Source organism: Pseudomonas sp. rhizo25, assembly GCF_031931935.1.
GTDB lineage: Bacteria > Pseudomonadota > Gammaproteobacteria > Pseudomonadales > Pseudomonadaceae > Aquipseudomonas > Aquipseudomonas synxantha.
This window is the reverse complement of sequence record NZ_JAUJXA010000008.1, coordinates 115,344-172,572: the sequence shown is the minus strand read 5'-3', so window position 1 is coordinate 172,572 and position 57,229 is coordinate 115,344. Positions and strand designations below refer to the sequence as shown.

The 57,229-nt window shown below is 60.6% G+C and carries 52 protein-coding genes and 1 pseudogene (2 of these 53 only partly in view); 32 read left to right on the top strand and 21 right to left on the bottom strand.

The genetic code is table 11. From position 1 onward, the window contains the following. From QZR30_RS18655 to QZR30_RS18645, 3 genes are all read left to right on the top strand, one after another. A protein-coding gene (locus QZR30_RS18655) for a mannitol dehydrogenase family protein (RefSeq protein WP_311903884.1) crosses the window boundary here: on the top strand, positions 1-1,152 show its 3' portion. It extends 330 nt beyond the left edge of the window; 1,152 of the gene's 1,482 nt are visible here — the last part of the coding sequence; its start codon lies off the left edge, out of view; the stop codon is at positions 1,150-1,152. 139 nt (positions 1,153-1,291) lie between these two features. Further along, positions 1,292-2,773, top strand: a complete 1,482-nt coding sequence (xylB, locus tag QZR30_RS18650; RefSeq protein ID WP_311903882.1) for a xylulokinase — start codon at positions 1,292-1,294, stop codon at positions 2,771-2,773. A gap of 12 nt (positions 2,774-2,785) precedes the next feature. Continuing rightward, positions 2,786-3,724 carry a carbohydrate kinase family protein gene (locus QZR30_RS18645; RefSeq protein WP_311903881.1) on the top strand — a complete coding sequence of 313 codons (939 nt, stop codon included), beginning with the start codon at positions 2,786-2,788 and terminating at the stop codon, positions 3,722-3,724. Between the two features lie 61 nt (positions 3,725-3,785). On the opposite strand, the gene QZR30_RS18640 is transcribed toward QZR30_RS18645, so the two are convergent. After that, on the bottom strand, positions 3,786-4,061 hold the full coding sequence (locus QZR30_RS18640; protein WP_046067938.1) for a DUF1652 domain-containing protein: 276 nt from the start codon (positions 4,059-4,061) through the stop codon (positions 3,786-3,788). Between the two features lie 370 nt (positions 4,062-4,431). Between QZR30_RS18640 and QZR30_RS18635 the strand changes: the two genes are divergently transcribed. Together QZR30_RS18635 and map are read left to right on the top strand one after the other, a co-directional pair. Beyond that, positions 4,432-4,632, top strand: a complete 201-nt coding sequence (locus QZR30_RS18635) for a ParD-like family protein (protein WP_043051061.1) — start codon at positions 4,432-4,434, stop codon at positions 4,630-4,632. Continuing rightward, complete coding sequence (gene map, locus QZR30_RS18630) at positions 4,632-5,411, top strand: type I methionyl aminopeptidase (RefSeq protein WP_046067937.1); 780 nt, start codon at positions 4,632-4,634, stop codon at positions 5,409-5,411. Before QZR30_RS18635 ends, map begins: the two co-directional genes overlap by 1 nt. Here the strand turns inward: map and QZR30_RS18625 are convergent. Further along, a complete protein-coding gene (locus tag QZR30_RS18625) occupies positions 5,386-6,972 on the bottom strand; it encodes a RimK family protein (RefSeq protein ID WP_056845834.1) in 1,587 nt (528 codons plus the stop codon). The two genes, map and QZR30_RS18625, sit on opposite strands and share 26 nt — an antisense overlap. 94 nt (positions 6,973-7,066) lie before the next feature. Between QZR30_RS18625 and QZR30_RS18620 the strand changes: the two are divergent. Further along, positions 7,067-7,504 (top strand): annotated as a pseudogene (locus QZR30_RS18620) (GNAT family N-acetyltransferase); the annotation flags it as partial. On the opposite strand, the gene sfnG reads toward QZR30_RS18620, so the two are convergent. The 5 genes from sfnG to QZR30_RS18595 all read right to left on the bottom strand — a co-directional run bounded on the left by sfnG (position 7,468) and on the right by QZR30_RS18595 (position 12,494). Further along, on the bottom strand, positions 7,468-8,586 hold the full coding sequence (gene sfnG / locus QZR30_RS18615) for a dimethylsulfone monooxygenase SfnG (protein WP_311903876.1): 1,119 nt from the start codon (positions 8,584-8,586) through the stop codon (positions 7,468-7,470). The pseudogene QZR30_RS18620 and the gene sfnG sit on opposite strands and share 37 nt — an antisense overlap. 191 nt (positions 8,587-8,777) lie before the next feature. After that, positions 8,778-9,563, bottom strand: a complete 786-nt coding sequence (locus QZR30_RS18610; protein ID WP_046067933.1) for a sulfite exporter TauE/SafE family protein — start codon at positions 9,561-9,563, stop codon at positions 8,778-8,780. 91 nt (positions 9,564-9,654) lie between these two features. Further along, on the bottom strand, positions 9,655-10,425 hold the full coding sequence (locus tag QZR30_RS18605; protein ID WP_056845831.1) for a class I SAM-dependent methyltransferase: 771 nt from the start codon (positions 10,423-10,425) through the stop codon (positions 9,655-9,657). Positions 10,426-10,484: 59 nt separating this feature from the next. Further along, entirely contained in the window at positions 10,485-11,789 is a 1,305-nt protein-coding gene (locus tag QZR30_RS18600) for an ATP-binding protein (protein WP_046067931.1), read from the bottom strand. 3 nt (positions 11,790-11,792) lie between these two features. After that, positions 11,793-12,494, bottom strand: a complete 702-nt coding sequence (locus tag QZR30_RS18595) for a response regulator transcription factor (protein WP_043051055.1) — start codon at positions 12,492-12,494, stop codon at positions 11,793-11,795. A 289-nt stretch (positions 12,495-12,783) separates the two neighbouring features. On the opposite strand from QZR30_RS18595, the gene QZR30_RS18590 reads away from it, so the two are divergent. The 10 genes from QZR30_RS18590 (at position 12,784) to QZR30_RS18545 (ending at position 24,661) form a co-directional block, all read left to right on the top strand. Next, on the top strand, positions 12,784-13,926 hold the full coding sequence (locus tag QZR30_RS18590) for an efflux RND transporter periplasmic adaptor subunit (RefSeq protein ID WP_046067930.1): 1,143 nt from the start codon (positions 12,784-12,786) through the stop codon (positions 13,924-13,926). A gap of 6 nt (positions 13,927-13,932) precedes the next feature. After that, complete coding sequence (locus QZR30_RS18585) at positions 13,933-17,031, top strand: efflux RND transporter permease subunit (RefSeq protein WP_311903870.1); 3,099 nt, start codon at positions 13,933-13,935, stop codon at positions 17,029-17,031. Between the two features lie 138 nt (positions 17,032-17,169). After that, positions 17,170-17,811, top strand: a complete 642-nt coding sequence (locus QZR30_RS18580) for a DUF1345 domain-containing protein (protein WP_046067928.1) — start codon at positions 17,170-17,172, stop codon at positions 17,809-17,811. 74 nt (positions 17,812-17,885) lie between these two features. Next, positions 17,886-18,725 (top strand): AraC family transcriptional regulator, encoded by an 840-nt coding sequence (locus QZR30_RS18575; protein WP_046067927.1) that lies wholly within the window; start codon positions 17,886-17,888, stop codon positions 18,723-18,725. A gap of 55 nt (positions 18,726-18,780) precedes the next feature. After that, positions 18,781-19,380: a LysE family translocator gene (locus QZR30_RS18570; protein WP_056845828.1), complete on the top strand. Its 600-nt coding sequence runs from the start codon at positions 18,781-18,783 to the stop codon at positions 19,378-19,380. Between the two features lie 108 nt (positions 19,381-19,488). Further along, positions 19,489-20,553 carry a LacI family DNA-binding transcriptional regulator gene (locus QZR30_RS18565; RefSeq protein ID WP_274358430.1) on the top strand — a complete coding sequence of 355 codons (1,065 nt, stop codon included), beginning with the start codon at positions 19,489-19,491 and terminating at the stop codon, positions 20,551-20,553. 79 nt (positions 20,554-20,632) lie between these two features. After that, positions 20,633-21,415: a sugar phosphate isomerase/epimerase family protein gene (locus QZR30_RS18560; RefSeq protein WP_046067924.1), complete on the top strand. Its 783-nt coding sequence runs from the start codon at positions 20,633-20,635 to the stop codon at positions 21,413-21,415. After that, complete coding sequence (locus QZR30_RS18555) at positions 21,408-22,349, top strand: sugar kinase (protein ID WP_043050718.1); 942 nt, start codon at positions 21,408-21,410, stop codon at positions 22,347-22,349. Before QZR30_RS18560 ends, QZR30_RS18555 begins: the two co-directional genes overlap by 8 nt. Positions 22,350-22,394: 45 nt before the next feature. Continuing rightward, on the top strand, positions 22,395-23,687 hold the full coding sequence (locus QZR30_RS18550) for an MFS transporter (RefSeq protein ID WP_046067923.1): 1,293 nt from the start codon (positions 22,395-22,397) through the stop codon (positions 23,685-23,687). After that, the gene (locus QZR30_RS18545; protein ID WP_046067922.1) at positions 23,684-24,661 is read left to right on the top strand and encodes a 2-hydroxyacid dehydrogenase; all 978 of its coding nucleotides are present in this window, start codon (positions 23,684-23,686) and stop codon (positions 24,659-24,661) included. The genes QZR30_RS18550 and QZR30_RS18545 overlap by 4 nt, the downstream gene beginning before the upstream one ends. Before the next feature lie 51 nt (positions 24,662-24,712). Here the strand turns inward: QZR30_RS18545 and QZR30_RS18540 are convergent, their stop codons facing one another. Beyond that, positions 24,713-26,338, bottom strand: coding sequence for a methyl-accepting chemotaxis protein (locus tag QZR30_RS18540; RefSeq protein ID WP_046067921.1), 1,626 nt, complete (start codon positions 26,336-26,338; stop codon positions 24,713-24,715). A gap of 233 nt (positions 26,339-26,571) precedes the next feature. On the opposite strand from QZR30_RS18540, the gene QZR30_RS18535 reads away from it, so the two are divergent. Continuing rightward, a complete protein-coding gene (locus tag QZR30_RS18535; protein WP_043050714.1) occupies positions 26,572-28,002 on the top strand; it encodes a nucleobase:cation symporter-2 family protein in 1,431 nt (476 codons plus the stop codon). Positions 28,003-28,015: 13 nt separating this feature from the next. Next, a complete protein-coding gene (locus QZR30_RS18530) occupies positions 28,016-28,477 on the top strand; it encodes an LEA type 2 family protein (protein WP_046067920.1) in 462 nt (153 codons plus the stop codon). Between the two features lie 166 nt (positions 28,478-28,643). Here the strand turns inward: QZR30_RS18530 and QZR30_RS18525 are convergent, their stop codons facing one another. Further along, positions 28,644-29,570: a carbon-nitrogen hydrolase family protein gene (locus QZR30_RS18525; RefSeq protein WP_068967075.1), complete on the bottom strand. Its 927-nt coding sequence runs from the start codon at positions 29,568-29,570 to the stop codon at positions 28,644-28,646. Positions 29,571-29,660: 90 nt separating this feature from the next. Between QZR30_RS18525 and QZR30_RS18520 the strand changes: the two genes are divergently transcribed. Beyond that, positions 29,661-30,581 carry a LysR family transcriptional regulator gene (locus QZR30_RS18520; RefSeq protein WP_056845825.1) on the top strand — a complete coding sequence of 307 codons (921 nt, stop codon included), beginning with the start codon at positions 29,661-29,663 and terminating at the stop codon, positions 30,579-30,581. On the opposite strand, the gene QZR30_RS18515 is transcribed toward QZR30_RS18520, so the two are convergent. After that, positions 30,553-30,807: a hypothetical protein gene (locus tag QZR30_RS18515; protein WP_003190904.1), complete on the bottom strand. Its 255-nt coding sequence runs from the start codon at positions 30,805-30,807 to the stop codon at positions 30,553-30,555. The two genes, QZR30_RS18520 and QZR30_RS18515, sit on opposite strands and share 29 nt — an antisense overlap. Positions 30,808-30,971: 164 nt before the next feature. Between QZR30_RS18515 and QZR30_RS18510 the strand changes: the two genes are divergently transcribed. Further along, a complete protein-coding gene (locus QZR30_RS18510; RefSeq protein WP_311903865.1) occupies positions 30,972-31,292 on the top strand; it encodes a DUF883 family protein in 321 nt (106 codons plus the stop codon). Between the two features lie 41 nt (positions 31,293-31,333). Here the strand turns inward: QZR30_RS18510 and QZR30_RS18505 are convergent, their stop codons facing one another. Further along, entirely contained in the window at positions 31,334-32,368 is a 1,035-nt protein-coding gene (locus QZR30_RS18505; RefSeq protein WP_311903864.1) for an Ldh family oxidoreductase, read from the bottom strand. Between the two features lie 172 nt (positions 32,369-32,540). Between QZR30_RS18505 and QZR30_RS18500 the strand changes: the two genes are divergently transcribed. Then, positions 32,541-37,679, top strand: a complete 5,139-nt coding sequence (locus QZR30_RS18500) for a dermonecrotic toxin domain-containing protein (RefSeq protein WP_311903862.1) — start codon at positions 32,541-32,543, stop codon at positions 37,677-37,679. Between the two features lie 20 nt (positions 37,680-37,699). Here QZR30_RS18500 and QZR30_RS18495 read toward each other — a convergent pair whose 3' ends face one another. Continuing rightward, entirely contained in the window at positions 37,700-37,969 is a 270-nt protein-coding gene (locus QZR30_RS18495; protein WP_059397573.1) for a PepSY domain-containing protein, read from the bottom strand. A gap of 152 nt (positions 37,970-38,121) precedes the next feature. Between QZR30_RS18495 and QZR30_RS18490 the strand changes: the two genes are divergently transcribed. The 7 genes from QZR30_RS18490 (at position 38,122) to QZR30_RS18460 (ending at position 44,114) form a co-directional block, all read left to right on the top strand. Next, positions 38,122-39,117, top strand: coding sequence for a FecR family protein (locus QZR30_RS18490; protein WP_056845822.1), 996 nt, complete (start codon positions 38,122-38,124; stop codon positions 39,115-39,117). Positions 39,118-39,455: 338 nt separating this feature from the next. Then, positions 39,456-39,884: a hypothetical protein gene (locus tag QZR30_RS18485; RefSeq protein WP_419178865.1), complete on the top strand. Its 429-nt coding sequence runs from the start codon at positions 39,456-39,458 to the stop codon at positions 39,882-39,884. Further along, the gene (locus tag QZR30_RS18480) at positions 39,884-40,435 is read left to right on the top strand and encodes a hypothetical protein (RefSeq protein ID WP_056845820.1); all 552 of its coding nucleotides are present in this window, start codon (positions 39,884-39,886) and stop codon (positions 40,433-40,435) included. Before QZR30_RS18485 ends, QZR30_RS18480 begins: the two co-directional genes overlap by 1 nt. Positions 40,436-40,504: 69 nt before the next feature. Continuing rightward, the gene (locus QZR30_RS18475) at positions 40,505-41,242 is read left to right on the top strand and encodes a hypothetical protein (protein ID WP_046072360.1); all 738 of its coding nucleotides are present in this window, start codon (positions 40,505-40,507) and stop codon (positions 41,240-41,242) included. A 61-nt stretch (positions 41,243-41,303) separates the two neighbouring features. Further along, complete coding sequence (locus QZR30_RS18470) at positions 41,304-41,984, top strand: C39 family peptidase (RefSeq protein ID WP_056845819.1); 681 nt, start codon at positions 41,304-41,306, stop codon at positions 41,982-41,984. Positions 41,985-42,021: 37 nt separating this feature from the next. Further along, entirely contained in the window at positions 42,022-42,765 is a 744-nt protein-coding gene (locus QZR30_RS18465) for a hypothetical protein (RefSeq protein WP_311903858.1), read from the top strand. Positions 42,766-42,815: 50 nt separating this feature from the next. After that, positions 42,816-44,114 carry an autotransporter outer membrane beta-barrel domain-containing protein gene (locus QZR30_RS18460; RefSeq protein ID WP_056845818.1) on the top strand — a complete coding sequence of 433 codons (1,299 nt, stop codon included), beginning with the start codon at positions 42,816-42,818 and terminating at the stop codon, positions 44,112-44,114. A 54-nt stretch (positions 44,115-44,168) separates the two neighbouring features. Here the strand turns inward: QZR30_RS18460 and QZR30_RS18455 are convergent, their stop codons facing one another. Beyond that, complete coding sequence (locus QZR30_RS18455; RefSeq protein WP_046072356.1) at positions 44,169-45,491, bottom strand: sigma-54 dependent transcriptional regulator; 1,323 nt, start codon at positions 45,489-45,491, stop codon at positions 44,169-44,171. A gap of 334 nt (positions 45,492-45,825) precedes the next feature. Between QZR30_RS18455 and QZR30_RS18450 the strand changes: the two genes are divergently transcribed. Then, positions 45,826-46,086 carry a hypothetical protein gene (locus QZR30_RS18450; protein WP_043051608.1) on the top strand — a complete coding sequence of 87 codons (261 nt, stop codon included), beginning with the start codon at positions 45,826-45,828 and terminating at the stop codon, positions 46,084-46,086. Positions 46,087-46,151: 65 nt separating this feature from the next. Here QZR30_RS18450 and QZR30_RS18445 read toward each other — a convergent pair whose 3' ends face one another. The 3 genes from QZR30_RS18445 to gnd are packed head-to-tail and all read right to left on the bottom strand — an operon-like array spanning position 46,152 to position 49,476. Beyond that, complete coding sequence (locus QZR30_RS18445) at positions 46,152-46,976, bottom strand: Cof-type HAD-IIB family hydrolase (protein WP_056845816.1); 825 nt, start codon at positions 46,974-46,976, stop codon at positions 46,152-46,154. Continuing rightward, a complete protein-coding gene (gene zwf / locus QZR30_RS18440; protein ID WP_056845815.1) occupies positions 46,973-48,496 on the bottom strand; it encodes a glucose-6-phosphate dehydrogenase in 1,524 nt (507 codons plus the stop codon). The genes QZR30_RS18445 and zwf overlap by 4 nt, the downstream gene beginning before the upstream one ends. Continuing rightward, the gene (gene gnd, locus QZR30_RS18435) at positions 48,493-49,476 is read right to left on the bottom strand and encodes a phosphogluconate dehydrogenase (NAD(+)-dependent, decarboxylating) (RefSeq protein WP_046072353.1); all 984 of its coding nucleotides are present in this window, start codon (positions 49,474-49,476) and stop codon (positions 48,493-48,495) included. The genes zwf and gnd overlap by 4 nt, the downstream gene beginning before the upstream one ends. Positions 49,477-49,735: 259 nt before the next feature. Between gnd and QZR30_RS18430 the strand changes: the two genes are divergently transcribed. From QZR30_RS18430 to QZR30_RS18420, 3 genes are all read left to right on the top strand, one after another. Next, on the top strand, positions 49,736-49,912 hold the full coding sequence (locus QZR30_RS18430; protein ID WP_156382907.1) for a DUF6026 family protein: 177 nt from the start codon (positions 49,736-49,738) through the stop codon (positions 49,910-49,912). Between the two features lie 154 nt (positions 49,913-50,066). Beyond that, positions 50,067-51,809 (top strand): phosphoethanolamine transferase CptA, encoded by a 1,743-nt coding sequence (locus QZR30_RS18425; protein ID WP_046072352.1) that lies wholly within the window; start codon positions 50,067-50,069, stop codon positions 51,807-51,809. 228 nt (positions 51,810-52,037) lie between these two features. Continuing rightward, a complete protein-coding gene (locus tag QZR30_RS18420; RefSeq protein ID WP_046072351.1) occupies positions 52,038-52,250 on the top strand; it encodes a hypothetical protein in 213 nt (70 codons plus the stop codon). Between the two features lie 102 nt (positions 52,251-52,352). Here QZR30_RS18420 and QZR30_RS18415 read toward each other — a convergent pair whose 3' ends face one another. The 5 genes from QZR30_RS18415 to pepN all read right to left on the bottom strand — a co-directional run. Next, a complete protein-coding gene (locus QZR30_RS18415) occupies positions 52,353-52,844 on the bottom strand; it encodes a GNAT family N-acetyltransferase (RefSeq protein ID WP_046072350.1) in 492 nt (163 codons plus the stop codon). Positions 52,845-53,009: 165 nt separating this feature from the next. Beyond that, entirely contained in the window at positions 53,010-54,116 is a 1,107-nt protein-coding gene (zapE, locus tag QZR30_RS18410; protein WP_046072349.1) for a cell division protein ZapE, read from the bottom strand. A gap of 15 nt (positions 54,117-54,131) precedes the next feature. Next, positions 54,132-54,467: a nuclear transport factor 2 family protein gene (locus QZR30_RS18405; RefSeq protein WP_043051616.1), complete on the bottom strand. Its 336-nt coding sequence runs from the start codon at positions 54,465-54,467 to the stop codon at positions 54,132-54,134. 53 nt (positions 54,468-54,520) lie between these two features. Next, the gene (locus tag QZR30_RS18400) at positions 54,521-55,237 is read right to left on the bottom strand and encodes a helix-turn-helix transcriptional regulator (protein WP_311903849.1); all 717 of its coding nucleotides are present in this window, start codon (positions 55,235-55,237) and stop codon (positions 54,521-54,523) included. A gap of 701 nt (positions 55,238-55,938) precedes the next feature. Next, a protein-coding gene (gene pepN / locus QZR30_RS18395) for an aminopeptidase N (protein WP_059397578.1) crosses the window boundary here: on the bottom strand, positions 55,939-57,229 show its 3' end. 1,367 nt of this gene lie beyond the right edge of the window; the window shows 1,291 of its 2,658 coding nt (coding positions 1,368-2,658); its start codon lies off the right edge, out of view; it ends in the stop codon at positions 55,939-55,941.

The window sequence follows — 57,229 nt, the reverse complement described above, 5'->3', positions numbered from 1 at the left end:
GGCGCCAAGGTGCTGATCGATAAACTGGCCGACCCGGCGATCCGCATCGTCTCGCTGACCATCACCGAGGGCGGCTACTGCATCGACGACAGCAACGGTGAGTTCATGGCCCACCTGCCACAGATCCATCATGACCTGGCGCACCCCACGGCGCCGAAAACCGTGTTCGGTTTCATCTGCGCCGCCCTGACCCAGCGCCGCGCCGCCGGCACCCCCGCGTTCACCGTGATGTCCTGCGATAACCTGCCCCACAACGGCGCCGTTACCCGCAAGGCACTGCTGGCCTTCGCCGCCCTGCATAATGCCGAGCTGCATGACTGGATCAAGGCCAACGTCAGCTTCCCGAATGCCATGGTCGACCGCATCACACCCATGACCAGTACCGCTCACCGCCTGCAATTGCATGACGAACACGGCATCGACGATGCCTGGCCGGTGGTGTGCGAGCCGTTTGTGCAGTGGGTGCTGGAAGACAAGTTTGTCAGCGGCCGCCCGGCCTGGGAAAAGGTCGGCGTGCAGTTCACCGATGACGTCACGCCTTACGAAGAGATGAAGATCGGCTTGCTCAACGGCAGCCACCTGGCGCTCACCTACCTGGGGTTTCTCAAGGGTTATCGGTTTGTCCACGAGACCATGAACGACCCGCTGTTCGTGGCGTATATGCGTGCGTATATGGACCTGGACGTCACCCCAAACCTGGCGCCGGTGCCAGGCATCGACCTGACCGCCTACAAGCAGACCTTGGTGGAGCGCTTTTCCAACCAGGCGATTGCCGACCAGTTGGAGCGCGTGTGTTCCGATGGTTCATCGAAGTTTCCCAAGTTCACCGTGCCGACCATCAATCGCCTGATTGCCGATGGCCGCGAGACCGAACGCGCCGCACTGGTGGTCGCGGCCTGGGCCTTGTATTTGAAGGGCGTGGATGAGAATGGCGTGAGCTACAAGATCCCCGACCCACGGGCCGAATTCTGCCAGGGGCTGGTGACGGATGACGCACTGATCAGTCAGCGCTTGTTGGGCGTGGAGGAGATTTTTGGTACGGCTATTCCCAAGTCGGCGGCGTTTGTGGCAGCGTTTGAGCGATGCTATGCAAGCTTGCGCGACAAAGGCGTCACCGAAACCCTGCAACAACTCCTGAACAAACCGGATTAAAACTGTGGGAGGGGGCTTGCTCCCGATGAGGGTGTATCAGTAAATGCATCTGTAACTGACTCACCGCCATCGGGAGCAAGCCCCCTCTCACACTTGACCGGGTTACCAATCCAAAAATAATACTGCTGAGCAAATCCTCATGACCCAGCAAAACCTGTTTCTCGGCATCGACTGCGGCACCCAAGGCACCAAGGCCATCGTCCTCGACACCTCCAGCGGCAAGGTACTGGGCCTGGGCGCCGCCGCGCATACGCTGATCAGCGGCGCCAATGGCCGCCGTGAGCAGCACACCCAGGAATGGCTTGACGCCTTTACCGAAGCCACCCACCGCGCCCTGCAACAGTCCGGCGTGGATGGTCAGGACATCCTCGGCATCGGCGTTTCCGGCCAGCAACATGGCCTGGTGCTGCTGGATGAGCAAGGTGCAGTGCTGCGCCCGGCCAAGCTGTGGTGCGACACCGAAACCACTCCCGAGAATGACCGCCTGCTGCACCACCTGGGCGGCGAAAGCGGCTCCCTGGAGCGCTTGGGCGTGGCGATCGCACCGGGCTACACCGTCTCCAAACTGCTCTGGACCCGCGAGCAGCATCCGGATGTCTTCGCACGCATCGCCCATATCCTGTTGCCCCACGATTACCTCAACTACTGGCTCACCGGCCGTGCCTGCGCCGAGTACGGCGACGCTTCCGGCACCGGCTATTTCGATGTGCGCAGCCGCACATGGGATGTGGCGCTGCTCCAGCACATCGACCCCAGCGGTCGCCTTGAAGCCGCCTTGCCACAGTTGATCGAAGCCAACCAAGCAGTGGGCACGATCCTGCCGGCCATCGCCGAACGCCTGGGCATCAACCCCAAGGCCGTGGTGTCCAGCGGCGGCGGCGACAATATGATGGGCGCCATCGGCACCGGCAATATCGCCCCCGGCGTGATCACCATGAGCCTGGGCTCCTCGGGCACCGTCTATGCCTTTGCCGACCAGCCCAACGTCAGCCCGCAGGCCTCGGTGGCGACCTTTTGTTCGTCGAGTGGCGGCTGGCTGCCGCTGATCTGCACCATGAACCTGACCAACGCCACCGGCGTGATTCGCGAGCTGTTCGAACTGGACCTGAATGCCTTTAACGCCCTGGTCGAACAGGCGCCTATCGGTGCCGATGGCGTGAGCATGCTGCCGTTCCTCAATGGCGAACGCGTGCCCGCCCTGCCCCACGCCACCGGCAGCCTGCATGGCCTGACCATGACCAACCTGACCCGCGCCAACCTGTGCCGCGCCGTGGTCGAAGGCACCACGTTCGGCCTGCGTTACGGTCTGGACCTGCTGCGCCACACCGGCCTGCAAAGCCAGAGCATCCGCCTGATCGGCGGCGGCTCGAAAAGCCCGGTGTGGCGGCAGATGGTCGCCGATATCATGCACACCGAAGTGGTCTGTACCGAACAAAGCGAGGCTGCTGCCCTGGGCGCGGCGATCCAGGCGGCCTGGTGCCAGAGTGGCGAATCCCTGGCCAGCCTGTGCGAAAAATGCGTGAGCATCGACCCGGCCAGCCGCACCTTGCCGATGTCGGCTAATGTCAGTGCCTATCAACAGGCGTATGAGCGTTATCAACAGCACGTGGCATCCCTTTAAGAGCGAACGACTATGTACCTGGTTTGTGGTGAAGCGCTGTTTGATTTTTTCAGCGAGGAAGATGCCCGTGGGCAGCCGGCCAAGCTCAATTACAAGGCCATTGCCGGTGGCTCGCCGTTCAACGTGGCGGTGGGCCTGCGCCGCCTGGGCATTGAGTCAGGGTTCTTTGCCGGCGTGTCCACCGATTACCTCGGTCGCCGCTTGCTGCAGGTGCTCAAGGACGAAGGCGTCAGCGAACGCTTCCTGGTGGAATTCGACGCGCCGACCACCCTGGCGATGGTCGCCGTGGGTGCCAATGGTTCGCCGCAGTACAGCTTCCGTGGCGAAGGCTGCGCCGACCGCCAACTGCAAACGGCGCATCTGCCAACCTTGGGTAATGAGGTGCGTGGGCTGCATATCGGGTCGTTTTGCCTGGTGGTGCAGCCGGTTGGCGACACCCTGCTGAACCTGGTCAAGCGCGAGAGCGGCAAGCGCCTGATCAGCCTCGACCCGAATGTGCGCCTTAACCCGCAGCCGGATATCCAGCTGTGGCGCGAGCGCGTGGCGCAACTGGTGCAGCATGCTGACCTGATCAAGGTCAGCGACGAAGATTTGCACCTGCTCTACCCCGGCCAGTCACCGGAAAGCGTAGTACAAGGCTGGCTGCAGCATCGTTGCCAATTGGTGTTTCTCACCCGTGGCGGCGACGGCGCTTCGGTATTCAGTCGCCAGCACGGCAACTGGTCTCAGCCGGCGGTCAAGGTGGTGATGGCCGATACGGTGGGAGCCGGCGATACCTTCCAGGCGGCACTGATTGCCTGGCTGACCGAGCAGCAGCTGGATTCACTCGAGGGTCTGCAGCAGCTGACGCGCACACAAATTGACAGCATGCTCGGCTTTGCGATTCGCGCGGCTGCGTTGACCTGTACCAAGACCGGACCCGACCTGCCGTACCGTCATCAGTTGGGCTGACGCGCATAGCAATGGGCCTGGCGAATGCCAGGCCCTGGGTCAACTTAAATTCAAGCCTTAACTAAAAATAACCGCGCGCTCCTGCTCGACGCAGGGCGGGGGTGTGGGTCTGGGTGTGTTTGAGGTCTTCACGCAAACCGGCGATCAGGTTGCAAATGGCTCGACTGCTGTCGAGTTTGTCAGCGTTTATACCTTTGACTTCCAAGTCCACCCGGTCACGGTCACGGTCGTCATACACCTTGATCGTTAACGAAGCATCCTCGGCTTTGGTGCATTCGCACCGTTTAGGCAGAAAACTTCCTTCAATAATGCTGCGAAGTTCAAGTTCCGAAAGCATGGCCAACCTCTCCTTTTTTGAGACTGCCAATCAGTTTCTTATGGGCTTGGCAGGCGCTGGCCTGCCCCGTCTTGCCAACCCTGGCAGACGCCTGTACTCACCAAGCCTACTCGGCAAATCTCGGCGTTGTTGTAACTTTTCCTCATAAGCAACCTACCGTTTAATATGAAGCAGATTGCGGCCTTGAAATAATCGTCGAACCACTTCGATTAAACGTTTAACCCTGCACATCAGGGTAAACAGCAAAGTGAGCCGAAGCTTTTTTCGGCAACATGTAGCAACTATCAGGCGGGTAATCTGGCCCGTGGGGTTTACTTGAAGTATACGAAACGTATACGCTTTGTATATCAACCCCGAACAGTGAAACCTCATGGGCATCGTCAAGATCACCGACCAACTGCACGAACAGCTTCGCCTGGCCAGCGCCGCCATGGACCGCTCCATCAACGCCCAGGCCGAGTTCTGGATCAAGATCGGCCTGCTCGCCGAACTCAACCCACACCTGCCTTACAACGAGCTGATAAACAAGCTGTTGCTGGACAAGCCCGACCTGATCCGGGGGCGCAACTGATGATCAAGACCGCCGCGCAATTGGCCGTGATGCGTGAATCCGGGCGCCTGTTGGCCCAGGTGTTCGACATGCTCGACGGCTTTGTCGCCGCCGGCCGCTCAACCCTGGAACTGGACAGCGCCGTCGAAGCCTTCATCCGCCACGAACTCAAGGCCCGCCCCGCCAGCCTGGGCCAGTATGACTACCCCTTCTGCATCAACACCTCGATCAACGAAGTGGTGTGCCACGGCATGCCCAGCGCCAAGCAGTTCCTCAAGGACGGCGACATCATCAACATCGACATCACCCTGGAAAAAGGCGGTTTTATTGCCGACTCCAGCAAGATGTACATGATCGGTAACGTGGCGCCCAAGGCCAAACGCTTGGTGGAAATGACCTTCGAGGCCATGTGGGCCGGTATCCGCCAGGTCAAGCCTGGCGCGCGCCTGGGTGATATCGGTCATGCGATCCAGAGCCACGCCCAGGCCAACGGCTACAGCGTGGTGCGCGAATACTGCGGCCATGGCATCGGCCGGCAGATGCATGAAGAGCCGCAGATCCTGCACTTTGGCCGCCCCGGCACCGGCCTGGAGTTGCGCGAGGGCATGGTGTTTACCATCGAACCGATGCTTAACCAGGGCAGCGCCAAGGTGCGCAGCCTGAAGGACGGCTGGACGGTGGTGACCAAGGACAACAGCCTGTCGGCGCAGTGGGAGCATACCGTGGCGGTAACGGCGGATGGGTTTGAAGTGCTGACCCTGCAAACGCCGGTTTTCACCACACCTGGCCCTGGCGTTTAAGCTCAAGGCGCCGCACGAACTCCTCCAGTACGAGGCCATACAGGTCGTCCTGCAGGTAGGCGTCTTCGATGCCCGCATCCAGGTTGGGATTGTCGTTGACCTCGATTACCACCACTTTGTCGCCGGACTGCTTTAGGTCAACGCCATAGAGGCCGTCGCCGATCAGGTTGGCGGTCTTCACGGCCAGCTCCACCACGGCCTTGGGCGCTTCGTGGACCGCCAGGGTGCGGCACTCGCCGTTGATGGCCTGGCCGATGGCCTTGTGGTTGTAGATCTGCCAATGGCCCTTGGACATGAAGTACTGGCAGGCAAAGATCGGTTTACGGTTGAGCACGCCGATGCGCCAGTCGTATTCGGTGTAGAAGAACTCCTGGGCCAGCAACAGCACCGAATGCTCGAACAGCTCGGCGGTGGCCTTGAGCAACGCCGCCTGGCTTTCGACCTTGATCACCCCGCGGGAGAAACAGCCATCGGGGATCTTCAGTACCAGCGGAAAGCCCAGGCGCTCGCCGACGCGTTCAAAGTCCTGCGGTCGTTCCTTGTAGAGAATCTCGGTGGCTGGCATGCCGAGTTGGTGACTGTTCAACAGGTCGGTGAGGTAGACCTTGTTGGTGCAGCGCAGGATCGATGCGGGGTCATCCATGACCACCAGGCCTTCGCTTTCGGCTTTCTTGGCGAAGCGATAGGTATGGTTGTCGACGCTGGTGGTCTCACGGATCAGCAAGGCGTCGTATTCGGCCAGGCGTGCGTAATCCTTGCGTTCGATCAACTCCACATCGATGCCCAGGCCCTTGCCGACCCGTATGAAGTTTTCCAGGGCACGGGGGTTGGACGGAGGCAGTTGCTCCTGGGGATCGTGAAGAATTGCTAGGTCATAACGGGCCAATCGGCGCGAGCGTGGCTGACGCCAGACTTTGCGGCTGAAGTTGTCGAGGGCGTGGGCGAATTGGTCTTCCTGATCGTCGCGTAACTTGTGCAATACGCCGGACTTCACTCCTTCGATATGCCAGCCGTTATGCTGACGGAATTCAACCAGCAAGATCGGACAGGGAAAGGTTTCAAATAACTGGCGCGCCAACTCTTGCAAGGGTTCTATCGTCGTTCGACCAAAATACAGGGTCAGGGTAAAGCCTTCGGTATTGCTGTAGAGATGATGACTCAAGGCTTTTTCGAGGGTTTTATCCAGGTCATCCAGGGCCAGGCCATACAGGGCCTTCCTGGTCAGCTCACTGATGGTGCGCACCGATGGAATCACCTTGTGCCCACGTGCCTCGGCCAGCAACGAGCAATAGTAGCCGTGCCCCAGGTACTTGTAGCTGCGGCACAGGTTGATCACCTGCACACGCTTGCCCGTCTCGTTTTTCCGGGTCTGCTCCAGGTATTGCTGGGCAGTGACAATGTCTTCGCTGGGGAAGTAAGAGGCCCAATCTTCCTTGCGTTCGACAATAATTACGACTTGGCTTGAACTTAGGAGTGGCGCGGATAAATAACCGTTGGAGGTTATTGTCGCCGCGACTGTTTGCTCGGATACTTGACGCCAATGACTGTGTACCGCCGACATAATAGTTGATCCGCTTTAGAGAACTCGACCTTTTCTATTAAGCACGATCTTTTAGGGAAGTCCCGTTTCGTTACGCAACTTTTACGGTGGTCTTATGGCGCTTTTCTTTCGCGTTGCAACCCTCGACGATGTACCTGCATTAGTGGCGCTGGAACAGCAGTGTTTTCGTAGTGACCGGCTGTCACCGCGCAGTCTGCGCTGGATGATCAGCCGGGCCAATGGTCAGTTGTGGCTTGTGCAGCAGCACGGGCAATTGCTCGGCTATGGGCTGGTGCTGTTTCGTCGCGGCACTCGTCTGGCACGCTTGTATTCCATCGCTATTGCCGAGCACGCTCGAGGCATGGGCCTGGGCCATCAGTTGCTGGGGCACATCGAAGCCTGCGCCCTGGCCAACAATTGCGCGTCCCTGCGACTGCAAGTGCGCACCGACAACCCCGGCGCACTCGCCCTGTACGAGCGCAACGGCTATCAGCGCTTTGCCTGGGTCGATGACTACTACGAAGACCACACCGCTGCCCTGTGCCTGGAAAAACCGCTCGCGCCTGCATCGGCCGTGGCTTCCAACTCGCGCACCAGCGGCAATACACGTTTGCCGAAGTACTCCACCTCTTCCTGAAAGTGCAGGAAGCCCGCGAGCACCAGGTCCACACCCACGGCCTTGAGCGCGACGATACGTTCGGCGATCTGTTGTGGTGTGCCGATCAGGTTGGTCTTGAAGCCATCGTTGTACTGCACCAGGTCCTCAAAGCTGGACTTGGCCCAGTTGCCCTCACCCTCCGGTGATGCCCTGCCCGCTTGTTTGGCGGCATCCCCAAAGGCGTTGACGGCCTCCGGGTCGGCCTTGTCGATGATTTCTGCCAGCACGGCCCGCGCTTCTTCTTCGGTATCGCGGGCGATCACAAAGGCGTTCACGCCGACCTTGACCGAATGGTGGTTGGCAGCGGCCTTGGCGCGGATATCATCGACCTGGGCCTTGATGCCTTCGGGGGTGTTGCCGTTGGTGAAATACCAGTCTGAAACCTTTGCTGCCATGTCCCGCGCCGCCCTTGAGCTGCCGCCCTGGAAAATCTCCGGTTGACCCAACGGCTTGGGCTTGAGGGTGTAGTTGTTGAAACGGTAGAAGTCGCCCTTGAAGGTGAAATCGTCTTGGGTCCAGATGCCTTTGAGGGTGCGAATGAACTCTTCGGAACGACGGTAGCGCTCATCGTGCTCCAGCCAGGGTTCGCCAATGGCCTGGAACTCGCCCTTGAACCAGCCACTGACGATATTCACCGCGATACGGCCGTTGGTGAGCTGGTCGATGGTTGCCAACTGCTTGGCCGCCAGCGCCGGTTGCCAGGGACCTGGCAGGATCGCCGCGATCACCTTGAGCGTGGTGGTTGCCGCCAGCAACGCATGGCTGAACGCTACGGACTCGTGCTGGTTTTCGGCGCCGTAACCGGCGGTGAAACGAATCTGCGTCAGGCCATACTCGAAGCCGGCGGCTTCGGCCAGTTGCGCCAGCTTGCGGTTGTAATCGATGCCCCAATGGGTACGTTGTTCGATCTTGCTCACCACCAGCCCACCGCTGACGTTGGGCACCCAATAGGCAAATTTCACGGCTTGCTGGCTCATCGAACACTACCTCACACGAAAGGATGTAAGGGTGCTGGAGCAGCAAGCGTGCCAGACTCAGGCAAAGGCCCGCGCCATGGGTGTTGCAGTAGAAATGCCAACTTGGATCATCCGGCGGCTAATGTCGGGGATCACAGTGATTTGTCGATAGGCTGTTGCTGGAGCAACACTTACTGGGGCAAATGTGCAGCTTAGAACGCCAGCTTGTAACCCACGGCCATCAACATCACCGCCAGGCACGGGCGCAATACGCCGTCTGGAATCCTGCCAGTCATATGGCTGCCAAAGTAGATCCCCGGCAACGAGCCCATCAGCAAAAAGCCCAACAGGTGCCAATCCATATTGCCCATGCTTGCATGACCCAGGCCCGCCACCAGGGTCAGGGGCACAGCGTGGGCGATCTCGGTGCCGACCAGGCGCCGCGTGGCCAGGAACGGGTAGAGGATAAACAGCGCCACCGTGCCCAAGGCGCCGGCGCCGATGGAGGTCAAGGCCACCATCGTGCCGAGGACCGCGCCGGTGACCACGGTCAGTGCATTCAGGTTGCGCGGGCGCATATGGTAGTCGTCGCCGGCATGTCGCTGGGCAAAGGCCAACAGGCTTTTCTTGAACAGGATCGCCAGGGCCGTGAGCAGCAATACCACGCCGAGTGCCTGCTTGATCACGGCGTTCATTGCGCTGGGGTCGGTGTGCAGGCTGGCGAGGAACCATAAGGTCAACAACACCGCCGGCACGCTGCCCAGGGTCAGCCAGCCGGTGATGCTCCAGTCGATGTTCTTGTTCTTGCCGTGCACCAGCACGCCACCGGACTTGGTGATGGCGGCATATAACAAGTCGGTGCCAACCGCAGTGGCCGGGTTGATACCGAACCACAACAGGATCGGCGTCATCAGCGAGCCCCCGCCGACACCAGTCATACCCACGATAAACCCCACGATCAGGCCGGCCACCACAAAACCAAAATTACCTACATCCATTACAGCTACCTGCGGCCTTATAAATTTCTGGCCGCAGGATAGCGATTTTTCTTATAACTACTTATACCAATGTGATCTGACTTTATGCCTTTTAGCTCAGTCGCTCACACAAGTACGCCTGGGTCTGGTACGGGAAGGCTACGGTATCGCGGCCTCGCAGGGCGGGATGGGTGTCGATCAAGGTGCGCAATTGCGCGGTGACTGTGGCTTTTTCCGCAGGTGGCAGCGCCGCGATAAAACTCACCGACAGGAATCGATCCATGATCACTTCCTGGGGGCTGCCCACGTGCTGGTAGGCAAAACAGGTCATTTGCGGAGCGCCAAAGTACTCACCGGTGAAGGCTTCGCGCCAACGTCCGCTATGAAAGCGCGGGGTGTCGCCCTCATACGGGGTGATGATCTCAGTGATCGCCGCCACCCAGTCCACCGACTCATCACGTACATTCCACACCAACCCCAGTCGCCCGCCAGGCTTGAGCACACGGTGGATTTCCGCCAGTGCAGCGTGAGTGGAGAACCAGTGGAATGCCTGGGCACACACCAGGGCATCGGCGCTGGCGGACGCCAAGGGGATGGACTCGGCGGTGCCGTCGAGCAGGCGTACATCCGGCAATAGCTTGGCCAACTGCGCGCCCATCTCTGCCACTGGCTCGACCGCAATCAGCGTCGGCGCCAGGCTGCTGAGCAAGCGGGTGAACTTGCCAGTGCCGGCGCCGAGGTCGATCACCGTCGATTGCGAATTGATCTGCAGCGCCTCGGCCAGCCAAGCCGTCAGTTGGCGCGGATAGTCCGGTCGGCCTTGGGCGTAGGTGACGGCCTGGGTCGAGAAACCCTGTTGAGCAGACGTGTGAACACCAGTCATTGCCAATCTCTCCTCGGGTAAAGCGGGGCGCACAGTGTGCGCCCTTCCCCGCGGTTTTTCTAATCGGTTCGAGTGGGCAGCCACACCCGAAACCGCGCACCACCCAGGGGCGACGCCAGGGCCGTCAAGGTGCCGCCCTGAGCTTCCAGGGCACGCCGGCTGATCGCCAGGCCAAGGCCGAAACCGCCGGTGGCGCGGTCACGACTGCGATCCAGGCGGTAGAACGGCTCGAAGATGCGCTCGCGTTGATCCGCCGGAATGCCGATGCCATCGTCATCCACCCAGATTTCACAGCCGTTGGGGCACACCTTGACGCCCACCTGGATGCGCTTGTCGCAGTAACGCGTAGCGTTGCGCAGCAAATTCTGCAACGCCCGGGCAGTGAGGCGCGGGTCGAGGCTGAAACGCTCAACCGTGCAGTCGAGCACCACATCGATGACGATCTCCGGGTTTTCCAGCTCATCGTCGACACTGCCCAGCACGCTGTCGATAAACTCGTCCAGCGCCACTTCTACTCGCTCGGGCAATTGCGCCGGGTTTTGCAGGCGGCTGTAAGAGAGCAACTCCAGCACCAGCTCGTCCAGCTCGCGAATATGCGCCACCAGGCTTTGCAAGCGCTCGCGACTGGCCTCGGGCAAGTCTTCGGAGAGCGCCAGGGCCAGGCCGAAGTCCAGGCGTGTGAGCGGCGTGCGCAGTTCATGGGAGACCGCATTGAGCAAATCACGCTGCTGGTTGAGCAGGTGCTCGATATCGTCCGCCATGGTATCGAACACAGCCGCCAGGCTGCCGATGCTGGAACTGGGCGGCAGTCGCGTGCGCTCCCCCAGGTGGCCCTTGCCCAACAGTGCGGCGGTGCTTTTCAGGCGTTCCAGGTCACGCCAGTGCGGGCGCAGCCAGACCAGCAGACACGCCAACAGTGCCGCGCCGATCAGCACGTTCATCGACCAATACAGCAGGTTCATGTCCAGCGGATCCGGCGGCACGGTAAGTTTGACCGCGAACTGCTGGTTGATCGGCGAGCTGATTTCTTCCATCCAGCCCCACTCGCCCAGGCGGATCACCGGCTTGCCTTGCTCCAGCAGCTGTTCTTCCTGGGGTGTGTAGCGGGCGTCCTGGCGCAGCAGCAGCTCGACCTTCAGCGGCGCGAAATCCTGGCTCAGCTGGTCGGTGACCTGGGACCAGCGCTCCACCGGAGCGCGCTGGTATTGCTTGACCATCAATTTTTGCAGGCCACGGGACTGCTCGACGTTGTAGTCCATGTAGCGGTGTTCGAACAGCTGGATCACCAGCTTGGGAATCAGGAAAATCGCCGCGCTATAAGTCACGATGGTGATCAGATAGAGGCGTAGCAGCACACGGAACATGGTTCAGCATTCCCACTCGGAACGGCTGAACAGATAGCCCTTGCCCCACACAGTCTTGATCTTGCGCGCCTCGCCGGCGTGGTCGTCGAACTTGCGGCGCAGCTTGGAGATCGCCACGTCCACCGAGCGATCGGTGCCGTTGAACTCGATACCGCGCAGGCGCTGCAGGATCTGGTCGCGGCTGAGCACTTCGCCGGCATGCCGGGCCAGCACCACCAGCAGGTTGTATTCACCGCTGGACAGCTCCACTGCCTGCTCGCGCCAGGTCACGGTGCGCTCCGACAGGTCGATGCACAGGTTGCCCATGATGATCCGGTCGTTGGCCACCTGGGGTTCGGACAGGCTGCTGCGGCGCAGCAGCGTGCGCACCCGGGCCAGCAGCACACGCGGCTCGCAGGGCTTGGTGACATAGTCGTCGGCGCCCATCTCCAGGCCCAGTACCTGGTCATGGCTGTCGTCGCGGGCGGTCAGCATCAGGATCGGCAGGCCCGCCGAGTCGGCGCGCAACAGGCGGCAGACCTGCAGGCCGTCGAGGCCCGGCAACATCAGGTCGAGGATCACCAGGTCCGGTGGGTTCAGGCGCGCACGTTCGCGCACATGGTCGCCACGGCTGAGCACGCAGACGTGGTAGCCGTTGCGTTCCAGGTAGCTGGCAATCAGCTCGGAGAGTGCGGCGTCGTCTTCGACCAGGAGGATGTTGGGCATGGAGGTGTTTCCAGAAAATACAGTGATAAGTCGTACACAAATCCCATGTGGGAGGGGGCTTGCTCCCGATAGCGGTGGATCAGTCAACCCTTGTGCAACTGATCCACTGCCATCGGGAGCAAGCCCCCTCCCACATTTGATCTTCATTGTAAGCAAGGTTGTGCAAGGATATACGCCACCGACGCCACGCGCGCCGTACCTTACACTTCTTCACACACGACCTACACAGCTTCACAGCACCACGGCGCAGGTGTCCTTAGGATGCGCCAGTCAATATTGGGATAAGAGCATGTCGAAGAATCTATTTGCGCCGTTTTGCCTGTTGGCCCTCACACTGGCGCTGAGCGCGTGTGGTCAGTCTGCAGACGAGGCGCCACAAATGCCCCTGGCCAAAGTGCGCATCGAAACCCTGCAGGCCAAGCCCCTGTCCATCACCAACGAACTGAGCGGGCGTATCGCCGCGCCACGGATTGCCGAAGTGCGGGCCCGGGTTGCCGGCGTGGTCATGCAGCGGGTGTTCAACGAAGGGCGCGATGTGAAACAGGGCGACGTGCTGTTCCGTATTGACCCGGCGCCGTTCAAGGCCGACCTGGACAGTGCCCAGGCCAACCTGAGCAAGGCCGAGGCCAATGCCTTCCAGGCACGCTTGCAGGAGCAGCGTTACAGCCAGTTGGTTGAAGGCAACGCCATCAGCGGCCAGGAATACGACAACGCCCGTGCTGCCTTGCGCCAGGCCAACGCCGAAATCGCCGCCAACAAGGCCGCCGTCGAGCGTGCCAAGTTAAACCTGGGCTATGCCACTGTGACTGCGCCGATTTCCGGGCGCATCGGCCGCGCCCTGGTCACCGAGGGCGCGTTGGTCGGCCAGAACGAAGCCACGCCGCTGGCGATTATCCAGCAACTGGACCCGATCCACGCTGACCTCACCCAGTCCACCCGAGAGTTGAATGACCTGCGCCGCGCCTTTCGCGCCGGCAGCTTGAAGCAGGTCGGCCAGGACCAGGCCAAGGCCACCCTGATCGAGGATGACGGCAGCCTGTACCCGTTGCCGGGCAAATTGCTGTTCGCCGAGATCAGCGTCGACCCTGGCACCGGGCAGATCACGCTGCGCAGCGAGTTCCCCAACCCGGACCTCGACCTGTTGCCCGGCAGTTTCGTCCGGGTGCGCCTGGAGCAGGCCGTGGACAAGCAAGGCATCAGTGTGCCGCAACGCGCCATCACCCGTGACAGTGCCGGCATCCCGATGGTGCTGCTGCTGGACGCCGAGCAGACCGTCAGCCAGCAACCGGTGGAATTGGGCGCGGTGATCGAGGATCGCTGGATCGTCACCAGCGGCCTCAAGCCCGGCGACCGCATCATCGTCGAGGGCCTGCAACACGCGCGCCCCGGTGAAAAAGTTGAAGTGGACGACAGCCCGCTCGTAAAGGAATAACCCGTCATGCCACAGTTCTTTATTGACCGCCCGATTTTTGCCTGGGTGGTGGCCCTGTTTATCCTGCTGGCTGGCTTCCTGGCGATCCCGCAGCTGCCGGTAGCCCAGTACCCCAACGTCGCGCCACCGAAGGTGGAAATCTACGCGGTGTACCCAGGTGCTTCGGCCCAGACCCTGGATGAAAGCGTGGTCAGCCTGATCGAGCAGGAGCTCAACGGTGCCGATCACCTGCTGTATTTCGAATCCCAGAGCAGCCTGGGTTCGGCGACGATCACCGCGACCTTCCAGCCGGGCACCGACCCGGAAATGGCCCAAGTGGATGTGCAGAACCGCCTCAAGGTGGTCGAGCCGCGACTGCCGCAAGCCGTGACCCAACAAGGCTTGCAGGTGGAAAAAGTCTCCGCCGGCTTCCTGCTGCTGGTGACCTTGACCTCCAACGACGGCAAGCTCGATGACGTGGCGCTCAGCGATTACCTGGCGCGCAACGTGATGAACGAACTCAAGCGCCTGGACGGCGTCGGCAAGGCCCAGCTGTATGGCGCCGAACGCGCCATGCGCATCTGGATCGACCCGCAGAAGCTGATCGGTTTCAACCTCACGCCGGCCGATGTCAACGCGGCGATCAGCGCGCAGAACGCCCAGGTCTCGGCGGGCAGCATCGGTGACTTGCCGGGCACCAATACTCAGGAAATCACCGCGGCGATCCTGGTCAAGGGCCAATTGTCGACCCCTGCGGAGTTTGCCGACATCGTGCTCAAGGCCAACCCCGACGGCTCTACCGTACGCATCGGTGATGTGGCGCGGGTCGAAGTCGGCAGCCAGGAATACCAGTTCTCTACTCGCCTGAACGGCAAGCCCTCCACCGCCGTCAGCGTGCAATTGTCGCCGGGCGCCAACGCGCTGAGCACCGCAACCCTGGTGCGGGCAAAGATGGACGAACTGTCGCGCTATTTCCCGGCCAATGTGGAATACAAGATCCCCTACGACACCTCGCCGTTCGTCAAGGTCTCGATCACCAAGGTGGTCTACACCTTGCTTGAGGCCATGGCGTTGGTGTTTGCGGTGATGTTTCTGTTCCTGCAGAACGTGCGTTACACCTTGATCCCTACCCTGGTGGTGCCGATTGCGCTGATGGGCACCTTTGCCACCATGCTGTTGCTGGGTTTCTCGATCAACGTACTGACCATGTTCGGCATGGTGCTGGCCATCGGCATCCTGGTGGACGATGCCATCGTGGTGGTGGAAAACGTCGAGCGCATCATGGCCACCGAGGGCCTGTCGCCCAAGGACGCGACGAAAAAAGCCATGGGCCAGATCACCGGGGCCATCATCGGTATCACCCTTGTGCTGGTGGCGGTGTTCCTGCCGATGGCGTTCATGCCGGGTTCCGTGGGGGTCATCTACCAGCAGTTCTCGCTGTCGATGGCCACCTCGATCCTGTTCTCGGCGTTCCTCGCCCTGACCTTGACCCCGGCCCTGTGCGCCACCTTGCTCAAGCCGATTGCCCAGGGCGAGCACCATGCCAAGGGCGGTTTCTTCGGCTGGTTCAACAAGCGCTTTGACCAACTCACCAACCGCTATGAAGGCTGGGTGGCGTACGCCCTCAAGCGCAGCGGCCGCTACCTGCTGATCTACCTGGTATTGCTGGTGGGTATGGGGCTGTTGTTCAGCCGCTTGCCCTCCTCGTTCCTGCCGGTGGAAGACCAGGGCTACACCATCACCGATATCCAGCTGCCGCCGGGCGCCAGCAAGAACCGCACGGTGCAGGTGGCCGAGCAGATCGAGGCGCACAACGCCGAGGAGCCAGGGGTGGGTGATACCACCATGATCATGGGCTTCAGTTTCTCCGGCGCCGGGCAGAACGCGGCGCTGGCGTTTACCACGCTCAAGGACTGGTCACAGCGCGGCAGCGATGACTCGGCAGCGTCGATTGCAGACCGCGCCAACATGGCCTTCAGCGAACTCAAGGATGCGATTGCCTATGCGATCCTGCCACCACCGGTGGATGGCCTTGGCACCTCCAGCGGGTTCGAGTTCCGCTTGCAGGACCGCGGCGGCGTCGGCCATGCCGGGTTGATGGCCGCACGTACCGAATTGCTGGACGCGGCGGCGAAAAGCCCGATCCTGGCCAACGTGCGCGAAAGTGCCCTGGCCGAAGCGCCGCAAGTGCAGCTGGAAGTCGACCGCAAGCAGGCCAATGCCTTGGGCGTTTCCTTTGCCGACGTCGGCAATGTGCTCTCCTCGGCAATTGGTTCGGCGTATATCAATGACTTCCCCAACCAGGGCCGCATGCAGCGCGTGGTGGTGCAAGCCGAAGGCGACCAGCGCAGCCAGGTTGCCGACCTGATGAAGATCAACGTGCGCAACAACGCCGGCAAGATGGTGCCGCTGTCGGCCTTTGTCGAAGCCAAGTGGACCCAGGGCCCGACACAGTTGACCCGTTACAACGGCTACCCGGCCATCGCCATCAGCGGTGAAGCGGCGCCGGGGCACAGCACCGGCGAGGCCATGGAGGAAATCCAGCGCCTGGTCAGCCAGTTGCCTGCGGGCCTGGGCCAGGAATGGACCGGCTTGTCCTTGCAGGAACGCCTGTCCGGCTCCCAGGCACCGTTGCTGCTGGTGCTGTCGTTGCTGATCGTGTTCCTGTGCCTGGCTGCCTTGTACGAAAGCTGGTCGATCCCGACTTCGGTGTTGCTGGTGGTGCCCCTGGGCGTGCTTGGCGCAGTCCTGGCTGTGTCCCTGCGTGGCATGCCTAACGATGTGTTCTTCAAGGTCGGCCTGATCACCATCATCGGCCTGTCGGCGAAAAACGCGATCCTGATCATCGAGTTCGCCAAGGACCTGTATGACCAGGGCGAGGACTTGATCGACGCCACCCTGAAGGCTGCACGGTTGCGACTGCGACCAATCATCATGACCTCGCTGGCGTTTATCCTCGGCGTGGTGCCGCTGGCGATTGCCACCGGGGCCAGTTCGGCCAGCCAGCAGGCGATTGGTACCGGTGTGATTGGCGGGATGATCACGGCGACCTTGGCGGTGGTGTTTGTGCCGGTGTTTTTTGTGGTGGTGATGAAGCTGGTGCGCAAGCGACACAACAAAGATTAATCCAATGTGGGAGGGGGCTTGCTCCCGATGGCGGTGTATCAGTCAGCATATTTGGCACTGATACACTGCCATCGGGAGCAAGCCCCCTCCCACAGGATCAGGTACAGTCTGCTCAACTATCGCCAGCTGTGACCAACCATGCCCTTCCTCGCCCGCACCCACCCTCGCCTCTCATCCGCCGCCGTACTGGGCCTTGTCGTGGGCATTCTGGTACCGGCCGACACTCTCGCCAGCAAAATCCTGATCGGCTGGAACGCCGGAGTCTGGACCTACCTGGTATTGATGCTATGGCTGACCATTCGCGCCAAGGCCGAAGATGTCAAGCGCATCGCCGAAATCGAGGACGAGAACGCCGGCCTGGTGCTGTTCATGGTGTGCATCGCCGCCATCGCCAGCCTGGCGACCATTACCTTCGAACTGGTCGGCAGCAAGGACCTGGCCACCTCCGAGCGCCTGCTGCACTACGGCTTTACAGGGCTGACGGTGATCGGCTCATGGCTGCTGATCGGGGTGATTTTCAGCGTGCACTACGCCAGGCTCTATTACACTTGGCCGGGCAAGGAACCGGCGCTGCGCTTTGCCGAAGGCTTGCTCACCCCTAACTACTGGGACTTCTTGTATTTTTCCTTCACCATCGGTGTGGCGGTGCAAACCTCGGATGTCGGCGTCGCTACCCGTGGCCTGCGCAAGGTGGTGCTGGGGCAGTCGTTGATCGGGTTTCTATTCAATACCGCCATCCTGGGGTTTTCGATCAACATCGCCGCCGGGCTGTTCGGCTAGGGCTGCACAAACCTTCTAGACGCTCACACAACCGCCGAGCATGAATACGCTTAACTTTTCCATCTCGGTGGTTTATGGCCGCGCACAATTGGATCGACCTATCCCAGGACGCCGACACCGGCATCGAGACGTTGCGTGCGCATTTCGAAGGCCACGCCTACGACCCCCATTGGCACGATAGCTACCTGATCGGCGTCACCGAACAAGGCGTGCAGCAGTTCAATTGCCGCCGCACCCGCCATAACAGTGTACCCGGCCAGGTGTTCCTACTGGAGCCCGGCGAGTTGCATGACGGCGACGCACCAACCGTAGATGGCTTCACCTATCACATGCTCTACCTCGACCCGCAATGGCTGGCGCGGGAAGTGAGTGCGGTATTTGAAGAGGCGCCTGCCAACAGCCAGTTGAGCTTTGCCAATACCTTGATCTGCGACTCACGCCTGGCGTTGGCCACCAGTCAAGCGTTCCAGTCGCTGCACAGCAGCGAATTGCGCATCGTGCGCCAGCGTGCGATGGACCAGTTGCTGGAGCTCATCACCGGCCAACTTTACTGGCGCACTCGTTATCACCCAGACCCGCGTCTGCCACAGGTGGCCCACAAAGCCCGGGAATATCTGCATGCACATCTGCATCACGACGTGGGTATGGATGAACTGGCGCGGGCCTGCAACGTCGACCGCTTTCGCCTGACCCGTGCCTTCAAGAGCGCCTTCGGCTTGGCGCCCCACGCTTATCTGGTGCAACTGCGCCTGGCGCGTGCCCGGCACTTGTTGGCTAAAGGCGAGCCGCCAGCGCAAGTGGCCACTCTGCTTGGCTTCGCCGACCAGAGCCACCTGGGCCGCTGGTTTATGCGCGCCTACGGCCTGACCCCGGCGGCCTATCGCAAGCGTTGCTCAAATCTTCCAGACAGGTAGCGCGTGGGTTTGTGAAGCTCGACTCCATCGATTGGTTCATCGGAGTCTCCCCGCCATGCAGTCCACCTTGTTCCCTTTCATGCTGTTTGCATTCGTCGCCTCCATTACCCCCGGGCCCACCAATATCCTGGTGCTGAGCAACAGCGCCCGTTACGGTTTCAAGGCTGCGCTGCCGATCATTTTCGGTGCCTGCGCGGGAGCTGCGGGGATCGTGCTGCTGGTGGGCTGCGGGATCGGCCAGTCGCTGGTGCAAATGCCCAAGGTGCAAACCGCGATGCAATGGGTCGGCGTAGCCTGGCTGAGTGTCCTGGCCTGGCGAATCTTCAGCGCCCCGGCTCAAGCCATCCAGGCCGATGCCAGGCAGGAACCCTTGGGCCTGTCCGGTGCCGCGGCGCTGCAATTGGTCAACCCTAAGACCTGGGTGATGGCGCTGGCAGTGGTGAGCGTATTTGCGGGTACTGGCGCGCAACGCGAGAGCCAGGTGATGTACCTGTCTTTGGTGTTTTTTCTGATTTCACTTCCCTGCCTGGGTCTGTGGGCACTGCTGGGCTCGGGTTCAGCCCGGATACTGCGGTCGGCCCAAGCCATGCAATGGTTCAATCGCGCGATGGCGCTGGTGCTGCTAGCTGCAACCTGGGTGAGCGTGTTTCGCTGAACACCCGGTCATCCGGTCACGTCCTACAATTTCTTGACGACTTTCCTACTTTAATGGTTTCCTGAAACCGGTTTCAGTCATTCCAATAAGAACAGAAGGTCAATGGCCGTGAACAACTTTTCCGCTGCCCAGCGTAGCCGCGTGACCATGCTCGACGTCGCCGAGCGCGCTGGCGTGTCCAAGGCCAGCGTCTCGCGCTTCATCGGCGATGACCGTGCCCTGCTCTCCAATGCCATCGCCCTGCGTATCGAACAGGCTATCGACGAACTCGGCTATCGCCCCAACCAGATGGCCCGCGGCCTCAAGCGTGGGCGTACGCGCCTGATCGGTATGCTGGTAGCCGATATCCGCAACCCCTATTCCATTGCCGTGATGCACGGCGTCGAAACCGCCTGCCGCCAGCACGGCTACAGCCTGGTGGTGTGCAACACCGACCGCGATGACGAACAGGAGCGCCAGCACTTGGCGGCGCTGCGCTCGTACAACATCGAAGGGCTTATCGTGAACACCCTCGGCCACCACCTCGACCAACTGCTGGAACTGCAACGGGAAATGCCCCTGGTGCTGGTCGACCGCAAGGTCGAACCCTTGCACAGCGACCTGGTGGGCCTGGATAACCCGGCGGCGGTACGTATCGCGGTGGAACATCTTGAACAGCAGGGCTACCGCGATGTGCTGCTGGTGAGCGAGACCACCGATGGCACCAGCTCACGTTTGGAGCGCCTGGAGAGTTTCAAGGCCGAGATTGCCAGGCGCCCAGGCTTGACCGGTGCCGTGGTTGAGTTGGATGACGAACTGGAAAGCCGCCTGCAGACCTTTTTGGCCAAGCCCGGCCCCAAGGCGCTTTTTTGCGCCAACGGTGTTGCTGCGCTGGCCTGCACACGTGGGCTCAAGGCATTAGGCTGCGAGCTGTTCAGCGATGTCGGCCTGATCGCCCTGGATGACCTGGACTGGTACCCGCTGGTGGGCAACGGCATCACCGCCCTCGCCCAGCCGACGCAAGCGATTGGCGCCAGCGCTTTCGACTGCTTGCTCAAGCGCCTGCGCGGCGACACGGCACCAGCCCGCACCCTGGATTTCTTGCCCGAGCTGATTGTTCGCGGCTCCACACAACGCCCTGTGGGAGGGGGCTTGCTCCCGATGGCGGTATGTCCGTCAGCTATCTTTAGCTGACCCACTGCTATCGGGAGCAAGCCCCCTCCCACATTTGTTCTGCGTATGAAAATGAAACCGGTTTCAGAGGTAAACAACAATGCATAAATACCCCGTCTCCATCAGCCTTTCCAGCTACGGCGCCGAGCTTGTGCGCCAGCAGGGCCAATTGAGTTTTGTCGCGCTGCTCAGCGCAGCCGGCGCCCAACGCATCGAATGGCGTGAAGAGCTGCTGACCAACGAACATCCCGCCACTTTGGCCCAGGCCGCCGCCGAGCAAGGCCTGAACAGCGTGTTTTCGTCGCCCCTGGAACTCTGGGTCGCCGGCCGGGCCCAGCCGAATGCCGAACTCGCCGCAACCCTGGACCGCGCCCAGGCGTTCGGGTCGGGCTGGCTGAAAGTCTCCCTCGGCTACTTCACCGACACCAACGATCTGGAAAGCCTGCACGCCCTGCTCAATCGCCACCCGGTCAAGCTGCTGGTGGAAAACGACCAGACCCTGCACGGTGGGCGCATCGAACCGATGCAGCGGTTTTTCACCGAAGTCGAACGCCTGGGCCTGCCGGTGAAGATGACTTTCGATATCGGCAACTGGCAGTGGCAGGACCAATCCGCGCTCACCGCCGCACGCCTGCTGGGACGGCATGTGGATTACCTGCACTGCAAGGCCGTGGCCCGTCGCCCGGACGGCAAGCTGGTGGCCTTGCCGCCCGGCGCCACCGACCTGCATCTGTGGGAACAACTGCTCAAGCACATGACTCAAGGTATTACCCGGGCGGTGGAATTTCCGTTGCAGGGCGATGACTTGATCGAGGTCACCGCGCAGCAGGTCGCCACCCTCGCCCACCTTGGCCAACCCCGTGTGGAGAATGCCCATGTCTGAGATCGATATCCTGTCGTTTGGTGAAACCATGGCGATGTTTGTCGCTGAGCAGACCGGCGACCTGGCCCAGGTCGGGCAGTTCCACAAGCGTATTGCCGGTGCCGACAGCAATGTCGCCATTGGTTTGTCGCGCCTGGGGTTCAACGTCGCCTGGCTGAGCCGGGTGGGTAACGACTCTCTCGGGCGTTTTGTGGTCGAGACGCTGAGCAAGGAGGGGCTCGATTGCCGTCATGTAGCAGTCGATCCACTGCACCCCACCGGTTTTCAACTCAAGTCCCGTGAAGAAGCGGGCGCAGATCCCCAGGTGGAGTACTTCCGCAGAGGCTCGGCGGCCAGTCATTTGTCCATCGCCGATATCAGCCCCGCACTGCTTCAAGCCCGTCATCTGCACGCCACCGGGATTCCACCGGCATTGTCGGATGCCACCCGTGAACTGTCCTTCGAGCTGATGACGCAGATGCGCAAGGCCGGACGCAGTGTGTCGTTCGACCCGAACTTGCGCCCCTCCCTGTGGGCCAGCCAGGCGCAGATGATCCGCGACATCAACGCCCTCGCCGGCCTGGCCGACTGGGTATTGCCCGGTCTGAGTGAGGGTCGCCTGCTCACCGGCTTCGACGACCCGGCCGACATCGCCGCGTTCTACCTCGATCAGGGCGCCGAAGCCGTGGCGATCAAGCTCGGCCCCGACGGCGCCTATTACCGCACCCACATGGACCAGGGCTTTGTCGCTGCCGTCAAGGTGGAAGCAGTGGTGGACACCGTCGGCGCCGGCGATGGTTTTGCCGTGGGCATGATCAGCGCCCTGCTGGAAAACTCAAGCTTCCCCGAGGCGGTGCAGCGCGGTAACTGGATCGGCAGCCGCGCCGTGCAGAGTCGTGGCGATATGGAAGGCTTGCCCAGCCGCAGCGAACTGCCCACACGATCCGTTGCTTGACCCATTACCTGTTGCCACAACTACAACAAGCTCAGGAGCAACCCCATGGAAACCGTGAAACTCGCCACCCGCCGCTGGTGGTACATCATGCCCATCGTTTTTATCACCTACAGCCTGGCCTACCTGGACCGCGCCAACTACGGCTTTGCCGCCGCCTCCGGGATGGCCGAAGACCTGATGATCACGCCGGGCATGTCCTCGCTGCTCGGTGCACTGTTTTTTCTTGGCTACTTTTTCTTCCAGGTACCCGGGGCGATCTATGCGCAGAAGCGCAGCGTCAAGAAACTGATCTTCGTCAGCCTGATCCTCTGGGGCGGCCTGGCGACCCTGACCGGTGTAGTGTCTAACGCCTATATGCTGATCGCCATCCGCTTCATGCTCGGGGTAGTCGAAGCGGCGGTGATGCCGGCGATGCTGGTGTACCTGTGCCACTGGTTCACCCGTGCCGAACGCTCGCGGGCCAATACCTTCCTGATCCTCGGCAACCCGGTGACCATGCTGTGGATGTCGGTGGTTTCGGGCTACCTGGTGCAGCATTTCAGCTGGCGCTGGATGTTTATCATCGAGGGCCTGCCGGCGGTATTGTGGGCGTTTATCTGGTGGAAACTGGCGGATGAAAAACCCGCCGATGCCAAGTGGCTCAGTGAACAGCATAAAAAAGACCTGGAAACCGCCCTCGCCGCCGAACAGGTGGGGATCAAGGCGGTGAAGAACTACGCCGAGGCCTTCCGTTCACCCAAGGTGATCATCCTCGCCCTGCAATTCTTCTGCTGGAGCATCGGCGTGTATGGCTTCGTGTTGTGGCTGCCATCGATCCTCAAGGCCGGCTTGCAGATGGACATGGTCGAAGCCGGCTGGCTCTCGGCGCTGCCTTACCTGGCGGCGGTGATCGGCATGCTCGTGGTGTCCTGGGGCTCGGACAAGCTGCAAAAGCGTAAGCGTTTTGTGTGGCCACCGTTGCTGATCGCGTCCATCGCTTTCTACGCGTCCTACGTATTGGGCGCTGAACATTTCTGGTGGTCCTACACCCTGCTGGTGATCGCCGGGGCATGCATGTATGCACCCTACGGCCCGTTCTTCGCCATCGTCCCGGAAATCCTGCCGGCCAACGTCGCCGGTGGCGCCATGGCGCTGATCAACAGCATGGGCGCGCTGGGCTCGTTCGGCGGCTCGTATCTGGTGGGCTACCTCAACAGCAGCACCGGTTCGCCCGGCGCTTCGTACCTGTTGATGAGCGGCGCGCTGCTGCTGTCGGTGGTGCTGACGATTTTCCTCAAGCCCGGCGCCAGTGACCGCTCGCCGGCGCCAACCCTGGAGTTGAAGGTAAAAACCTCATGAAAAAGTCCGTTGTGTTGTACAAGAAACTCTCCGCGCCGCTGATGGCTCGCCTGCATGAGCAGGCCGAGGTCACGCTGATCGATGCACTGGATGAGACCGGCCTGGCCAAACTGCGCGATGCGCTGCCCGGCGCCCATGGCCTGTTGGGTGCAAGCCTGCGCCTGGACGCCCAGTTGCTCGACCTGGCACCCAAGCTGGAAGCAGTGGCCAGCGTTTCGGTCGGGGTCGACAACTACGACATCGATTACCTGACCCAACGCGGCATCCTGCTCAGCAACACCCCGGATGTGCTCACCGAAACCACCGCCGACACCGGCTTTGCGCTGATCCTGGCGACCGCCCGGCGTGTGGTCGAGTTGGCCGACATGGTGCGTGCCGGCCAGTGGAACAAGAACATCGGCCCGGCGCATTTTGGCAGCGATGTGCATGGCAAGACGCTGGGCATCATCGGCATGGGCCGCATCGGCGAAGCCTTGGCCCAGCGTGGGCATTTTGGCTTCGGCATGCCGGTGATCTACCACAGCCATTCGCCAAAGCCTGCGGTGGAGGCGCGCTTTGGCGCGCAGTACCGAAGCCTCCAGGACTTGCTCAAAGAGGCGGATTTTGTCTGCCTGACCCTGCCGTTGACCGCCGAAACCGAGAAGCTGATCGGCGCCGAAGAGTTCGCAGTGATGGGGCCGGAGACGATCTTTATCAATATTTCACGCGGCAAGGTGGTGAACGAGGCTGCGCTGGTCGAAGCGTTGCAGCAACGCACCATCCGGGCGGCGGGGTTGGATGTGTTCGAGAAAGAACCGCTCAGCCACGACTCGCCGTTGCTGCGCTTGAACAACGTGGTGGCGACGCCGCATATCGGCTCGGCCACCCATGAAACGCGCGAGGCGATGGCCAAGTGTGCGGTGGATAATCTGCTGCAGGCCTTGTCGGGTGAGCGGCCACAAAACCTGGTGAACGCGGCTGTCTGGAAACAGTGAACCCATGTGGGAGGGAGCCCACTCCCACATTCGACCGCGTTTCAAATCAGGTCAGATTACAAACCGCGCCACCATCCCATTCAAATCCACCGCCAACCTCGACAGCTCATGGCTGGCTGCGCTGGTCTGGTTGGCGCCCGCCGCCGACTGGGTGGCCAGGTCGCGGATGTTGACCAAGTTGCGGTCCACCTCGCGGGAGACCTGGGCCTGTTCTTCCGACGCGCTGGCAATCACCAGGTTGCGTTCGTTGATCAGGCTGATGGACTGGGTGATCTGCTCCAGGGCCACGCCGGCAGCACGGGCCATTTCCAGGGTGGCTTGGGTACGTTGATTGCTTTGCTGCATGGACTGCACAGCTTCACCGGTGCCGTTCTGGATGCCGGCGACCATCTTCTCGATTTCCTGGGTCGACTGCGCGGTGCGATGGGCCAGGGCCCGCACTTCATCGGCAACCACCGCAAAGCCACGCCCGGCCTCACCGGCGCGGGCGGCTTCAATCGCGGCGTTGAGCGCCAACAGGTTGGTCTGCTCGGCAATCGCCCGGATCACGTCGAGGACCTTGCCGATATCCCGACCTTGAGTCGCCAGGCCTTCGATCATCACGGCGGTGTTTTGCACATCCTGGGTCATGGTCTGGATCGCGCCGACGGTGTCCATCACGCGGTCGCGGCCATCGCGCGCCGCCTGGTTGGACTGCCCGGAGGCCTCGGAGGTGGAGACAGCATTACGCGCCACTTCTTCTACCGCTGCGGTCATCTCGTTAACCGCCGTGGCGGCCTGGTCGATCTCATTGTTCTGTTGCTGCAGGCCGCGGGAGGCTTCCTCGGTGACAGCGCTCAACTCTTCCGCCGCTGACGCCAGCTGCGTGGCCGAGCCGGCGATATGCTGGATGGTCTGGCGCAGGTTGGCCTGCATGCTCGACAAGGCACTGAGCAAGCGCGCAGGTTCATCCTTGCCATCGTCCGCGAAGGTTTTGCTGAGGTTGCCGGCGGCGATGGTCTCGGCAACTTCCACGGCTTTGCGCAATGGCGTGACGATGCTGCGGGTCAGCAGCCAGGCCAACAGCACCGTGAGCAATGCGGCCACCACCGACACCGCCACCACGCCGGTGATTGCGCCCTCATAACTTTGCCCAGCCGCCGCGTCAGCGGTCTTCGCATCGGCGGCGTTGAGGGCGATCAGCTTGTTCAACTGCTCGCCCATCTGGTCGGTGCCGTCCTTGATGCGACTGTTGATCAGCGTACGCATTTCATCGACCTTGCCTTGCTTGGACAGCACCAGCATGTCGGCCTGGGCCTTCAAGTAGTTATCCAGCGTCACGCTGAAGGTCTTGTACAACACTGCCTCTTGCTCGCCCATCGGCAACTGGACGTAATGGGCCTGGGCAGCCTTGACCTTGTCGGTCAGTACGCCGATGCGGGTTTCGGCTTCCTGCAGGGCAGCCGGTTCGCGATTGACCAACACCCGGAACGACAGGATGCGCATGCGCAGTACGTTTTCAGTGATGTTGCCCAGGGACGTCACGCTGGGCAGCTGGGTTGCGCTCATGTCCACGGAAGACTGCCGGATCTGCGTCATGCGGTTGACCGCAAACACCCCCAGGATGACCACCAACACTGCAATGAAGGCGAAACCGAGAAACGCTCGAGGGGCGATATTCAGATGACGAAGGGACATAGGGCTGCTCTCAGAAGTAGTGTTTGCGAGCATCCCTGCCGCGAAACGATCCGTCAGCGTCAACGCACTGGCCAGACCTTGGTCACCACTGTTGTGGTTTTAATGTGGGCCTATATTTACTATCGGCCGGGGCCGGGGTTTTGCGCAGGGTCTTTATTAATATTTTTTTACACTTCTGACGGCTGGCGGTTTCTGGCATTCTTCGCCTCCATTTTCCGACCCGAGCCATCATTTTGTCTGACGCTCAAGCCCCCCGCCCGCGCTATAAATCCGACCTGATCTATGGCCTGGAAGACCGCCCGCACTTCACCGCCGCGATATTTGCCGCCCTGCAGCACGTCTTGGCCAGTTTCGTCGGCATCATCACCCCGACCCTGATCGTCGGCGGCGTACTCGGCCTGGAAAGCGAGGTGCCGTACCTAGTGAGCATGGCGCTGTTCGTCTCGGGGCTCGGCACCTTCGTGCAGGCGCGTACATTCGGGCCGGTGGGCTCGGGCCTGTTGTGCCTGCAAGGCACCAGTTTTTCGTTCATCAGCGTGATTCTCAGCGCCGGCTTCATGGTCAAGGCCCGGGGCGGCGGCACCGATGAAATCCTGTCGACGATCTTTGGTATCTGCTTTTTCGCCGCGTTTATCGAGGTAGTGCTAAGCCAATTCATCGGCAAGCTGCGCAAGCTGATCACCCCGGTGGTCACCGGAACCATCATTACCCTGATGGGCCTGTCGCTGATCAAGGTGGCAGTCACCGACATGGCCGGTGGCTATGGCGCCGGCGACCTCGGCGCCGCGGGCAATATGGGCCTGGCGGCGCTGGTGCTGCTGACCATCGTGGTTCTCAACCGGTTCAGCAACCCGTTCCTGCGCCTGGGTTCGATCGTGATCGGCCTGAGCCTGGGTTTCTTCGTCGCGTGGTGGCTGGGCCGGGTCGACATGGCCGCCCTGCCCCAGGTGCCGTTGATCAGCGTGCCGGTGCCGTTCAAGTATGGTTTCTCGTTCGACTGGGTGGCGTTTATCCCGGTGGCGGTGATCTTCCTGATTTCGCCCCTGGAAGCCGCCGGTGACCTGACTGCCAATTCGATGATTTCCCAACAACCGGTCAAGGGCCCGCTGTATATCAAGCGCATCAAGTCCGGCCTGCTGGCCGACGGCCTCAACTCGGCGATGGCTGCTACTTTTAACAGCTTGCCGATGGTGACCTTCGCCCAGAACAATGGCGTGATCCAATTGACCGGCGTGGCCAGCCGCTACGTCGCCTATTTTATTGCCGGCCTGCTGGTGCTGCTGGGGCTGTTCCCGATGATCGGCGCGGTGCTGCAACTGATGCCCAAGCCGGTGCTGGGCGGCGCCACCCTGATCATGTTCGGCACCGTGGCCGTGGCCGGGATCAAGATCCTCGCCGAAGCCGGCCTGCATCGGCGCAATGTGCTGATCGTGGCAATCTCCCTGGGCATGGGCCTGGGCGTTGCCGCCGTACCGGAAGTACTGCGCGACCTGCCCAAGGCGCTGCACAACATCTTCGAGTCGCCCATCACCGTGGGTGCGTTCTGTGCAATCCTGCTGAACATTTTCCTGCCCGAAGAGTTCATAGAGCTGGAAGAAGATGAATTCGATCCGGAGTCTTCTACCCTCAAGGTCATGCAAGACCCCGACGTCACGAAACAATAGGAGCACCTTTCATATGCGCAAGCTCATGGTTCTATCGCTGTTGCTGCTGACCTTGAGCGCCTGCGCGCTGTTCCCCAACCGTGACCCGGTCAACATCAACGTAGTGGGCATCGAGCCGCTGCAAAGCCAGGACCTGGAAGTGCGCTTCGCGGTGAAGCTGCGGGTGCAGAACCCCAATGAAACCGCGATCGACTACAACGGCGTGGCCCTGGACCTGGAAGTCAATGGCCGACCGTTGGCCTCAGGCGTGAGTGACCAGGCCGGCAGCATCCCACGTTTCTCCGAGACGGTGATGATGGTGCCGGTCAGTGTTTCGGCGTTTTCGGTGTTGCGTCAGACCCTGGGCCTGAGCCAGACCCAAAGCCTGAATAACCTGCCCTACGTGCTGCGTGGCAAACTGGCGGGCGGGTTGTTCGGCACCATGCGCTTTGTAGAGCGTGGCACCCTGGATTTGCCCAATACCGCCACCTGGTGATGCGAGAAAGATCTGATCCAAATCCGCGAAATGCTGAAGATCAACTGTAGGAGCGAGCTTGCTCGCGAAAAACGTCAACGATAACGCGTGTTTCCTGAACAAACGCGGCGCCTATGGGTTTTTCGCGAGCAAGCTCGCTCCTACAAAAGCTTTGGTTTGACCCGGTTCAGTCAGTGATGAAGCGAACGCCGGGCTGGGCGCGCTCGTCTACGGTCAGTTCAAAAATATCCGGCCGGGCGTAGTGCCCCGCCACGTCATAATCGTAGCGTGCCCGCACCAAGTCATCGGTATTGATCTGCGCCGTCAACAACCCCGCCTCTCCCAGCATCGGCCCGGCCAGAATGTCACCCATGGGCCCGACAATCACGCTGCCGCCGGCAATCAACGGGCGATCTGCGGGCCAGTTGGCAACCTCGACACCCAACGCCTCTGGCGATGCCTGCACCTGGCAAGCACTCACGACAAAACAGCGCCCTTCATGGGCGACATGGCGCATGCTCACCTGCCACATTTCGCGCTCGTCCACCGTGGGCGCACACCACACCTCCACCCCTTTGGCGTACATCGCGGTACGCAGCAGCGGCATCATGTTTTCCCAGCACACCGCCCCGCCGATACGTCCAACTGCAGCGTCGATCACCGGCAGCGTCGAGCCATCGCCTTTGCCCCAGATCAGCCGTTCGGTACCGGTCGGCATCAACTTGCGGTGCTTGGCGACCAGACCACTTGAGGGTTCGAAGTACAGCACAGTGCAATACAGCGTACTGCCACTGCGCTCAATCACCCCGAGCACCAGGCTGGCACCGGTACGCGCCGACAACCCGGCCAGCGCCTCGGTCTCCACGCCCGGCACGTCGATGGCATTGGCAAAATACCGCGCAAACGCTTCACGCCCTTGGGGCAGGCGATAGCCCAACTGTGTACCGAAGCTTTCGCCCTTGGGGTAGCCGCCCAGCAACGCCTCGGGCATGACCACCAATTGCGCGCCACTGTGCAAAATCTCATCTTCAAAAGTCAGGATCTGCGCAAGGGTGTCAGCCTTGCCACTGGGCAAGGAACCGATTTGCAAGGCAGCGACGATAGAAACAGGCATCAGAATCACTCCGAAAGTGGGGGTTGCCCATTCTCCGGCCAGGCTCGATCATGAATAAAGCCCACTCCAGTGCTAAATGATATGAGCCAAATGAATATCGCCCAGGTTGACCTTAACCTGCTGAAAACCTTCGAAGCCCTGCACGACGAGTCCAGCGCCAGCCGCGCAGCGTTGCGCCTGGGGGTGACGCAATCGGCGATCAGTGCCGGCTTGCGGCGTTTGCGCGAGGTGTATGGCGACCCATTGTTCATCCGCACCGGCCGCGGCCTGGCGCCGACATTGCGCGCCAATCAGTTGAAACCGGTGATCAGCGAGGCACTGGATCGCTGTCGGCAGAGCCTGGCGATGATCAACCCGGATAACCTGCACTACGAGGGGCGCTCGGTGGTCCTGGGGCTGTCCGACGACTTCGAGATTGCCTACGGCCGTCGACTGATGGACGCCATCGCTCAGCGCCTGCCAAAACTGCGGGTAATCTTTCGCCAGACCCACAGCCAGATCGTCGCTGGCGCCCTGCTTGACCGCAACCTGGACCTGGCTGTCACCGCCGGCGGTTTTGCCGAGCGCAGGTTGAGTCGACAGGTACTGGGGGAAGGCGATTATCGCTGCCTGGTAGACCCGTCCAGCCTGGCGCCCGGCCAGCAACGTATCGACCTTGAGGAGTTCGTCGCACGGGAGCATGTGCTGGTGTCGTCGGGCGGCTTTATCGGCATTACCGACGAAGGCTTGGCGGCGCAGGGCTTGAGACGTCAGGTGTGCGCGTCCACCAGCCACTTCGCCGCGCTGCCGTACCTGCTCAAAGGCAGCGCGGCAGTGGCGACGATTCCCGGGCACGCGGCCCAGGCCATCGCGCAGATGACCGGCCTGCAGGTGTTGCCCTGCCCGTTGGCGCTGCCGCGTTACCCGGTGGAGCTGGGTTGGCGCACCCAGACCCAGCTTGATCCGCTGTTGCTCAAGGTGCGCGAGGCGGTTGTGGCGTGCTTTACTTCGCCGCCGCCATCAGCTTGTTGACCTCACTGCGCACCATGTTGGAAAACTCCGGCGGCGACATGCCGTCCAGTTCGGCACGCACCCATTCGGCCCACTTGCCCTTGCGCTTGGCGCGCTCGCCGAACAACCGCGCGGCTTCGCCCTTGGCCTTGCCCAGGTTGGTTTGCCACAGGTCATAGAGGCGGGACTTTTCATCTTCCAGCTCGGCGCGTTCGGCGAGGGTCTTGTTGGCGAGATTGAAGCTCATGTTAAGTTACCTGCTGCACAAATAGGTGACATCTTACACTGTAGGTCTAAAGTTCCCGATCCGGATTTTGCCGCAGATGAACGCCCGGGAAAATAACTGCAACTTTTGCCGCTGCCCGACACTCCATTGTTCACTGTCACATTCACCTGCAAGGAGTCACCCCAATGGCCCGCAAAACCGCCGCCCAAGCTGCCGAAGAACAAATCAAGGACCAAGCTTTCAGCGAATTGACCGCGCTGATCGAGGAGTCGGACAAACTGCTCAAGAACAGCGCATCCCTGGTGGGCGAAGAAGGTGAAACCCTGCGCGAGCAGGTCGCCATCAAGCTCAAGCAAGCCCTGGACTCGCTGTCCAGCGTGCGTGAACGCAGCAAACCGGTGGTCGATGCCACCGAGACCTATATCGGTGGACACCCATGGCAGACCGTGGCGATTTCCGCCGGTTTCGGCCTGGTGATTGGCCTGTTGCTGGGTCGCCGCAACTGACCCATGGCGTGGCAGCGGCCCACCGCTGCCACGCCATTGTTTCAACTCGCCAGCTCGCGCAATTGCTGCAATACCTCCACCTCCAACACGATTCCCTCCTGCAACGATTTCGCCCGCGTGCGATGCCGCCGATCCCCCGGCAACCTCCTCAACCCTGCCGCATGCATCTGCCGCACCAGTTCCTGGCTGCGCTCGGCGAAGCCCTGCCCTGCCGTTTTGGCCGGATCAATCACGATCAGCAACTGGCCGGTCCAGGGTGTGCGGGCGCCAGGGTGGTTGGACCAATCAAACTCAAAGGAAAAATTGCCGCCAGTCAGGGCTGCCGCCAACAGTTCAACCATCATCGACAGTGCCGAGCCCTTGTGCCCTCCAAACGGCAACAACGCGCCGCCCTCAAGGATGGCCTTGGGATCCTGGGTCGGCTGGCCCAGGCTGTCGACCCCGGTGCCCAGGGGCAAGCGCTCGCCCTTGCGTGCGGCAATCTGCACATCGCCATGGGCAATGGCGCTGGTGGCCAGGTCAAATACAATCGGCGGACCATCGGCGCGGGGTGCGGCAAATGCAATGGGGTTGGTGCCGAACAGCGGCCGATCCGCGCCGTGGGGCACCACGCAGGTCATGCTGTTGACCACGCTCAGGGCCACCAGGCCTTCTTCGGCAAAGGGCTCCACGTCTGGCCACAGTGCGGCGAAATGGTGGGAATTGCGAATCGCCAGCAAGGCGATCCCGGCACTGCGGGCCTTCTCCACCAACAGGCTGCGCGCCGCCGCCAGGGCCGGTTGGGCGAAGCCGTTGTTGGCATCCACGCGTACAAACCCGGAGGCGACATCCTCGACCACCGGCACTGCCTTGCCGCTGACCCAGCCACTGCCGAGCGTCGAGACATACCCGGGAATACGGAACACCCCATGGCTATGGGCGCCATCGCGTTCGGCGCTGGCGCAATTGTGCGCGAGCACCAAAGCCACCTCGGGCGACGTGCCATGCCGAACAAATACCTGTTGCAGCAAGGTCACCAGCTCGGTGAACGGGATCGAGGTCGAAGCCGTGGCGACTGTCGGAGACTGTGCAGACATTTGAAGGTCCGTTTTTATGATTGGAAGGGGCAACGAATGGACAAATCCAGATCGTCGATTAAACACCACGCACAGCGCTCACTGTCAACTTGCCGCTTGGCTCAATAGTTACCCCCGCCCGGTACAAGGGCCTGACTACCCTGCGTTTCCGTATTCACGCTGGAGCCAGGCCATGACTCGCGTCACCCCACCGTATTTTTTCGACGAATTTTTGCAACCCGTCAATCGTTCGACACTGAGCGAGCGCGAGCGCGCCCTGGGGCTTACGGTCAAGGACCTGGAATGGCTGCATGGCGTGTATTACGCCAGCGCTGCCAGCCGTCAGGATAGTCGCCTCCAAAGCCCCGCCATGCGTGTCGAAAAGCTGTTGCTCACGGTAGCGGGCAAAGCCGTGATCCCACTGGCCGGTGTGTTCCTGATGAGCCCCAGCCCGGACGGTAGCAAGGCCCTGCTGTATACCCCCTACGGCGGTATCCAAGTCTTTGACAGTCATGCCACGCTGCTCGCCGAGGTCAGCCAGGCACTGGCCGACCCGGTTCAGCGCGTCGAATTGCTCAGTTTCCTGTCGATCGCCCAGCGCAACAGCCTGCCGGTGGGCACGGCCATGACGCTGACAACCCTACTGGTCGAAGGTGCCGTCATGGCGGACCAGGAACAAACCCTGCAGGCCTGCCAGCAGGCCAACGTACACGCCATCCTGGCTCAGTTGCAGAAAACCCCGACCCTGTCCGGTATGCTCGACACCCTGCTCGGCATCATGGCCCATCCGTATTTCCCCGGCTTGGATCAACGGGATACGCGGGTCAATTGCTTTATGCAAAGCCCGACGGATGCCGACCGGCGCTGGATCGACCCGCTGCCGCTACGGGAAGCGCTCCTGCTGTTCTACGTGAAACACGCCTGGCCTACAGGGCAAACCCGCGAATTCTTCAACCCAAAGCATGTCACCACCGACTTCACCCCGACCCAGTTGCAACAAGACCGGGAACACTGGGAGCGCCTCGTCGAACAAACCTCCGGTACGCTGTCCAAACTGCTCGATAGCCTGCTGCAAACCTACTGGAACGAGGACATCGACGGTGGCACCTCGCGCCTGGAACTGTTTGCGCAAGTCATGGCCGACAAATTTCGCCTCGATATACTGCTCAAGCGCCAGGCCGGCATCCTTAGCTCCACCGATAGCCATATGCTCCAGGCCATGTTCCTAGACGACCAGGCCGCTCGCAGCGCCTACGCCGCCAACCTGAGCGTGGAAAAAGTGCGTATCTATGCGCCCTACCAGCACTACGTGGAATTGGCCAGCACCCTGATGCTGCACGAAAACCACGCCTATCTGTACACCCAATCCCGTGGCCTGCAGGTACTCCAAGACCTGGATGACCTCAAGGACACACTGTTGAGCATGCTCAAGGCCGCCGGACACGAAGATGAGCTGCTTAATTTCCTGTCCCTGGACGAACGCAACATCTTCATCGGCCTGGACCAGATAAACATTGCTGCGCGCCCCGTCACGGGGCATGTGTTTACCAGCATGATCGAAGACATTGCCGCCAAGCAGATCAGTAACATGAACCACGCCCTGGGCCTCTATCGCGCAAGCGCCGGCCAGGTGGACCTGGACGCCTTGCTCGATTACGCGTTGGACATCCGCACCATGCTCGACCATCGGCTGGTCGACCTGGAAACCAACGGGCGCTGGACGGTCCATCCTGTGACCAGCGGTAATGGCCGCCCCTCCACGGTCCTGGCCGAGCGCGCCAAGTTGCATCTGCGCCGCCTGCAAGCTGCCCAGGAGGGGTTAAGCATTGAGCTCGCTAAGCACCCGACACTGCGCGGCATGGCAGTCGTGGCGCTGGACATGCAACTGCAAAAGCACCAACTGGACCTCAAGGCCGATGAGGTCCACATCAACACCTACGCCTCCCGCGCCCAGCAGCGCGAGGAGCGTCCGGCGCTTTCGTCCCTGAGCATGGTTGAACACTTCATCCAGCGCCTGGCCCAGGAAAGCAGACCGCTGCCGGTGTCATCCAGGACGGGTTTCTACACAAAGCGCGACCAGGGTGTGGCCCAACAGCTCAATAACATAAGCCTCAAAAGCTTTAACGCCATCATCGAACAGGTGCTGAACGTGTTTGCCGGCCATGATCTGCGTGAACTCCCGCGTCTGTTCCTGGAAAACACCCGCGATAAACATGCGCACTCGATGCTGCTGGGCCTGCGCAGCGAGGCTGAACTACGGCTGCTGGGGAAAACCCTGCCGACCGCTCCCCATGCCATTCTGGATACGGTGTTGCGCACCGACAGCCTGGTGCGCCTGACCCGCCATGGGATCAACGGTTTCCTCCCGGATGCCTACGCACTGACCTTGCAACAGGGCACGTACGATACGCTGCTGCCGTTGGCCAACCTGTTTGTAATCACCGAGCGTGGCGGCCTTGACCCCAGGCGCTCGGGCCAGGCGACTCTATGGACGCCCCGGCGCGGCCATGAGGTATTTGCCTCGGTCCCGGCCCTGCTCCAGGCCCTCACCAAGCGCCTGGAGCATCCGATCAAACGCCTCTCGCTGCTGGAGAACCTGCCGTTTTCCCAACGCGTGCCTCATCGGCAGTATCGCCTGGGGCCACTGCAACGTATTGACGAGAACCTGCTGGATGATCGTCTGAAAACTTACGGCAACTGCGTCATGGACGCGGTGGATCATCTGTTGGCAATGGACCTGCCCGCGCGCGCCGTGCAGGACCGCCTGGATGCGGTCCTGCAGACGCCTGCCCCAACCAACCTGGGGCGGGCCCAGGCGTTGGCCGAGGCCATGGTCAACCAGCAGGCCCTGCCCGTCTGGCTGGCAATGGCGCCAGCCGCGGAGCAGATCCACCACGCCGAACTGCTGGAGCAATATCACAACAGCGCCCCCGAGGAAGAAGACTACCTGCATGGCATTACGACCATCCGCGAGCATACCTTTTCCGCGCTGCTGGAGCTGCTCCAGGCACGCTTTCCCAAGCAGACCATCAGCCCTGATAACGTGCTGATTCCCGTACACCAGGCCCTGGATATCCACGACTACAGCCTGACCGATTTTGCCTTGCGCCACTGGCCGGACCTGAACAGCCAGATTATTCGCCCGCGCTCACGTAGCGCCGAGCCCTTGCCCCCTACCCTGGATGCCAATGCGGTGATCCAGATGGTGCGGCAGTTGGACTTGAAATCGATCTACCAGAAGCACCTGCAAACTGCGCTGGGCACCAACACCGAGGCAGCCCGTGCACGCCGGCGTCGGTTCTGCCGGCAATTGCCTTGGCAGGTGTTGCAATATGCCCACGAGCAACATCTTCAAGAACGCCTCTCGAGCGAGGCCATGGGCCTGGTCCAGCAAGTGTTCGACATGCCCGACGGCCTGGCGCGCGCGGCGCTGGAGGGCGCGTCTGCGCTGATCCGGCCCGTGGAATTGGTGGCGACCGCAGGCGCCACTGCCGCCAAGGTACTGGGCATGTACCTGATCAGCGCGCCCAGCAAAGAGGCCGGCCCTGTGGTGCTGTATGCCCCCTACAGCGAGCACCATGTGCTCAAGCAATACGCCAGCGAACAAGCGTTGCTGGATGAACTGGAGCGCCCGGGCGAGCTGCAGGACTGGGCCCTCCAGCACCTGGAGGATCCGCACCAGGCCATTTACCGTGGCTTGTGGCAGGACAATCATCATCGCCCATCGGAAGTCCACCTTGCCTCGGCTCCGGTCATGGGTAACCTGCTGCATTACCTGTTCAGTGAAAACACGCTGATCCTGCTCAAGATGCTCGCCTGCCAGTTCAAAAAAGGCACCAAGCTGCTCTGGGACAAGGTCGTCGACCTACTCGGCAAGGGGATTCCCACGGCGGTGTACTTCATGGCGGGCAAACTCGCCTATCCGCTGGTGGTCTGGCGCAGCTACAAGCTGGTCAAGCGCTCGATGGAAGCGTTGCAACTGCACCAGTGGAAAGCCGCAATGAAGGACTTCATCCTGGCCGTGGTGCAAATGGCCTCGCTGTACAGTGAACTCGACGGCAGCGAAACCCCGCCGCCCGATGAGGCAGAGGTCGTCGACCTGCCGGAGGGCACACTGCCCACGGCCACCACCCTGGCCACCTTGGACCTCACCGCCACCTCACGTACGCGGTTGCAACAGTTCGAGGAACACGACATCGACCTGCAGGACCTTGAGCTGAACACCGCCTCCCATGTCTACAAGGACAAGACCAGCGCCAAAGACTATGTGCCACTGGGCGGCAAGGTGTATCCGCTGAAGAAAACCAAGGACCACTGGCGCCTGGGCGGCGACGATCAGCAAGGCCCTTACGTCGGCCGCAACGCTGAGGGGAGATGGGTGGTGGACCTGGCCATACACAAGCCGCGCTTCGGTCAAGCCTGGACGCGCCACAAAGTGCTGCGGGCCGAACGGCACGATATCAATATTGAAGCGCGGGGTATCAGGGCGATTGCCGCAGTGTCCAGCTGGAAAGCCCAGGCCATCGACGAAGCGCTGAATGTGGCGACCTACTATGCCGTTAACTGCAAGCGCAACATCCAGCACTTTGCAAACCTGCTCACGCCAGACAGCCGGGTCGGCCTGTTCTTGTGCGACCTGTTCGGCACCCTCAACCTGAGCCCAGACCAGGTCAGGAAAATCGAGCACATCGTCGACGGAATATTGGACGAGTTGAGTGACCCCACGTTGATCAGCGCTGACTCGATGCGTTTCGTCAGCGGCGCCAGCCTGGTGGATCCTACCAGTGAATACGCCATGGTGCTGGTCACTGACAGCGAACGCAAAGTGTATTTATTCGAGCGATTCTTTGATCCGAACATGTCGGATTACCTGGACAGGTTGAGCGTTCCCTTCGACATGTCGGCCCACGCCAGGGCCGCTACCCTGATCCATGAACTGACCCACCTGAGGTTCGAGACAGCAGATATTGCCTACCTGCGCAGCTTAGAGCCGTTTCGCGACCTGATCGACACCGCCAAGCCTGGCGCCCAGGCGGTGAAGACCCGCCAGGATGATTTGCAAACCACTGCCTTGTCCACATTGACGCCGGCCAGCGTATTGTTCAAGACGTGGGATGATGTTTCGAATACCTGGGAGGACTACGGTTTTTTCACTACCACCCACTACCTCAAGCGCAAAGTCCTGAGCACCACCGGTGCCAAGAACCTGATTGAAGCCAGGCAAATCTTTATGAGCAACGTTGACAAGCGCATTGACGTGATTCTATCCAACGCAGACTCAGTCACTTACCTGATAACGCATCTGGGGCGTATGCTTGATGTGGGGGCCTGAGCAGGCCCCCAGCGGGCAAATCAGTCTTTCTGGTCGCGCAGGACATTGCCGGAGGCGCCGTCGATACGGGCTTCATAGACAGTGCCGTCGGACTTGCGACCTTTGACTTCCCAGTAACCGTCGTTGTCGGCTTCAGCCGAATAGACCTCGACATACCCAGCCTTGGTCTTCGCCACTTCAATGGCCTTCTCAATAGGGATCCAGCCGGCGCCCGGCTTATCGGCCAGGGCGGCGCCAGCGCTGAGCAGCGCAGTGGTTGCACACAGGGCGACTAAGGTTTTCTTCAACATATTCGTACTCCATTGTGGGAATGCCGGACACTTGTCCTGATATTTTAGGTATTACCAAATAAGAATAAGTTCCAATTGATGTGCAATCGCCATGATGGCGGTTCTCGCCGCCTGCCTCGGGGGGTTAGAATGCGGCAAACCAGGATGAGTCAATGAGCGAAAAGCCCCTTTCAGACGCCGAATACGATGCGATCACCGACGCCGCCGCGCATTGGTGCATGCGCCTGCATGCCGCCGATTGCACGGCGAGCGAACGTCAGGCTTTTACGCAATGGCACGATGCTCATCCGCTGCACGCCTTCGAATATGCGGCCATGCTGGAGATCTGGGAGGTGGCCGATCACCTGCCCCGCCCCCCACCTGCCCCAACGGTGGCCCCCGTCAAGCCACGCAGCCGGTTACGCAACTACGCAGTGGCCGCAGCGGTCTGCCTTGGCGCATTGCCGCTTGCGGCCTTTACCGGCTGGGAAGCCGGTTGGTTGCCCAGTTCTTATGAACATTTCGAGGCAACCAATGGCCTGGAAAAAATCACTCTGGGCGATGGCAGCCAAGTGGAGTTGAACCTGGGCACCGAGCTGGTCTACAGCCACTACAAGGACCAGCGCCGGGTCACCTTGAAAAAGGGCGAAGCGTTCTTCAAGGTGACCCACGACCGCGAACACCCGTTTATCGTTCGGGCCGGCGAAGGCCAGGTGCGGGTAACCGGTACCCAGTTCAACGTCTGGGAATACGACGAACAGGTGCGGGTGATATTGCTGGAAGGCTCGGTGCAGGTTTCCAGCGACGCGGAGCACGCCAGTGTACCGCTGAGCCCAGGCATGCAGGCCAGCTTTCGCCAAGGTGACGACACCCCGCAAGTCGCCGCCATCAGCCCCGATGACAGCGCGCTGGCATGGCGCCACGGCAAGCTGGTGCTCGACAACCTGCCCCTGACGGATGCGCTGCCGCTGATCAACCGTTACCTGAAAACGCCGGTCATGCTCGCAGACGCCGGTACCGGCAAGATCCGCATCGGCGGCATCTACAATATCAATGAAGTCAGCAACCTCGTTCCCTCCCTGCCCAAGGTACTGCCGGTCTATCTGACCCAGAACCAGGACGGCAACCCCGTACTCAATTCCATCCCAGGTAAAACCCCCAAGGGTTGAGCCCCCATGCGGGAGTGGGTTCGCTCACGCCCGCAGTCTCAGTTTTGAAACACCTTCCGCCCCTGAATCGCCCGCATTGTGCGGATTCATCCATTTGTCATGGGCGGTGTTACATCGCTGAGACAGTGCGAGGTGAGGATGGGCCTGTCTCAAGCGCCGGGGGACTGTTTCAACGTTGAAACAGCGTTGCCATCACTTTGCCCGGCTTTAAACATAACCCACTGTAAATCAACAAAAAATCAAAAGCGGCACGGCTTCTGCTCTTTCCCTGACAACGCTGTTTAGGGTCAGCGTGAAGCATAAGGACTGCCGCCGTGAACACACTTGCTCAAGGTTCGATGACCGCACTGCTGGTCGGCTGTGTACTCAGCGCCGGTATCAGTATTCCGAGCTTTGCCGGTGACGGCGTTATCGTCACGGGTCGTAATGTGCAGGGGCATATGGTCGGCCGCCCGGCCTTCGGCCCCGACCCCTACCCCACTACCGCCAACGCCAACCCCAGCAAAGAGATCATCAACGCCCTGTCCGGCGAACTCAGCGACGCGGATATTGGCGGCATCAGCAGCGGCGCAAGCCTCGCCCGCTCCATCCAGCCCAATGCCAGTTTGTCTGGCCTTGGCACCACACAGCACGGCATGTCGACACTGGGCACTGGCGCAGCCGCCGGCCATGGTGCGGGCAACAGCATGGGCGGGCAGATCAGCGACTCGATCCAGCGCGGCATGGCGCCCTTGAACAACCTCGGCAACATGCTGGGGGGCAAGTGATGAATCGTGCCCTGTTGATGTTCGCCCTGCTGGGCAGCGCCTTGGCCATGGCCGACAACACCGCCGTGATCAACAACAGCGGCCAGCATTTCGAAGGTTTGATGTCGATCAACCAGGCGGCCGGCACTCAGCAGCAAAGCTCCAACAGCCGCGCCATGGCGTTCGGTGGCCAAGCCACCACCGTCGACATCCAGAACCTCAACGGCAAGGTCGACCCGGCCCTGAACGCCAAGGCGACGATCCAGGGCACCTCTTTTACCAATGGCAAAGGTGTACTGGGCGTCAACCAGTCGGCCGGGGCCAATAACCAATCGATCAATGCGCTGCGGATCAGCCTCAACCCTGGCCCGCAAAGCATCGATGACAGCGTCCTGTTGCAACAGAACACGACGACGCTGGCAACTGACTCAGGGCTCACCCCCACCACTGGCAGCCGCCAGGTCGTTACCAGCGACCAGGCCTTCACCGGCAGCCGAGGTGTGATTCAGGTGAACCAGAGTGCCGGGGTGGGGAACCGAGTGGCTAACACCCTGGGTATCACTATCAAGTAACCGCTTGGTAGACGTTAGTTAGACCGTACCAACACTTAACCCAACTAATTAGAAGCAAGGAGAAACACCATGAAACCTCAAATGGCGCTCAAACCATTGGTTTTCGCTCTCGCCGCGCTCATGGCTGCTGCTGCTCAAGCGGGTGGCTGGCATCCAACCCCTCAACCCACCGGCACTGTTGCCGCTGTCGTCACTGATGTGCAAAAAAGCGAACACAACAAATTCGACGACACCAACACCGAAAACAACGCCTCGGCCGATAACTCGGTCAACAGCAACAGCGGTAACGTCGGCGTCAACGCGCAATCGGGGTCCGGTAACCAGGCCGACAATGCCGGTGCCATCTCCAGTGCAAAAGGTGACTTTGCCACTGTGTTTGCGGTAATCGATGTAGATCAAGGCAGTTCAGGCAATAACTTCGTCAACAAAGGCACGCAAAACAACGCCTCTCTTGACGGTTCCATCACTGGTAACTCCGGCAACGTGGGTTACAACGGTCAGGCCGGGCAAGGCAACCAAGGTAAAAACAACCTGGCAATCACTACTGCCGATGGCAAGAACATCGCAGCGGCCTCCAACACCGAGCAAAACTCGCTCAACAACAGCTACCTCAATGCGGCCGCCAGCAGCCATGGTTATGGTGGCAAGCCGCAATACGTGTCCAACAACGCAAGCCTCGACAACTCGGTTAACCGCAACTCCGGCAACGTAGGCGTCAACCTGCAATCCGGTGCGGGCAACCAAGGCAGCAACAGCCTGGCGATCGGCCAAGGTTGCAGCGTCTGCAGCAGCAGCGTGCGCTTCTGATCCAACGGGGCCTTGGCAACAAGGCCCTATCTTATTCCAGTGTCCAGCAGGTGAACCGATCATGCGCCTCGCGATTCTCACCCTCCTGATGTTGCTCACCGGCACGACCTGGGCAGGCACCATGGCGATCTCCGCCATGCCCGGCGGCGCGGTGATCTACAAGAAGGTCGAGAGCATCCGTGAGCGCCGCTTCGCCAACCTGGTGGAACAGAAAACCGATTTCAGCTGCGGTGCCGCGGCACTCGCCACCATCCTGCGCCAGGCCTATTGGCTGGACGTCGACGAAGACCACATCATCAAAGGCATGCTGGTGACCGCCGACCAGGACCTGGTGCGAACCCAGGGCTTTTCCATGCTTGACATGAAGCGCTACCTCGAAAGCATCGGCATGCGTGCCCGCGGCTACAAGATCGCGCCGGATACCTTGCTGACCGTGAAAATCCCTGTGGTGGTGCTGCTGGAAATCCGTGGCTACAAGCACTTCGTGGTGATGCAACGGGCCGACAAGGACTGGGTATATATCGGCGACCCGGTGCTGGGCCACAAGCGCTATTCCCGTGACGATTTCGTCAAAGGCTGGAATGGCATTGTCTTCGCCGTGCTGGGTGAAGGTTACGACAAGGCCAACGTCCTGCTCGACCCGCCCATGCCGCTGACTGCCAAGAGCCAGATGAATGAGTTCAAGCCGGTGGGCGATGCAGAGCTGATGGATTTCGGTTTTATCCAGAGCGACTTCTTCTAGAAGCGCAATAAGGGGCAGGACGCCCCAGGAGCCGCAGATGAACACTTGCCGTTGGCTGACGCTGTTGTGCGTGGCAGCCTCAATGCCCGCTTATGCGTCATCGGGGTTTAAGCCTATCGAACTCAAGGACGCAGAAATGGCCGAACTGCGTGGCCGCTACGTAATGCCGGGGCGCATCATCAGCTTCGGCATCGTCATGAGCAGCAACTGGACCAATGCCGTCGGTGACAGCATCACCGGCACGGCCAACATGCAGATCGACAAGACCACTATCACCCCCCAGTTCTATGTGCAAACCACCGGTTCGACCGGTACCGGCATGCCTCCAACCACCGGCACCGGTAACGTGGTCGGGGGGGCGGGCCTGGGCAGCGGCCAGGGCGTGACCCAAAGTGTGCGCACGGCCGGCGATGGCAACACGGCCTACAACAACGTCGGCATCAATGTTGAAAACGGCGTTACCCCCGCCAATAACGTCCAATCCGGGCAGGTACTGGTGGCCGGCGGTACCGTGAGCGGTGACAGCGCAGCGGGCCGCGTCAGCGTATCGGCCAACAATGGCGGCGTGCAGATGGCGATCCAGGCCAACCACAACCAAGGCAGCAGCCTGCAGCAGATCGGTGGCGGCAACGTGCTGCAGGGTACGGTGCTGACCGGCAATACCAACCTTGTCAGAAATATCACTCAGATCAACGTGGTGATGAACAATAACGGCTTGAATAACGCCGCGTTGAATTGCAATTTGGATCAGCTCAAAGGCCTACGTACGCTCGGTTATTGAACTACGCTGACCCTTCGACACTTACGCATTAGTAAAGGACGGCTTATTTCATGCATCGATCGTTATCGCTACGTGCGGTGGTTTGTTTAAGTACGCTCTTGCCCGCATCCCTGTTGTATGCCGCGCCAGACGCCGATATCGAAGCCCTGAAGAGGGAACTCCTGGAACTCAAGCAACGTTATGACGTGCAGCAAAAAGCCTTGGCTGTGCTGGAGCAACGTGTACGTCAGGTAGAGGATCAACCGGCGACGCCCGCCCCCAGGCGCCTGGCCAAGTCACCTGCCGACTTCAAGAATGGCGGTAACGCTGTCGCGACCACGGGTACTGGAGCCGCAGCCGCCTCGGGTGGTGCAGGCAGTTCCTACGGCCAATCCCTCAAGGACGATTCGGCCCCGGCGCAAAGTGTGAGCAACCTCTACAACGAGGCCAGTGGCTTCTTCGGCAACGGCAAGTTCAGCGTTGAAACCGGCATCACCTATGCCCGTTATGACGCACGCCAATTAACCCTCAATGGCTTCCTCGCGCTGGACTCGATCTTCCTCGGCAACATCAACCTGGACCGGATCAAGTCCGACAGCTGGACCCTGGACCTCACCGGGCGCTACAACGTCGACAACCGTTGGCAGTTCGACCTGAACGTACCGGTGGTGTACCGCGACTCGACCTACCAGTCGGCCGGCGCCGGCAACGATGCCACCGCCACCTCTGAAGGCTCGGTGACCCGCGACCCGACCATTGGCGACGTCAACTTTGGCGTGGCCTACAAGTTTCTCGACGAAACCCCGACCCTGCCGGATGCGGTGGTGTCTGTACGGGTCAAGGCGCCCACGGGTAAAGAGCCTTTCGGCATCAAGCTGGTCCGGCAGCCCAACAACGACAACCTCTACCTGCCGGAAAGCCTGCCGACGGGCAACGGGGTCTGGTCGGTCACCCCGGGTATTTCCCTGGTCAAGACCTTCGACCCGGCAGTGTTGTTTGGTTCGCTGTCGTATACCCACAACTTTGAAGATTCGTTTGACGATATCAGCAGCGACGTCAACCAGAAGGTCGGCGGTAAAGTCCGCCTGGGCGACAGCTTCCAGTTCGGCGTCGGCGTAGCCTTCGCGCTCAACGAAAAAATGAGCATGTCGTTCTCGGTCTCCGACCTGGTGCAGCGCAAGAGCAAGCTCAAGCCGGACGGTGGCGACTGGCAATCGGTGGTGTCCAGCGATGCCAATGCCGGTTACTTCAACGTGGGCATGACCATTGCCGCCTCGGATAACCTGACCATCGTGCCGAACCTGGCGATCGGCATGACCGATGATGCGCCGGACTTTACCTTCAGCCTGAAATTCCCGTATTACTTCTGACTACACCCCGATAGCAGTGTGTCAGCCAGCTTATCTATAGCTGACACACCGCCATCAGCGAATCTGGTGTTTATGCAGCAACCGGTAGAACGTCGGCCGGGAAATCCCCAGCACACGCGCGGCGACACTGAAGTTGTCGCTGTGCCGGTTGAGCACATCGCACAGCGCCTGGCGTTCGGCGCGGTGCTTGTAATCTTCCAATGTCGCCATCGGCGCCGAAAGGGCCGGCTGGCCTTGCAACCCCAGATCAACGGCTTCGATCTGGCGCCCTTCGGCCAACACCAGGCCGCGACGCACGCGGTTGGCCAGTTCCCGCACATTGCCCGGCCAAGGGTGTTGCCCCATCGCCACCAGCGCGTCCTCGCTGAAACTGCGCGGGCGCCGGCCGGTTTCCCGGCTATAGAAACGCGAAAAGTGGTTGGCCAGCATCGCCACGTCGCCATGGCGCTCGCGCAAAGGCGCGGTGACCACTTGCAGGACATTCAGGCGGTAATACAAGTCTTCGCGAAAGGTGCCCTTCTCCACCGCAGCTTCGAGGTCGACATGGGTCGCGGCAAGCACCCGCACATCCACCGGGATCGGCTGACTGCCGCCGACGCGCTCGATGTGTTTTTCCTGCAGGAAACGCAAAAGGTTGGCTTGCAGCTCCAGCGGTAGGTCACCGATTTCATCCAGGAACAGCGTGCCACCGTTGGCAGCCTCAATGCGCCCCACCTTGCGCTGATGAGCGCCGGTGAACGCGCCTTTTTCGTGGCCGAACAGTTCGGATTGGATCAGGTGTTCAGGGATAGCACCGCAATTGATCGCCACGAACGGTTTAGCGTGCCGTTGGGATTGCCGGTGCAAGGTCTTGGCCACCAGCTCTTTACCGGTGCCGCTGTCGCCGCGGATCAACACAGGGGATTCAGTGGGGGCCAACTTGGCCAACAATTTGCGCAGTTCACGAATGGGGCGGCTGTCGCCCAACAGCTCGTGGGGCTCATCTACAGGCGCGTAACCCTTGCCACGCAGGCGCGCCATGCCGAACGCACGGCCGATTGTCACCTGGACCCGGGACACATCGAACGGCAAGGTGTGGAAGTCAAAGAACCATTCGCAGACAAAATCACCGACGTTCTGCAGGCGTAGTACATCCTGGCTGAGCACAGCAATCCACTCGGTGCCGCTGCGGCCAATCAATTCCTTGACCGCTTCGGGGCGCTCCAGATGGCTGGGCTGCAAGCGCAGCAGCCCCACATCGCAGGAGCGCTCACCTACCGCCTGCAAGGCACAACTGTCCACTTCCCAACCGGCCGTGCGCAGTCCGGGTAATAGGTCGTGGCAATCATCACAGGGGTCGACCACCAGCAAGCGACGTTGGACGGGTGTCACAAGCATGTCGATTCCTTGGCGCCAGAATTATTAAAGTTATTTAGAAACAATGGTTTGTGGCGCCTGGCGGTAACCCTAGCAAGATATTGACGCCTGCCTTGTACCATTTCGCTATAAGTGCGGACAAAAAACCATGTGGCGCTCGCAAGTTGCCGGCGGCGGAAACTTTCATTCAGCTTTCAAAACAGGCATTTAGATGATGTTAATCAGGGAAAGTTAAAATTTCTTGCTCTAGCATGTGACCCGCACCCCATCATCGTGCATCAGTACAAGTAACCCACCGCACGGTCAGCCCAACCGCCGGTACTCACTTGAATGGGCATACAGAGAGAAGACCCAAATGAACGCTCCGCTGCGCATCAACGAAGCTCTTTTGATTGCAGACCGTGCCTTCCAACCCTTCCAGTGCGTGGCCTGGCACGATGGCAATGGCGCCCTCAGCCTGAGCGTCATCGACCGTACCAATACCCGTATCGGCAGCAAACAGCTGTCATCGAAGACTTATACCGATCCAGCGCAATTGGAAAACCTGTTGTTGCAGGCTCGCGCCGAGCTCGATAAAGATGGCTACCAGTTGCAACACTGGGCAATGCCGAAGTAATTCACTACAACAACTTCCAGCCCTTGGGAAATACAGGCTGGAAGTTGTGCAGCGAGACTTCAGGTTTAACGTGCCGCGAGAATAAACCGTTCGAATGCCTCGGCAGCGCCGTCTTCGATATTACTACCGGTGACCACATTGGCCTGGCGCTTGACGGTTTCTTCGGCCTGGCCCATGGCGATGGATAAACCGGCCACTTTAAACATGGCCGGGTCATTACCGCCGTCGCCGATGGCTGCGGTCTGTTCAAGCGGCACCCCAAGATGCTCGGCCAGGGTTTTCAATGCTTCGCCCTTGTTGGCCAGCATCGCCGTCACGTCCAGGTACACCGGTTGCGAACGTGACACCTGAGCCAACCCTTGCACCTTCGGCTGCAATTGCGCCTCCAGCTCCACCAGCAACTGCGTGTTGTTACTGGCGGCGACGATCTTGTCGACACGATCCAGGTAGGGCTCGAAACTCTCCACCACCACTGGCCCGTACCCTAAGCCATCGGCTTCGCGCTGCACCATCGGCCCAGGCGGGTCACGGCGCAGCCAGTCGCCGTCGGCAAACACCCAGACCTCCACGTCCGGCTCGGCTGAAAACAGCGCCAGGGTGACCAGCGCCGCCTCTGCCGGCAGATGGTGCGCAACCAGGATGCTGCCATCCGGGTTGACCAGCGTACCGCCATTGAAACCGGCCACCGGCACATCGATGCCAAACGTCTCGATCAGATGCAGCATGGCCTTGGGCGGACGCCCGCTGGCCAGGCTGAATAGCACTCCGGCTTCACGCATCGCACGAATCGCGTCGGCGGTACGCTGGCTGAGGCTGTGGTCGGGATGCAATAAGGTCCCGTCCACATCGCTGAGAACAAATCGGATGGGATGAATCGTCGCGTCACTCATCCGAGGCTATGCCAGGTGCGGCCATCACGGGCCAGCAGCGCGTCTGCCGCCGCGGGGCCATCTTCACCGGCCTTGTACGTCTGGATGCCGTCATCTTCCTTCCACGCATCGAGGAACGGCTGCACGGCACGCCAACCGTTCTCGATATTGTCGGCACGCTGGAACAAGGTCTGGTCGCCGGTCATGCAGTCGTAGATCAGGGTTTCGTACCCCGTCGACGGCTGCATCTCGAAGAAATCCTTGTAGTCAAAACCCAGCTCGATATTAGCCATCTCCAGGGTCGGCCCAGGTTTCTTGGCCAGTAGGTCGAACCACATGCCTTCGTTTGGCTGGATCTGGATCTTCAGGTAGGTGGGCTTGAGCTCATCGACTTCGGTGTCGCGGAACTGCGCATAGGGCGCGTGCTTGAAGCAGATCACGATCTCGGTATCGCGAATGCTCATGCGCTTGCCGGTACGCAGGTAGAACGGCACGCCAACCCAGCGCCAGTTGTCGATCATTACCTTGAGGGCGACGAAGGTCTCGGTGCTGCTGTCGGGTGCAACGTTGGCTTCCTCGCGATAGCCTGGCAGCGCCTTGCCGGCGATTTCGCCGGCGGTGTACTGGCCGCGAACCGAGTTGGCTCGGGCATCCTCCAAAGACCAGGGGCGGATCGCACCGACCACCTTGGCCTTCTCGCCACGCACCGCATCGGCGCCAAAGGCGGCAGGCGGCTCCATGGCGACCATCGCCAGCAACTGGAACAGGTGATTGGGCACCATGTCGCGCAGGGTGCCGGTTTTCTCGAAGAAATTGCCCCGGGTTTCCACACCGACCGTTTCCGCGGCGGTGATTTGCACGTGGTCGATGTAGTGGTTGTTCCAGAACGCTTCGAACAGCACGTTGGAGAAACGGCTGATCAAGATGTTCTGCACCGTTTCCTTGCCCAGGTAATGGTCGATGCGGTAGATCTGCTTCTCGCTCATCACTTTGAGCAGGCACGCATTCAGCGCCTCGGCAGTGGCCAGGTCGGAGCCGAACGGCTTTTCGATGACCACGCGGCGAAAGCCCTCATCCGTTTCGTTCAGCAAGCCGGCGCTGCCCAGGCGCTGCACCACTTCACTGAAGAAGCGCGGAGCGGTAGCCAGGTAGAACACCGCGTTGGCGGTGCCGCTGTCGGCGATCTTCTGCGCGATATCAGCGTAGGTGCTGTCGTCGAGAAAGTCGCCCTCGACGTAGCTGATGCCCTTGGCCAATTTTGCCCACATTGCCGGGTCGAGGGCATTTTCGGCATTGCCGCGCACCTTGCTGGCGGCCTCGGTGCGAATGAAGTCCTCAAGCTTCTTGGCGAAGTCGGCATCGCTGATGGCGTTGTGATCAACGCCGACAATGCGCAGGCCATCGCCCAGCAGCCCGTCACGGCTCAGGTTATACAGCGCCGGCATGAGCAGGCGCTTGACCAGGTCGCCATGGGCGCCAAACAGAAACAGGGTGGTGGGGGGTGCGGGTTCGGCCTTGGGTTTCTTGCCGTTGGCGGTCATTTTTTTGAAGTCTCCACATGGCCACCAAAGCCGAAGCGCATGGCAGACAGCATTTTGTCACCGTAGGTGCTCTGCTGGCGGGAACGGAAACGCGCAAACAACGACGTCGACAGCACCGGTACCGGCACCGCTTGTTCCATGGCCGCTTCGATGGTCCAGCGACCTTCACCGCTATCGGCCACGGAACCTGAGTAGCCATCGAGCTTCGGATCGGTGGCCAGGGCGTCGGCGGTCAGGTCCAGCAGCCAGGACGACACCACGCTGCCACGGCGCCAGACTTCGGCGATATCGGCAACGTTGAGGTCGAAACGCTGGTCTTCCGGCAGGTTTTCCGAGTTCTTGGTCTTGAGGATGTCAAAACCTTCGGCAAACGCCTGCATCATTCCGTACTCGATGCCGTTATGGATCATCTTGACGAAGTGACCGGAGCCCGCTGGGCCGGCATGGATATAACCGTGCTCGGCACGCGGGTCGGCAGACGGCGAACGGTCCTTGGTGCGCGGGATGTTGCCCATGCCCGGCGCCAGGCTCTTGAAGATCGGGTCAAGGCGCTGCACGGTCTCGACGTCGCCACCGATCATCATGCAGTAGCCGCGCTCTAGGCCCCAGACGCCGCCCGAAGTGCCGACATCGACATAGTGCAGGCCCTTTTCCGCCAGGGCCTTGCCGCGACGCACGTCGTCCTTGTAGTTGGTGTTGCCGCCGTCGATGATCACATCACCGTTTTCAAGCAACTCGCTCAGCGCGTTGATGGTGTCTTCAGTGGGCGCGCCCGCCGGCAACATTACCCACACGGCACGGGGCTTTTGCAGGCCGGCCACCAGGGCTTTCAAGTCGGCGACGCCGGTAGCGCCCTCCTCGCTCAGGCCTTTGACAAAGGCTTCGTTACGGTCGTATACAACGGTGGTATGCCCATTGAGCATCAGGCGCCGCGCAATGTTACCGCCCATGCGGCCTAGTCCGATAATCCCCAGTTGCATGTGCTGATGCTCCTAACTGCTAAAAAATGTGTGACATAGTTTATAGCGCAATGAGGCTAATGAGGGTTAGTCCAGAGCGGATCCGTGTAGTTTCATGACAAAAAAACTGCCATCGTTTCACCATCACCCTCGGAAAAGTCACACGACCGCGAAAAATAAAAAAGTTCCCTTGTCTCGCAAAAGAATTCAAACTTGCTCCCGACTGTTGCTGGAAACCTGTTCCGGCACCGCGATCTACCGGCTATTTGCGAGGTAAGCAATGAGCACAGCACAGATGACCCGCCCGCCACAGACCCTCTACGTCAGCATCCGTCGCGATGAATTGCGTCAGTTGAAAGATGAGCGCGATCAGTTGCAGCAGGAAGTCCTGCGCCTGCGCTCGTACCTTCAAAGCCAGCTCGAATTGCCGTCTGACGCCAAGCCTGCGCTCTGCTGATCGCCTCTGGTTAGTTTGTAAGGCAATACTTACAGAAAACTCACAAAGTTTTCACACGCCTGTCCCGATACTCCCGCCCGCGATGCCGCTCACTTCCTGAGCGGCCCGATGTCGCGCGCCTGTGCGCGACAATCATTCTCTGATGGGGCGCTGGATGGCGATGTTCAAACGCAGCACGACGACTGCGAAAGGCTTTGATTGGGCCGGCCTTGGCTGGTTATTTCTGTTTTTCTGGTATTTCTCGGGTATTACTCAACTGCTAATCCAACTGACCGGCACCTCCGGCTTCAGTGGTTTTCGCCAAGCCTTCTTCATGAGTGCGCTATGGCTGGCGCCGATGTTGTTGTTCCCGCGTCGTACGCGCCTGCTTGCCGCGCTAATCGGCGTGGTGCTGTGGGCCTGCTCAATGGCGAGCCTGGGTTATTTCTTCATTTACCAGCAGGAATTTTCCCAGAGCGTCATCTTCATCATGTTCGAATCGAACATCTCTGAAGCCGGCGAATACGCGACCCAATATTTTGCCTGGTGGATCGTGCTGGCATTTATTGCCCACACCGCCTTTGCCGTCTTCCTCTGGACACGCCTGCGCCCTGTGTACCTGCCGCGCGGCCAGTCGATCGTGGCAGCGGTGGCCATCGTCCTGGCCGTTGTGGGCTACCCGCTGGTCAAGCAGATCGCTACCAGCGAAACCATGGAATTGGCCATCGACCGTTTCGAGACCCGTATCGAACCGGCTGTGCCTTGGCAGATGATCGTCGCCTACCGTCGCTACACCGAACAGCTGGACAATATGCAAGGCATGCTGACCAGTGCCAGCCAGATCCCGCCATTGAAGAACCTCAAGGACAGCATGGCCGGCCAGCCGTCCACTCTGGTGCTGGTGATCGGCGAGTCCACCAACCGCCAGCGTATGAGCCTCTACGGTTACCCGCGCAATACCACGCCGGAGCTGGACAAGCTGCGCGACCAACTGGCCGTGTTCGATAACGTCATCACCCCGCGCCCCTACACTATTGAGGCACTGCAACAGGTGCTGACCTTTGCCGACGAAGAAAACCCGGACCTGTACCTCAAGACGCCGTCGATTGTCAGCGTAATGAAGCAGGCCGGCTACAAGACCTTCTGGATTACCAACCAGCAGACCATGACCAAGCGCAACACCATGCTCACGACCTTTTCCGAACAGGCTGACGAGCAGGTGTACTTGAATAACAACCGCAACCAGAACGCCCGTCAGTACGACGGCGATGTGCTGGCGCCTTTCTCCAAGGCCCTGGCCGATACCGCTGAGCGCAAGTTCATCGTGGTACACCTGCTGGGCACTCACATGAGCTATCAGTACCGCTACCCACCGAGCTTCGACAAGTTCACCGACCGCCAGGGCGTGCCCGCGGGTGTCAGCGATGCGCAGTTGCCGACGTACAACAGCTATGACAACGCCGTGCTGTACAACGACTTCGTGGTCTCCAGCCTGATCAAGGACTACGCCAAGACCGACCCCAACGGCTTCCTGCTGTACCTCTCGGACCACGGCGAAGACGTGTTCGACTCCGTCGGCCACGACACCCTGGGCCGCAACGAAGGCAAGCCGACCGCGCCGATGTACACCATCCCGTTCATGGCCTACGCCTCACCGAAGTGGCGCGAAAGCCACGACTGGAGCTTCGCCGGCGACCTGCAGCGGCCGTACAGCAGCTCGCAGCTGATTCACACCTGGGCCGACATGGCCGGCTTGAGTTTTGACGAGCTGGACCACAGCAAGAGCCTGGTCAGCGACAGCTTCAAGCCACGTCCCTTGCTGATCGGCAACCCTTACGAAACCAAGCAGAAGGCGCTGATCGACTTCAGCCTGATCAAGCCAAAGAAGGCCGATAGCAGTGAAGTGGTGCTGAAGTAAACCTGGGCTCGGCGACAGAACGATACAATCATTCTCGTCCAGGCCTGAAGTTCTTCATCCCCTTGCGTCTTTGAACCCCTGCCCTGCCCCGTGCCTGCGAAGTTAACAAACTGTTAACTTCGCAGGCACTTTGCGTTAACTCCCACTTAATACGATACGTCCATAGTCGCCCCATGCTTCTGATCAAGGAACGGCCAGACACCTATCACTCTTAATGGGAATACTGCGATGAAACTCTCGACCTTGATGTTTGCCAGCCTGATGACACTGACCTCCGCCGCCGCCTTTGCAGAGGGCGGTTCAGAGCGTTCTAAGGAGTTCTACCAGAACTTCAGCTTCATTCAGCAACAAACCCATGGCGCAGCTGAACAGCGAATGGCCTCCGCAGACGGTAAGACCTTGAAGGTCGACACCGTCAATGAGGAACAACCGAACAGTTGATTTAATGTTGATTTAATCTGCAACACCCTGCGCCATTCCGCTCCGTTGGCGAAGGTATATTGGGCGCCACTTAACGGCGCCCTTTTTTTCGCTTGGTATTTATTAAAGCGACTTGCTCCAGAACAACATACGTCCATGACTCGGATCAAATACTGAATCATCGAAACCGAACTTTCGGTAGGCCGACTGGGCCAGTTCATTGCCTTCGAGCACTTCCAGGGTGATCTTGCAGCAGCCGCGCTGCCGAGCGATTTCCTCGACCTTCTGCAGCATTTTCTGACTCAACCCCAAGCCACGAAACCTATCCATCACCACCACGTCGTGGACGTTGACCAGCGGGCGGCAGGCAAAGGTTGAGAAACCTTCAAAACAGTTGACCAACCCCGCCGGTTCGCCACCGATAAACGCCAGGACGCTGAACGCGTGTGGGCGCTTGGCCAACTCGGCAGGCAGCTGCTGCAAGAGATCGGCCGGCAAGGTGTGGCCGCCGCCCATCGAATCTTCAGCATAATGATTGAGCAACAGGCCAATGGCATCGGCATGCACGGCGTTGGTGTAGCTGGCTTGCAGCACCAGGATGTCTGGGGTGTCCATTTCCTTCCTCGATAACGACAACCAGGGATTCGTTTCCCTTTGAGAGCTGCGATTGTAAGCGCGGAGTCGGCAACAGATGAAGGAGATTAACTACAAATGCCCGACAGAAATCGCGAAGCTTGAACGCGTCAAAACCTGCAAACATCCCTGAAACGGCGATTTTTCCTAGACGGCGAAGCGTTGCAACTGCATCGCCTGCAAACGGCTCAGGGTGCGACGGAAAGGAAACTCCAGGTAGCCTTCGGTGTAAAGGCCCTCCAATGGCACCGCGGCGTCGATAAAGAGCGGCACCTTGCGGTCGTAGCATTCGTCCACCAACGCGATAAAGCGTCTCACGCTGTCATCGTGTACCGACAGCTGCGGCAATTCGCGATCCCCCGCCACTACACGTTCGACGCCGTCCTCGGTGCCACGGGCAATCCGCCCGGCACGCCTCCGTGCGCTGAGGTTGGGGACGTCACCCAACAGGATGGCCTGGTAGCGATCACACAGCAGCATAAAGTCCATGGCGGCCAGGGGTTGCTCGCACAGCTCGGCATAACGACACCAGAGCACCCTGTCACTGGCCTGTACCGCCACGATAGAACGGTGACCTACACTCACTGCCCCGCTGATCACACGCTGCCCCAGGCTTAATTGGTTGAACACCGCAGCCAGTGCAGCCGGTTGGTTCACCCAGTATCGCTGCATGCCTGCACCGGGATGCAAGCGATGGTCCTCGCCTCCGTCCACTGCCACCACCTGCATGTGCTGCTGGACTGCAGCGATGCCCGGCAGGAAACGCTCGCGATTGAAGCCATCGGCGTATAGCTGATCGGGCGGCTGGTTAGAGGTGCACACCATCACCACGCCCTGCTCGAACATCACCTGGAACAGGCGACCGAGGATGATCGCGTCACCAATGTCATTCACAAACAGCTCATCGAAGCACAGCACCCGCACCTCCCGACTCAACTCCCGGGCCAACGCCCGCAACGGATCCTGGGTTCCCGTGAGCTGGAACAAACGTTGGTGCACCCACCCCATGAAGTGATGAAAATGCTGGCGTCGTGCGGGAATACGCAGGCTTTGGTAGAAATGGTCCATCAGCCAGGTCTTGCCGCGGCCTACCGGCCCCCATAGGTAAACCCCGGCAATCGGCGAACGGCCTTGGTGCAAGACCTCGTGACAGGCTTGCAGGGCGTGCACCGCCTGCTGCTGGGCATCGTCAGGGACGAAACCTTGCTGGGCGATGGCATGTTGGTAAGCGGCGAGCGGCGAGTCGAAAGTCATGTGTGCCAGTATGACTTACGCGCAGATATCCAGCCGTGAAATCTTGCCCTGTTCGTTCAGCCGAAAGGTGTAGCGCAGCTCAAGCGGACTGCCGGGGAAATTACCGGAGACGATATTGCTGACCAGCACTTTGCCGGTGCGTTGCTGCACGCTGAGCACCTCGACCCGTGGCTGGTAGCGGCGGCCGGTATCTTCCATCCAGCGTGCAATGGCGGCCGTACCCACCTGATGTTCGCCTTCATCGAATACATTGGCATCGTCAGCGAAACACTGGGGGATCGCGGTGATGTCGCCGGTATTGGTTGCTGCAATATAAGCCACGATGGCCGGGGCCAACTCGGGAAAAGACATGGCACAACTCCTTGCCTGGATGATTTGTGACGCCATGCTAAGCCACGGGTGTGTCAGTTTTTGTCAGGAGTAAACGGCGCGGACTCTTGCTGCTCCATCAGCTTGCGCCAGCCTCGCAACAGGTCGCTGCGCCTCCCGGGGTAACGCTCACCCTGGGCATCGGCGCTGGCCACGCGGTCGGTGCGAAAGGTGCGATAGGCACTGCGCAACTCGCACCACGCCACGATCACCCGCGCCTCATTGAGAAAGCCCAGAGCCAGCGGCCAGATAAGGCGTTGGCTCTGGATTTGGCTGGCGTCGGCGTAGCTGATATGCAGCTTGGCCTGATGGCGAATAGCATCGCGAAACACGTTAAGCGGGACGCGGTTTTCCGGGTAGCCGAAGCCGGGAGGTCCAGGGAGCAGCGTCGGGTTACGCAACGCCTCTTGAGCCGCAGGGTCCAGTACATCGGCGATCTTCGCCAGGGCGTTGGCGGCGGCACGGCTCAATACGTCATCGCCGCGCTGGTCTACATAACGCAAGCCCAGCACGACCGCCTCGGTCTCTTCGGCGTTGACCATCAGGGGCGGCAGAAACAGGCCGCTGCGCAATACGTAGCCGACCCCGGCCTCGCCAAAAATCGGCGCGCCCAAGGCGGTCAATTCAGCGATATCGCGGTACAGCGTGCGTTCCGATACTTCCAGTTGCGCCGCGAGAACGGCGGCGGTGACCGGGCGTTTTCTGCCCCGCAGGGCCTGAAGCAACGTTAATAGGCGAGTGGTGCGCGACACGTTGATGCCACCAGAATCAGGGATAGAGGTGCGGCAGCTTAGCAGAGGTTCCTGTCAGCAAATGTCAGTACTACGGGCTCGATAGCGACCTTCGAGCCGGCCGCTTTCAAGACCTCTAACTCCGTCAGAAATGCCATGAATGTGGGAAAGGGCTTGCCCCCGATGAGCATAGATATCTACACAACTTCGTAGCAGCCGACGGTAACCACGATGCGCAGCGAGCCGCTCTTGATCTTGATCTTGATCTGCTTTTGATCTCAGGCGCCCCGTTAAACCACGCTGGCCGGAATTCGACAGGGATTTGGGGGGTAAACCGGCAGGGATGCCGGTTTAGCCGCCCCGCGCCATGGATGGCGCGTGGCGGCGGCCCCCCAAATCCATGTCGGATTACGGGCACACCGAGCCTGAGCGAGGTGCCGAGTGGTGGGGCGAAGCGTTTTTGGTTACTTTTGGCGCTCTTCCAAAAGTGACCCGCTGTAAGAGCGGAACCAATAGTGGCCGTTACCTAAACAATGGATATGTACTTGGTCTGATCCAACATTCTGGTCGGCTGTCAGGCCGCCATCGGGGGCAAGCCCCCTCCCACATTGGATCAGGGCGCTGGTTAGATAACGGTCGGCTGTAAGGCCCCAGCGGAACCAAGCCCCCTTGGATTGAAGATCACCCGCTCAATAACCGCCGGCAGCCACCCTGCCCCCAAATTACGCCAGGCTCTTGCTGACCACCTCGAACACATCACTGGACAGCTCGCCGGAGGCAAGAATGCGCTCCAGTTCCGCTTTCATCAGCGCCTGCCGCGCGCTGTCGTATTTGCGCCAGCGCGTCAGCGGCGCCAGTTGGCGCGAGGCGATCTGAGGGTTCAGGGTATTGAGCTGTATCACCAGGTCCGCCAGGAAGCGATAACCCGAGCCGTCCGCGGCATGGAAGTTGACCAGGTTCTGCCCGGCAAATGCACCGATCAGCGCACGCACCTTGTTCGGGTTCTTGATGGTGAATGCCGGGTGCTCCATCAGTGCCTTGACCCGTGCCAGCCCGCCCGGCAAGGTGCTGCCGGCCTGGACGCTGAACCACTGGTCCATCACCAACGGGTTGTCCTTGAAGTTCTCGGCAAACACCGCCAACGCCTGGGCTTTTTCCGCCTCGAACGGCGAGTTCACCAGTACCGCCAGGGCGGTCAGGCGCTCGGTCATGTTGTCGGCAGTATCGAACTGATCCAGGGTGGCCGCGAGTACTTGCGGCTTGCCGCTGAGCATCAGGTACGACAACGCGATGTTTTGCAGGGCGCGACGGGCAAAGTGCTCGGCCTCCGCCACGTACGGCGTCTGCTTGGACAGGTCGCGGTTGGCCTGGTAACGCAGCCACAATCCTTCGAACAGGTTGTCGGCCAATTGCTTGCGGGCATACTCACGGGCGGCGTGAATGGCATCCACATCCGCCACATCGCTGATTTCTGCCAGGTAGGCTTCGCTCGGCAGCGAGAGCATTTCCGCGACCATGGCCTGGTCCAGGCTTTCATCGCTCAAGACAGTGCGCAGCGCGTCGATAAGGCGCTGATCCAGCTTCAGCGGCTGACCCGCCTGATGTTGGCCGATCAGTTCCTGCAGCACCTGCACCGACAGTTGCTGACCGGCATCCCAACGGTTGAAGCCGTCACTGTCGTGCTGCATCAGGAACATCAGCTGGTCACGGTCGTAAGGGAAGCTCAGTTTCACCGGCGCCGAGAAGCCACGCAGCAGCGAAGGCAAGGGTTTTTCGGCTATGTCGACGAAGGTGAAGGTCTGCTCGGCTTCAGTCACCGAGATCACCCGGGAAGTGCCGCCAGCCGTCGCCTCACCGGCCAGGCGCAAGGCAATACCCGCGCCCTGCCCGTCCAGCAAGCCGAGTGCCACCGGAATCACGAACGGCAGTTTCTCGACCTTATCCGGGGTGGCCGGGCAGCTCTGGCGGAAGGTCAGGCTGTAGGTCCTGGCCGCAGCGTCATACGACTCGCTG

Bases quoted from the DNA above. Each gene is read 5' to 3' on its own strand.
- xylB (WP_311903882.1), top strand. From the start codon at position 1,292: ATGACCCAGCAAAACCTGTTTCTCGGCATCGACTGCGGCACCCAAGGC.
- QZR30_RS18645 (WP_311903881.1), top strand. From the start codon at position 2,786: ATGTACCTGGTTTGTGGTGAAGCGCTGTTTGATTTTTTCAGCGAGGAA.
- QZR30_RS18640 (WP_046067938.1), bottom strand. From the start codon at position 4,061: ATGCTTTCGGAACTTGAACTTCGCAGCATTATTGAAGGAAGTTTTCTG.
- QZR30_RS18635 (WP_043051061.1), top strand. From the start codon at position 4,432: ATGGGCATCGTCAAGATCACCGACCAACTGCACGAACAGCTTCGCCTG.
- map (WP_046067937.1), top strand. From the start codon at position 4,632: ATGATCAAGACCGCCGCGCAATTGGCCGTGATGCGTGAATCCGGGCGC.
- QZR30_RS18625 (WP_056845834.1), bottom strand. From the start codon at position 6,972: ATGTCGGCGGTACACAGTCATTGGCGTCAAGTATCCGAGCAAACAGTC.
- sfnG (WP_311903876.1), bottom strand. From the start codon at position 8,586: ATGAGCCAGCAAGCCGTGAAATTTGCCTATTGGGTGCCCAACGTCAGC.
- QZR30_RS18610 (WP_046067933.1), bottom strand. From the start codon at position 9,563: ATGGATGTAGGTAATTTTGGTTTTGTGGTGGCCGGCCTGATCGTGGGG.
- QZR30_RS18605 (WP_056845831.1), bottom strand. From the start codon at position 10,425: ATGACTGGTGTTCACACGTCTGCTCAACAGGGTTTCTCGACCCAGGCC.
- QZR30_RS18600 (WP_046067931.1), bottom strand. From the start codon at position 11,789: ATGTTCCGTGTGCTGCTACGCCTCTATCTGATCACCATCGTGACTTAT.
- QZR30_RS18595 (WP_043051055.1), bottom strand. From the start codon at position 12,494: ATGCCCAACATCCTCCTGGTCGAAGACGACGCCGCACTCTCCGAGCTG.
- QZR30_RS18590 (WP_046067930.1), top strand. From the start codon at position 12,784: ATGTCGAAGAATCTATTTGCGCCGTTTTGCCTGTTGGCCCTCACACTG.
- QZR30_RS18585 (WP_311903870.1), top strand. From the start codon at position 13,933: ATGCCACAGTTCTTTATTGACCGCCCGATTTTTGCCTGGGTGGTGGCC.
- QZR30_RS18580 (WP_046067928.1), top strand. From the start codon at position 17,170: ATGCCCTTCCTCGCCCGCACCCACCCTCGCCTCTCATCCGCCGCCGTA.
- QZR30_RS18575 (WP_046067927.1), top strand. From the start codon at position 17,886: ATGGCCGCGCACAATTGGATCGACCTATCCCAGGACGCCGACACCGGC.
- QZR30_RS18570 (WP_056845828.1), top strand. From the start codon at position 18,781: ATGCAGTCCACCTTGTTCCCTTTCATGCTGTTTGCATTCGTCGCCTCC.
- QZR30_RS18560 (WP_046067924.1), top strand. From the start codon at position 20,633: ATGCATAAATACCCCGTCTCCATCAGCCTTTCCAGCTACGGCGCCGAG.
- QZR30_RS18555 (WP_043050718.1), top strand. From the start codon at position 21,408: ATGTCTGAGATCGATATCCTGTCGTTTGGTGAAACCATGGCGATGTTT.
- QZR30_RS18550 (WP_046067923.1), top strand. From the start codon at position 22,395: ATGGAAACCGTGAAACTCGCCACCCGCCGCTGGTGGTACATCATGCCC.
- QZR30_RS18545 (WP_046067922.1), top strand. From the start codon at position 23,684: ATGAAAAAGTCCGTTGTGTTGTACAAGAAACTCTCCGCGCCGCTGATG.
- QZR30_RS18540 (WP_046067921.1), bottom strand. From the start codon at position 26,338: ATGTCCCTTCGTCATCTGAATATCGCCCCTCGAGCGTTTCTCGGTTTC.
- QZR30_RS18530 (WP_046067920.1), top strand. From the start codon at position 28,016: ATGCGCAAGCTCATGGTTCTATCGCTGTTGCTGCTGACCTTGAGCGCC.
- QZR30_RS18525 (WP_068967075.1), bottom strand. From the start codon at position 29,570: ATGCCTGTTTCTATCGTCGCTGCCTTGCAAATCGGTTCCTTGCCCAGT.
- QZR30_RS18520 (WP_056845825.1), top strand. From the start codon at position 29,661: ATGAATATCGCCCAGGTTGACCTTAACCTGCTGAAAACCTTCGAAGCC.
- QZR30_RS18515 (WP_003190904.1), bottom strand. From the start codon at position 30,807: ATGAGCTTCAATCTCGCCAACAAGACCCTCGCCGAACGCGCCGAGCTG.
- QZR30_RS18510 (WP_311903865.1), top strand. From the start codon at position 30,972: ATGGCCCGCAAAACCGCCGCCCAAGCTGCCGAAGAACAAATCAAGGAC.
- QZR30_RS18505 (WP_311903864.1), bottom strand. From the start codon at position 32,368: ATGTCTGCACAGTCTCCGACAGTCGCCACGGCTTCGACCTCGATCCCG.
- QZR30_RS18500 (WP_311903862.1), top strand. From the start codon at position 32,541: ATGACTCGCGTCACCCCACCGTATTTTTTCGACGAATTTTTGCAACCC.
- QZR30_RS18495 (WP_059397573.1), bottom strand. From the start codon at position 37,969: ATGTTGAAGAAAACCTTAGTCGCCCTGTGTGCAACCACTGCGCTGCTC.
- QZR30_RS18490 (WP_056845822.1), top strand. From the start codon at position 38,122: ATGAGCGAAAAGCCCCTTTCAGACGCCGAATACGATGCGATCACCGAC.
- QZR30_RS18485 (WP_419178865.1), top strand. From the start codon at position 39,456: ATGACCGCACTGCTGGTCGGCTGTGTACTCAGCGCCGGTATCAGTATT.
- QZR30_RS18480 (WP_056845820.1), top strand. From the start codon at position 39,884: ATGAATCGTGCCCTGTTGATGTTCGCCCTGCTGGGCAGCGCCTTGGCC.
- QZR30_RS18475 (WP_046072360.1), top strand. From the start codon at position 40,505: ATGAAACCTCAAATGGCGCTCAAACCATTGGTTTTCGCTCTCGCCGCG.
- QZR30_RS18470 (WP_056845819.1), top strand. From the start codon at position 41,304: ATGCGCCTCGCGATTCTCACCCTCCTGATGTTGCTCACCGGCACGACC.
- QZR30_RS18465 (WP_311903858.1), top strand. From the start codon at position 42,022: ATGAACACTTGCCGTTGGCTGACGCTGTTGTGCGTGGCAGCCTCAATG.
- QZR30_RS18460 (WP_056845818.1), top strand. From the start codon at position 42,816: ATGCATCGATCGTTATCGCTACGTGCGGTGGTTTGTTTAAGTACGCTC.
- QZR30_RS18455 (WP_046072356.1), bottom strand. From the start codon at position 45,491: ATGCTTGTGACACCCGTCCAACGTCGCTTGCTGGTGGTCGACCCCTGT.
- QZR30_RS18450 (WP_043051608.1), top strand. From the start codon at position 45,826: ATGAACGCTCCGCTGCGCATCAACGAAGCTCTTTTGATTGCAGACCGT.
- QZR30_RS18445 (WP_056845816.1), bottom strand. From the start codon at position 46,976: ATGAGTGACGCGACGATTCATCCCATCCGATTTGTTCTCAGCGATGTG.
- zwf (WP_056845815.1), bottom strand. From the start codon at position 48,496: ATGACCGCCAACGGCAAGAAACCCAAGGCCGAACCCGCACCCCCCACC.
- gnd (WP_046072353.1), bottom strand. From the start codon at position 49,476: ATGCAACTGGGGATTATCGGACTAGGCCGCATGGGCGGTAACATTGCG.
- QZR30_RS18430 (WP_156382907.1), top strand. From the start codon at position 49,736: ATGAGCACAGCACAGATGACCCGCCCGCCACAGACCCTCTACGTCAGC.
- QZR30_RS18425 (WP_046072352.1), top strand. From the start codon at position 50,067: ATGGCGATGTTCAAACGCAGCACGACGACTGCGAAAGGCTTTGATTGG.
- QZR30_RS18420 (WP_046072351.1), top strand. From the start codon at position 52,038: ATGAAACTCTCGACCTTGATGTTTGCCAGCCTGATGACACTGACCTCC.
- QZR30_RS18415 (WP_046072350.1), bottom strand. From the start codon at position 52,844: ATGGACACCCCAGACATCCTGGTGCTGCAAGCCAGCTACACCAACGCC.
- zapE (WP_046072349.1), bottom strand. From the start codon at position 54,116: ATGACTTTCGACTCGCCGCTCGCCGCTTACCAACATGCCATCGCCCAG.
- QZR30_RS18405 (WP_043051616.1), bottom strand. From the start codon at position 54,467: ATGTCTTTTCCCGAGTTGGCCCCGGCCATCGTGGCTTATATTGCAGCA.